This is a genomic window from Tropicimonas aquimaris (assembly GCF_042676185.1).
Taxonomy (GTDB): Bacteria; Pseudomonadota; Alphaproteobacteria; order Rhodobacterales; family Rhodobacteraceae; genus Tropicimonas; species Tropicimonas aquimaris.
This window is the reverse complement of record NZ_JBHTJT010000046.1, coordinates 113,626-168,090: the sequence shown is the minus strand read 5'-3', so window position 1 is coordinate 168,090 and position 54,465 is coordinate 113,626. Positions and strand designations below refer to the sequence as shown.

General features: G+C 66.8%; 57 protein-coding genes (2 of these 57 cut by a window edge). 40 read left to right on the top strand and 17 right to left on the bottom strand.

What is annotated here, in order from left to right:
- The 7 genes from ACFQ2S_RS19180 to ACFQ2S_RS19150 all read left to right on the top strand — a co-directional run.
- Positions 1-1,188 carry the 3' portion of an ABC transporter substrate-binding protein gene (locus tag ACFQ2S_RS19180; protein WP_386076963.1) on the top strand. It extends 405 nt beyond the left edge of the window, so 1,188 of the gene's 1,593 nt are visible here — the last part of the coding sequence; its start codon lies off the left edge, out of view; the stop codon is at positions 1,186-1,188.
- Positions 1,189-1,248: 60 nt separating this feature from the next.
- Positions 1,249-2,340: a M24 family metallopeptidase gene (locus tag ACFQ2S_RS19175; protein WP_386076961.1), complete on the top strand. Its 1,092-nt coding sequence runs from the start codon at positions 1,249-1,251 to the stop codon at positions 2,338-2,340.
- Positions 2,340-3,347, top strand: coding sequence for an ABC transporter permease subunit (locus ACFQ2S_RS19170; RefSeq protein ID WP_386076960.1), 1,008 nt, complete (start codon positions 2,340-2,342; stop codon positions 3,345-3,347). Before ACFQ2S_RS19175 ends, ACFQ2S_RS19170 begins: the two co-directional genes overlap by 1 nt.
- Before the next feature lies 1 nt (position 3,348).
- Complete coding sequence (locus tag ACFQ2S_RS19165; RefSeq protein ID WP_386076958.1) at positions 3,349-4,239, top strand: ABC transporter permease subunit; 891 nt, start codon at positions 3,349-3,351, stop codon at positions 4,237-4,239.
- A 4-nt stretch (positions 4,240-4,243) separates the two neighbouring features.
- Entirely contained in the window at positions 4,244-5,221 is a 978-nt protein-coding gene (locus ACFQ2S_RS19160; protein ID WP_386076956.1) for an ABC transporter ATP-binding protein, read from the top strand.
- On the top strand, positions 5,218-6,171 hold the full coding sequence (locus tag ACFQ2S_RS19155; RefSeq protein ID WP_386076954.1) for an ABC transporter ATP-binding protein: 954 nt from the start codon (positions 5,218-5,220) through the stop codon (positions 6,169-6,171). Before ACFQ2S_RS19160 ends, ACFQ2S_RS19155 begins: the two co-directional genes overlap by 4 nt.
- A gap of 186 nt (positions 6,172-6,357) precedes the next feature.
- Positions 6,358-7,569, top strand: coding sequence for a hypothetical protein (locus tag ACFQ2S_RS19150; RefSeq protein ID WP_386076952.1), 1,212 nt, complete (start codon positions 6,358-6,360; stop codon positions 7,567-7,569).
- A gap of 13 nt (positions 7,570-7,582) precedes the next feature.
- Here the strand turns inward: ACFQ2S_RS19150 and ACFQ2S_RS19145 are convergent, their stop codons facing one another.
- Positions 7,583-8,200, bottom strand: a complete 618-nt coding sequence (locus ACFQ2S_RS19145; RefSeq protein WP_386076950.1) for a sugar transporter — start codon at positions 8,198-8,200, stop codon at positions 7,583-7,585.
- A 199-nt stretch (positions 8,201-8,399) separates the two neighbouring features.
- On the opposite strand from ACFQ2S_RS19145, the gene ACFQ2S_RS19140 reads away from it, so the two are divergent.
- The 3 genes from ACFQ2S_RS19140 to ACFQ2S_RS19130 all read left to right on the top strand — a co-directional run bounded on the left by ACFQ2S_RS19140 (position 8,400) and on the right by ACFQ2S_RS19130 (position 11,111).
- Positions 8,400-9,572: an ROK family transcriptional regulator gene (locus ACFQ2S_RS19140; RefSeq protein WP_386076949.1), complete on the top strand. Its 1,173-nt coding sequence runs from the start codon at positions 8,400-8,402 to the stop codon at positions 9,570-9,572.
- An 84-nt stretch (positions 9,573-9,656) separates the two neighbouring features.
- Positions 9,657-10,451 carry a tryptophan 2,3-dioxygenase gene (locus ACFQ2S_RS19135; RefSeq protein ID WP_386076947.1) on the top strand — a complete coding sequence of 265 codons (795 nt, stop codon included), beginning with the start codon at positions 9,657-9,659 and terminating at the stop codon, positions 10,449-10,451.
- Positions 10,452-10,550: 99 nt separating this feature from the next.
- Entirely contained in the window at positions 10,551-11,111 is a 561-nt protein-coding gene (locus tag ACFQ2S_RS19130; RefSeq protein WP_386076946.1) for a hypothetical protein, read from the top strand.
- A gap of 185 nt (positions 11,112-11,296) precedes the next feature.
- Here the strand turns inward: ACFQ2S_RS19130 and ACFQ2S_RS19125 are convergent, their stop codons facing one another.
- A complete protein-coding gene (locus tag ACFQ2S_RS19125; protein ID WP_386076944.1) occupies positions 11,297-11,692 on the bottom strand; it encodes a hypothetical protein in 396 nt (131 codons plus the stop codon).
- Positions 11,693-11,891: 199 nt separating this feature from the next.
- Here ACFQ2S_RS19125 and ACFQ2S_RS19120 point away from each other — a divergent pair, with 199 nt between their 5' ends.
- The 11 genes from ACFQ2S_RS19120 to ACFQ2S_RS19070 all read left to right on the top strand — a co-directional run bounded on the left by ACFQ2S_RS19120 (position 11,892) and on the right by ACFQ2S_RS19070 (position 21,684).
- Positions 11,892-12,275: a potassium channel family protein gene (locus ACFQ2S_RS19120; protein WP_386076942.1), complete on the top strand. Its 384-nt coding sequence runs from the start codon at positions 11,892-11,894 to the stop codon at positions 12,273-12,275.
- A gap of 207 nt (positions 12,276-12,482) precedes the next feature.
- Positions 12,483-13,730 (top strand): glycerate kinase type-2 family protein, encoded by a 1,248-nt coding sequence (locus ACFQ2S_RS19115; protein WP_386077043.1) that lies wholly within the window; start codon positions 12,483-12,485, stop codon positions 13,728-13,730.
- Between the two features lie 96 nt (positions 13,731-13,826).
- Positions 13,827-14,621 carry a S49 family peptidase gene (locus tag ACFQ2S_RS19110; RefSeq protein WP_386076941.1) on the top strand — a complete coding sequence of 265 codons (795 nt, stop codon included), beginning with the start codon at positions 13,827-13,829 and terminating at the stop codon, positions 14,619-14,621.
- A 1-nt stretch (position 14,622) separates the two neighbouring features.
- Positions 14,623-14,814, top strand: coding sequence for a hypothetical protein (locus ACFQ2S_RS19105; protein WP_089230571.1), 192 nt, complete (start codon positions 14,623-14,625; stop codon positions 14,812-14,814).
- Positions 14,815-15,810 carry a calcium/sodium antiporter gene (locus tag ACFQ2S_RS19100; protein WP_386076939.1) on the top strand — a complete coding sequence of 332 codons (996 nt, stop codon included), beginning with the start codon at positions 14,815-14,817 and terminating at the stop codon, positions 15,808-15,810.
- A 20-nt stretch (positions 15,811-15,830) separates the two neighbouring features.
- Complete coding sequence (locus tag ACFQ2S_RS19095) at positions 15,831-16,616, top strand: SDR family oxidoreductase (protein ID WP_386076937.1); 786 nt, start codon at positions 15,831-15,833, stop codon at positions 16,614-16,616.
- A 306-nt stretch (positions 16,617-16,922) separates the two neighbouring features.
- The gene (uvrC, locus tag ACFQ2S_RS19090; protein ID WP_386076935.1) at positions 16,923-18,818 is read left to right on the top strand and encodes an excinuclease ABC subunit UvrC; all 1,896 of its coding nucleotides are present in this window, start codon (positions 16,923-16,925) and stop codon (positions 18,816-18,818) included.
- A 114-nt stretch (positions 18,819-18,932) separates the two neighbouring features.
- Positions 18,933-20,243 (top strand): esterase-like activity of phytase family protein, encoded by a 1,311-nt coding sequence (locus ACFQ2S_RS19085; protein ID WP_386076934.1) that lies wholly within the window; start codon positions 18,933-18,935, stop codon positions 20,241-20,243.
- A gap of 86 nt (positions 20,244-20,329) precedes the next feature.
- The gene (pgsA, locus tag ACFQ2S_RS19080) at positions 20,330-20,989 is read left to right on the top strand and encodes a CDP-diacylglycerol--glycerol-3-phosphate 3-phosphatidyltransferase (RefSeq protein ID WP_089230576.1); all 660 of its coding nucleotides are present in this window, start codon (positions 20,330-20,332) and stop codon (positions 20,987-20,989) included.
- A 5-nt stretch (positions 20,990-20,994) separates the two neighbouring features.
- Entirely contained in the window at positions 20,995-21,243 is a 249-nt protein-coding gene (gene moaD, locus ACFQ2S_RS19075; protein WP_089231542.1) for a molybdopterin converting factor subunit 1, read from the top strand.
- A complete protein-coding gene (locus ACFQ2S_RS19070) occupies positions 21,244-21,684 on the top strand; it encodes a molybdenum cofactor biosynthesis protein MoaE (protein ID WP_386076932.1) in 441 nt (146 codons plus the stop codon).
- 28 nt (positions 21,685-21,712) lie between these two features.
- On the opposite strand, the gene ACFQ2S_RS19065 is transcribed toward ACFQ2S_RS19070, so the two are convergent.
- From ACFQ2S_RS19065 to ubiA, 3 genes are all read right to left on the bottom strand, one after another.
- Entirely contained in the window at positions 21,713-22,042 is a 330-nt protein-coding gene (locus ACFQ2S_RS19065; RefSeq protein ID WP_386076930.1) for a hypothetical protein, read from the bottom strand.
- Positions 22,039-24,105, bottom strand: coding sequence for an OmpA family protein (locus ACFQ2S_RS19060; protein ID WP_386076929.1), 2,067 nt, complete (start codon positions 24,103-24,105; stop codon positions 22,039-22,041). The genes ACFQ2S_RS19065 and ACFQ2S_RS19060 overlap by 4 nt, the downstream gene beginning before the upstream one ends.
- A 127-nt stretch (positions 24,106-24,232) precedes the next feature.
- Complete coding sequence (ubiA, locus tag ACFQ2S_RS19055) at positions 24,233-25,225, bottom strand: 4-hydroxybenzoate octaprenyltransferase (RefSeq protein WP_386076927.1); 993 nt, start codon at positions 25,223-25,225, stop codon at positions 24,233-24,235.
- 31 nt (positions 25,226-25,256) lie between these two features.
- Between ubiA and ACFQ2S_RS19050 the strand changes: the two genes are divergently transcribed.
- The 4 genes from ACFQ2S_RS19050 (at position 25,257) to ACFQ2S_RS19035 (ending at position 28,868) form a co-directional block, all read left to right on the top strand.
- Positions 25,257-25,970, top strand: coding sequence for a 16S rRNA (uracil(1498)-N(3))-methyltransferase (locus tag ACFQ2S_RS19050; protein ID WP_386076925.1), 714 nt, complete (start codon positions 25,257-25,259; stop codon positions 25,968-25,970).
- Complete coding sequence (locus tag ACFQ2S_RS19045) at positions 25,970-26,833, top strand: GNAT family N-acetyltransferase (protein WP_386076923.1); 864 nt, start codon at positions 25,970-25,972, stop codon at positions 26,831-26,833. Before ACFQ2S_RS19050 ends, ACFQ2S_RS19045 begins: the two co-directional genes overlap by 1 nt.
- Positions 26,830-27,357 (top strand): hypothetical protein, encoded by a 528-nt coding sequence (locus ACFQ2S_RS19040; RefSeq protein ID WP_386076921.1) that lies wholly within the window; start codon positions 26,830-26,832, stop codon positions 27,355-27,357. The genes ACFQ2S_RS19045 and ACFQ2S_RS19040 overlap by 4 nt, the downstream gene beginning before the upstream one ends.
- A 140-nt stretch (positions 27,358-27,497) precedes the next feature.
- Positions 27,498-28,868, top strand: a complete 1,371-nt coding sequence (locus tag ACFQ2S_RS19035) for a glutamate--cysteine ligase (RefSeq protein ID WP_386076919.1) — start codon at positions 27,498-27,500, stop codon at positions 28,866-28,868.
- Positions 28,869-28,904: 36 nt separating this feature from the next.
- Here the strand turns inward: ACFQ2S_RS19035 and ACFQ2S_RS19030 are convergent, their stop codons facing one another.
- The 6 genes from ACFQ2S_RS19030 to ACFQ2S_RS19005 form a co-directional block, all read right to left on the bottom strand.
- Positions 28,905-29,270: a DUF805 domain-containing protein gene (locus tag ACFQ2S_RS19030; RefSeq protein ID WP_386076918.1), complete on the bottom strand. Its 366-nt coding sequence runs from the start codon at positions 29,268-29,270 to the stop codon at positions 28,905-28,907.
- Between the two features lie 55 nt (positions 29,271-29,325).
- Positions 29,326-29,928 (bottom strand): glycerol-3-phosphate 1-O-acyltransferase PlsY, encoded by a 603-nt coding sequence (gene plsY, locus ACFQ2S_RS19025; RefSeq protein WP_386076917.1) that lies wholly within the window; start codon positions 29,926-29,928, stop codon positions 29,326-29,328.
- A gap of 190 nt (positions 29,929-30,118) precedes the next feature.
- Complete coding sequence (pyrC, locus tag ACFQ2S_RS19020; RefSeq protein WP_386076915.1) at positions 30,119-31,396, bottom strand: dihydroorotase; 1,278 nt, start codon at positions 31,394-31,396, stop codon at positions 30,119-30,121.
- Entirely contained in the window at positions 31,393-31,947 is a 555-nt protein-coding gene (locus ACFQ2S_RS19015; RefSeq protein ID WP_386076914.1) for an aspartate carbamoyltransferase catalytic subunit, read from the bottom strand. The genes pyrC and ACFQ2S_RS19015 overlap by 4 nt, the downstream gene beginning before the upstream one ends.
- Entirely contained in the window at positions 31,944-32,366 is a 423-nt protein-coding gene (locus ACFQ2S_RS19010; protein WP_386076912.1) for a hypothetical protein, read from the bottom strand. The genes ACFQ2S_RS19015 and ACFQ2S_RS19010 overlap by 4 nt, the downstream gene beginning before the upstream one ends.
- Positions 32,359-33,303 (bottom strand): aspartate carbamoyltransferase catalytic subunit, encoded by a 945-nt coding sequence (locus tag ACFQ2S_RS19005; protein WP_386076910.1) that lies wholly within the window; start codon positions 33,301-33,303, stop codon positions 32,359-32,361. Before ACFQ2S_RS19005 ends, ACFQ2S_RS19010 begins: the two co-directional genes overlap by 8 nt.
- 119 nt (positions 33,304-33,422) lie before the next feature.
- Between ACFQ2S_RS19005 and ACFQ2S_RS19000 the strand changes: the two genes are divergently transcribed.
- The 4 genes from ACFQ2S_RS19000 (at position 33,423) to ACFQ2S_RS18985 (ending at position 39,848) form a co-directional block, all read left to right on the top strand.
- Entirely contained in the window at positions 33,423-34,244 is an 822-nt protein-coding gene (locus ACFQ2S_RS19000) for a uracil-DNA glycosylase (protein WP_386076908.1), read from the top strand.
- 11 nt (positions 34,245-34,255) lie between these two features.
- A complete protein-coding gene (gene moaB, locus ACFQ2S_RS18995; RefSeq protein WP_386076906.1) occupies positions 34,256-34,798 on the top strand; it encodes a molybdenum cofactor biosynthesis protein B in 543 nt (180 codons plus the stop codon).
- 126 nt (positions 34,799-34,924) lie between these two features.
- Positions 34,925-36,397, top strand: coding sequence for an efflux RND transporter periplasmic adaptor subunit (locus tag ACFQ2S_RS18990; RefSeq protein ID WP_386076904.1), 1,473 nt, complete (start codon positions 34,925-34,927; stop codon positions 36,395-36,397).
- Positions 36,398-36,401: 4 nt separating this feature from the next.
- Positions 36,402-39,848, top strand: coding sequence for an efflux RND transporter permease subunit (locus ACFQ2S_RS18985; RefSeq protein ID WP_386076902.1), 3,447 nt, complete (start codon positions 36,402-36,404; stop codon positions 39,846-39,848).
- Positions 39,849-39,883: 35 nt separating this feature from the next.
- Here ACFQ2S_RS18985 and ACFQ2S_RS18980 read toward each other — a convergent pair whose 3' ends face one another.
- A complete protein-coding gene (locus tag ACFQ2S_RS18980; RefSeq protein ID WP_386076900.1) occupies positions 39,884-40,702 on the bottom strand; it encodes a protein-disulfide reductase DsbD domain-containing protein in 819 nt (272 codons plus the stop codon).
- A 115-nt stretch (positions 40,703-40,817) separates the two neighbouring features.
- On the opposite strand from ACFQ2S_RS18980, the gene ACFQ2S_RS18975 reads away from it, so the two are divergent.
- Entirely contained in the window at positions 40,818-41,387 is a 570-nt protein-coding gene (locus ACFQ2S_RS18975; RefSeq protein ID WP_089230596.1) for a YqgE/AlgH family protein, read from the top strand.
- An 83-nt stretch (positions 41,388-41,470) separates the two neighbouring features.
- Here the strand turns inward: ACFQ2S_RS18975 and ACFQ2S_RS18970 are convergent, their stop codons facing one another.
- Complete coding sequence (locus ACFQ2S_RS18970; RefSeq protein WP_386076898.1) at positions 41,471-42,424, bottom strand: L-threonylcarbamoyladenylate synthase; 954 nt, start codon at positions 42,422-42,424, stop codon at positions 41,471-41,473.
- 125 nt (positions 42,425-42,549) lie between these two features.
- Here ACFQ2S_RS18970 and ACFQ2S_RS18965 point away from each other — a divergent pair, with 125 nt between their 5' ends.
- From ACFQ2S_RS18965 to ACFQ2S_RS18945, 5 genes are all read left to right on the top strand, one after another.
- On the top strand, positions 42,550-44,259 hold the full coding sequence (locus ACFQ2S_RS18965; RefSeq protein ID WP_386076896.1) for an acyl-CoA dehydrogenase: 1,710 nt from the start codon (positions 42,550-42,552) through the stop codon (positions 44,257-44,259).
- On the top strand, positions 44,256-45,317 hold the full coding sequence (locus ACFQ2S_RS18960) for an MBL fold metallo-hydrolase (protein ID WP_386076894.1): 1,062 nt from the start codon (positions 44,256-44,258) through the stop codon (positions 45,315-45,317). The genes ACFQ2S_RS18965 and ACFQ2S_RS18960 overlap by 4 nt, the downstream gene beginning before the upstream one ends.
- A 21-nt stretch (positions 45,318-45,338) precedes the next feature.
- Entirely contained in the window at positions 45,339-45,794 is a 456-nt protein-coding gene (locus tag ACFQ2S_RS18955) for a DUF6173 family protein (RefSeq protein ID WP_386076892.1), read from the top strand.
- 95 nt (positions 45,795-45,889) lie between these two features.
- On the top strand, positions 45,890-46,030 hold the full coding sequence (locus ACFQ2S_RS18950; protein WP_386076890.1) for an aa3-type cytochrome c oxidase subunit IV: 141 nt from the start codon (positions 45,890-45,892) through the stop codon (positions 46,028-46,030).
- A gap of 29 nt (positions 46,031-46,059) precedes the next feature.
- Positions 46,060-46,740 carry a hypothetical protein gene (locus ACFQ2S_RS18945; protein ID WP_386076889.1) on the top strand — a complete coding sequence of 227 codons (681 nt, stop codon included), beginning with the start codon at positions 46,060-46,062 and terminating at the stop codon, positions 46,738-46,740.
- Here ACFQ2S_RS18945 and ACFQ2S_RS18940 read toward each other — a convergent pair.
- Complete coding sequence (locus tag ACFQ2S_RS18940) at positions 46,726-47,058, bottom strand: AzlD domain-containing protein (RefSeq protein WP_386076887.1); 333 nt, start codon at positions 47,056-47,058, stop codon at positions 46,726-46,728. The two genes, ACFQ2S_RS18945 and ACFQ2S_RS18940, sit on opposite strands and share 15 nt — an antisense overlap.
- Positions 47,055-47,768, bottom strand: coding sequence for an AzlC family ABC transporter permease (locus ACFQ2S_RS18935; protein ID WP_386076885.1), 714 nt, complete (start codon positions 47,766-47,768; stop codon positions 47,055-47,057). Before ACFQ2S_RS18935 ends, ACFQ2S_RS18940 begins: the two co-directional genes overlap by 4 nt.
- A 150-nt stretch (positions 47,769-47,918) precedes the next feature.
- On the opposite strand from ACFQ2S_RS18935, the gene ACFQ2S_RS18930 reads away from it, so the two are divergent.
- Positions 47,919-48,506, top strand: a complete 588-nt coding sequence (locus ACFQ2S_RS18930) for a GNAT family N-acetyltransferase (RefSeq protein WP_386076884.1) — start codon at positions 47,919-47,921, stop codon at positions 48,504-48,506.
- Positions 48,507-48,509: 3 nt separating this feature from the next.
- Here ACFQ2S_RS18930 and ACFQ2S_RS18925 read toward each other — a convergent pair whose 3' ends face one another.
- Positions 48,510-49,556 carry a hypothetical protein gene (locus tag ACFQ2S_RS18925; protein WP_386076883.1) on the bottom strand — a complete coding sequence of 349 codons (1,047 nt, stop codon included), beginning with the start codon at positions 49,554-49,556 and terminating at the stop codon, positions 48,510-48,512.
- A gap of 18 nt (positions 49,557-49,574) precedes the next feature.
- Entirely contained in the window at positions 49,575-50,045 is a 471-nt protein-coding gene (gene greA / locus ACFQ2S_RS18920; protein WP_386076881.1) for a transcription elongation factor GreA, read from the bottom strand.
- Positions 50,046-50,234: 189 nt separating this feature from the next.
- On the opposite strand from greA, the gene ACFQ2S_RS18915 reads away from it, so the two are divergent.
- The 4 genes from ACFQ2S_RS18915 to ACFQ2S_RS18900 form a co-directional block, all read left to right on the top strand.
- Positions 50,235-51,350 (top strand): GSCFA domain-containing protein, encoded by a 1,116-nt coding sequence (locus ACFQ2S_RS18915; protein WP_386076880.1) that lies wholly within the window; start codon positions 50,235-50,237, stop codon positions 51,348-51,350.
- On the top strand, positions 51,347-52,078 hold the full coding sequence (locus ACFQ2S_RS18910; protein WP_386076879.1) for a hypothetical protein: 732 nt from the start codon (positions 51,347-51,349) through the stop codon (positions 52,076-52,078). Before ACFQ2S_RS18915 ends, ACFQ2S_RS18910 begins: the two co-directional genes overlap by 4 nt.
- Positions 52,079-52,244: 166 nt before the next feature.
- Positions 52,245-53,897: an electron transfer flavoprotein-ubiquinone oxidoreductase gene (locus ACFQ2S_RS18905; protein ID WP_386076877.1), complete on the top strand. Its 1,653-nt coding sequence runs from the start codon at positions 52,245-52,247 to the stop codon at positions 53,895-53,897.
- Between the two features lie 156 nt (positions 53,898-54,053).
- Positions 54,054-54,465, top strand: partial view of a tetratricopeptide repeat protein gene (locus tag ACFQ2S_RS18900; protein ID WP_386076876.1) — the 5' end (the start) only. 1,304 nt of this gene lie beyond the right edge of the window; 412 of the gene's 1,716 nt are visible here — the first part of the coding sequence; the start codon lies at positions 54,054-54,056; its stop codon lies beyond the right edge, outside the window.

The window sequence follows — 54,465 nt, the reverse complement described above, 5'->3', positions numbered from 1 at the left end:
GAATACTTCGACGGCATGTCGATGCCCGACCTGCTGAAGGAAATCGTCAAGGTCGACGATTACACGGTGAAATTCGTGCTGAACCGGCCGGAAGCGCCGATGATCGCGAACCTCGCCATGGGCTTCGCCTCGATCGTGTCCAAGGAATATGCTGACGCCATGCTCGAGGCAGGCACGCCCGAGCAGCTGAACCAGGCGCCGATCGGCACCGGCCCGTTCAAGTTCGTGGCCTATCAGAAGGACGCCGTCATCCGCTTCGTGCGTAATGACGAGTACTGGCGCGATCCGGCGGCCATCGAAAACCTGGTATTCGCGATCACGCCCGACGCGTCTGTCCGCTACCAGAAGCTGCAGGCCGGCGAATGCCATGTGATGCCCTATCCGAACCCGGCCGACATCCAGGCGATGAAGGACAACCCGGACATCAACGTGATGGAGCAGGAAGGCCTGAACGTCGGCTACCTCGCCTACAACACGACCCAGGCGCCCTTCGACAACCCGAAGGTCCGCAAGGCGCTCAATATGGCCATCGACAAGCAGGCCATCATCGACGTCGTGTTCCAGGGCTCCGGCCAGATCGCCAAGAACCCGATCCCGCCGACCATGTGGTCCTACAACGACGCGATTGAAGACGATGCGTTCGATCCGGAAGCCGCCAAGGCTGCGCTCGAGGCCGAGGGCGTCACCGACCTCAGCATGAAGGTCTGGGCGATGCCGGTGCAGCGTCCGTACAACCCGAACGCCCGCCGCATGGCCGAGCTGATCCAGGCCGACATGGCCAACATCGGCGTCGACGTGGAGATCGTTTCCTACGAGTGGGGTGAGTACCTCAGCCGCTCGCGCGAGCTTGATCGTGACGGTGCCATCCTGCTCGGCTGGACCGGCGACAACGGTGACCCGGACAACTTCCTCGCCGTTCTGCTCGGCTGCGACGGTGTCGAGAACTCGAACCGCGCCCAGTGGTGCTACGAGCCCTTCGAGGAAGTGATCCAGAAGGCCAAGGTCACCACCGACGTCGCGGAGCGCACCGCGCTCTACGAAGAGGCGCAGGTCATCTTCAAGGAGCAGGCGCCTTGGGCCACCATCGCCCACTCGGTCGTCTTCATGCCGATGCGTCCCGAGGTGGAGGGCTACAAGGTCCACCCGCTCGGCGGCCACATCTTCTACGGCGTCAGCATCGCCGAATAATCTCAACCGTGGTCCGGGGCGCTCAGGCGCCCCGGTCCCTCTTTCGGGTTCCCTGACAATATGGATCGCTACAGCGACTATCGCCGCATCGCACGCTCGCTTGGCGCGGATGCGGTCGCGCTCGTTCCGGGCGCAAACTTCGAACGCCTCTACAACGCCTCTTTCCACAGCCTCGAGCGTCCGCTGGTTGTCGTGATCCCCGTCGAGGGCGCGCCGGTGGCCATCGTGCCGAACCTCGAACTCCGCAGCTTCGAGCCGCTTGCCTTCGAGGGCGAGGTTTTTGACTGGCGCGACCAGGATGGCTATTCCGAAGCCTTTGCCGCGCTCGCCCGGCACCTGCCGCTGAAGACGCTCGCGGTGGAGGGCCAGGTGATGCGGGTCTTTGTGCACCACGCGCTGGTCACCGCGATCCCGGGCCTGCAGGTGCTGGATGCCGAACGCGAGATCTCGGCGCTGCGTCGGGTCAAGACCGCCGACGAGATCGCCACGATGGAATGCGCCATCGCCACCTCCGAGAAGGCGCTGGCCGAGGTCCTGGAGCAGGTGCGCATCGGCCAGACCGAGGCCGAAGTGCAGAGCTTCCTGACCCAGGCGTTGTTCCGCCACGGGGCCGAGGATCACGCCTTTGGCCCGATCGTCGCCGGCGGCGACAATTCCGCACGTCCCCACGCCCATGCGCGCGTCGACTACGCGCTGCGCGACGGCGATTGCCTGCTGTTCGACTTCGGCGCCCGGATCGGCGGGCTCAACGCCGACATCACGCGGACCTTCTTCGTGGGCCATGCGCCGGACGAGGCGCAGGAGGTCTATGAAACGGTGCTTTCCGCCAACCTGCGCGGGATCGAGGCGACCCGCCCGGGCGTCAGCGCACATGACATCGACGACGCTGTGACTTCGGTGCTCGAGGCCTCCCGCTTCGCCGACCGCATCCGGCACAAGACCGGCCACGGCTTAGGCCGGGCGGTGCACGAGGCGCCGCAGGTGATGCGCGGCAACCACGAGATCCTCGAACCCGGCATGGTCATCACCGTGGAGCCCGGGCTATACGCCATCGGTGACCTCGGGATCCGCATTGAGGATGATGTCCTCGTCACGGAGACCGGGTGCCGCTCGCTGACGACCTTTCCAAAGGACCTGACGGTAATCGGATAATGCTGAATTTCCTCCTGTCCCGCCTGCTCACCTTCGTCCCGACCTTCATCGGGGTGACGCTGATCTCCTTCTCTTTCATCCGGGTGCTGCCGGGCGATCCGATCATCGTGATGGCTGGCGAGCGGGGCATGAGCGATGAGCGATACGCCGAACTGCAGGCGCAGTTCGGCTTCGACAGGCCGCTCCTGGCCCAATACTGGGATTACATGACCGGCGTGCTTCAGGGGGACCTCGGCAACAGCTTCGTCACCAAGAAGCCGGTGTTCGACGAATTCTTCGCGCTGTTCCCGGCCACGCTGGAGTTGTCGATCTGCGCCATGATCTTCGCCGTGGTCCTCGGCCTGCCGGCGGGCGTCATCGCGGCGATCAACCGGGGCAAGCTGTTCGACCGGACGCTGATGTCCACCGCGCTGGTCGGCTACTCGATGCCGATCTTCTGGTGGGCGCTGCTGATGATCATCGTCTTCTCCGGCTGGCTCGGCTGGACGCCGGTCTCGGGGCGGATCTCGCTGATCTATTTCTTCGACGACGTTACCGGCTTCATGCTGATCGACTCGCTGCTCTCGGGCCAGAAGGGCGCCTTCTCCTCGGCGGTGAACCACCTGATCCTGCCGACGATCGTGCTTGGCACCATCCCGCTCGCGGTGATCGCGCGTCAGACCCGTTCCGCCATGCTCGAGGTGCTGAGCGAGGACTACATCCGCACCGCCCGCGCCAAGGGCCTGCCGCCCTCCCGCGTCACCTATATCCACGCGCTGCGCAACGCGCTGATCCCCGTGGTCACCGTGATCGGCCTGCTGGTCGGAACGCTGCTGGCCGGCGCCATCCTGACCGAGACGATCTTTTCCTGGCCAGGCATCGGCAAATGGATGGTCGACTCGATCTATCGCCGCGACTACCCGGTGGTGCAGGGCGGTCTGCTGCTGATCGCCGTGATGGTGATGATCGTGAACCTGACCGTCGACGTGCTCTACGGTTTCATCAACCCGAAGATCCGGAAGTCCTGACATGGCCGAGGCAACAGCAAACATCGAGCGGCCGGGCCGCCTGAAGGAATTCTGGTTCTACTTCCGCGAGAACCGCGGCGCGGTGTTCGGGCTCTGGGTGTTCCTCGCCTTCCTCTTCGTCGCGATCTTCGCGCCACTGATCGTGCCACACGACCCGACCGCGCAGTTCCGTGACCACCTGCTGCAGCCTCCTGCGTGGCAGGAAGGGGGCGACTGGACCTTCGTTCTGGGCACCGACGCGCTCGGTCGCGATCTGCTGTCCCGGCTTCTCATGGGCGCGCGCTACTCGTTCTTCGTGGGCATCGTCGTCGTCGTGGTTGCGGCGACCGGAGGGATCACCGTTGGCCTTCTCGCCGGTTTCGCTCCGAGATGGCTCGACACGATCATCATGCGGATCATGGACGTGATCCTCGCCTTCCCCTCGCTGCTGCTGGCGCTGGTCCTGGTCGCGATCCTTGGCCCGTCGCTCCTGAACGCGATGATCGCCATCGCGATCGTGCTGCAGCCGCATTACGTGCGCCTGACCCGTGCTTCGGTGATGTCGGAGCGCAACAAGGATTACGTGACCTCGGCCCGCGTGGCAGGGGCGGGGCGCTGGCGGATGATGTTCATCACCGTGCTCCCGAATTGCCTTGCCCCGATCATCGTGCAGGCGGCGCTGTCCTTCTCCACCGCGATTCTCGACGCGGCGGCGCTTGGCTTCCTCGGCATGGGCGCGCAGCCGCCGACACCGGAATGGGGCACCATGCTCGCCGAGGCGCGGGAGTTCATCCTGCGCGCCTGGTGGGTCGTCACCTTCCCCGGCCTTGCGATCCTGATCACGGTGCTGGCCATCAACCTGATGGGCGACGGTCTGCGCGACGCGCTCGATCCCAAGCTGAAGAGGAGCTGACGACATGGCGCTTCTCGAAGTCCGCAACCTGTCTGTCGATTTTGCCACCACCTCGGGCACGTTCCGCGCGGTGGACGGCTTCGACCTGACGCTCGACAAGGGCGATATCACCGCCGTGGTGGGCGAATCCGGCTCCGGCAAATCGGTGGCCTTCCTCGCGATGATGGGCCTGCTGCCCTGGACCGCGACGATCACCTCCGACCAGCTCACCTTCGACGGCAACGACCTGCGCGGCATCTCGCCCCGCAAGCGGCGCCAGATCATCGGCAAGGACATGTCGATGATCTTCCAGGAGCCGATGACCTCGCTCAACCCGTGCTACACCGTGGGCTTCCAGATCAAGGAGGCGCTCCGGTTCCACCTCGGGATGGACCGAAGACAGCGTCAGGCCCGCGCCGTCGAGCTGTTCGAACAGGTCGGCATCCCGGCGCCGGAGACGCGGCTCTCGGCCTTCCCGCACCAGATGTCAGGCGGCATGAACCAGCGGGTGATGATCGCCATGGCGATCGCCTGCAAACCGAAGCTGCTGATCGCCGACGAGCCGACGACCGCGCTCGACGTGACGATCCAGGCGCAGATCCTGGAGCTTCTGACTTCGCTTCAGGAAGAAACCGGGATGGCGCTGGTCCTGATCACTCACGACATGGGCGTGGTGGCGGAGACCGCGGAGCGCGTGTCTGTGCAATATGCCGGTCAGAAGGTGGAGATGCAGGACGTGCGCTCGCTGTTTGCGACGCCGCATCATCCCTACACCGCCGCGCTGCTGGCCGCCCTGCCTGAGCGCGCCACCACCAAGCACCTGCCGACGATCCCCGGCGTGGTTCCGGGCCAGTTCGACCGCCCGGCCGGCTGCCTGTTCAGCCCGCGCTGCGCCCATGCCGACGAGCGTTGCCGCACCGTCGCGCCGCCAATCGGCGGGCCGGAGCTCGGCTTCGCCCGCTGCCATTACCCGCTCAACGTGGCCCAAGAGGAAAGCGTATGACAGAGCCTGTCCTCATCGCCGAGAACCTGACGCAGGAATACGTCCTGAAGGGCGGCCTGTTCGGTCAGGATCGTATCGTGCGCGCGCTGACCGGCGCGTCCTTTTCCCTCGAGCCGGGCAAGACGCTTGCCGTGGTGGGCGAATCCGGCTGCGGGAAGTCGACCCTGGCGCGCTGCATCACCATGATCGAGGAGCCGGTCGCGGGCAGCTTCGTGCTCGACGGGACGAAGGCCGGGCCGAACACCCACGACAAGCTGCGCACCACCGTGCAGATCGTCTTCCAGGACCCCTACGGCTCGCTCAACCCACGGCAGCGCTGCGGCCAGATCCTCGAGGAGCCGCTGGTGATCAACCGCCCCGAGATGTCCGCCGAGGAACGGACGCGGCGGGCGCGGGAGATGCTGGAACTCGTGGGCCTGCGGCCCGAGCATTTCGACCGCTACCCGCACATGTTCTCGGGTGGCCAGCGGCAGCGGATCGCCGTGGGCCGGGCGCTGATGCTGGAGCCCAAGGTGCTGGTCCTCGACGAGCCGGTCTCGGCGCTCGACCTGTCGATCCAGAGCCAGATCCTGAACCTGCTGGTCGACCTGCAGGAGCGGCTGGGCCTTGCCTACCTGTTCATCAGCCACGACCTGTCGGTGGTGAAGCACGTCGCCGACGATGTCATCGTGATGTACCTCGGCCGTCCGGTCGAGGTGGGCAGCAAGGAGGCGATCTTCAGCCACCAGCGGCACCCCTATACCAAGGCGCTGCTCTCGGCGACGCCGATCGCCGACCCGACCCTCCGAAAGGAACGGATCAAACTGGTGGGTGAATTGCCGTCGCCGGTGAACATTCCGCCCGGCTGCCCGTTCAGCCCGCGCTGCTGGAAGGCCACCGACAAGTGTCGGACGGAGCGTCCGGAACTGGAAGGCCAGCCGCACGCCGTGGCCTGCCACTTCCCGGAGTGATCGTCGGGTCGCGGTGTGATCTTGCGGGATCTCGCGGCAGTGCAGAATTGTTGAAGGGCTGGCCAAGGGCTTCTACACTTCGCCTGCGGCCCCCGCCGAGCGGTGCGGACACAGCCAAAGGAGGTCCCGATCATTTCCGGTCGGCCCATATCGACTTTGTCCAGGTCGGCGCGTGCCCGGGATTTCGTGGCCGCGTTCGATCTGTGGTGGCAGGATCCCGGCGCCGAGGGGTTTCCCTTCGGTTTCGCCATCGATGCCAGCCATGAAGTTGGCAAGCAGTTCCTGCCTGAAGAAATGATCGGCTGCCTTGCCCGGTTGCGCGAGGCGCGGTCCCGCGTTGGTGGGGGCGCCGAGGCGCAGCGGCTGCTCGACGGCTTCCTCGACTGCGCGCTGGACAAGCACGAGGGCCGCTACGACTACGCCACCTATTGCGCCCTGAAGGTCCTCGACTTCCCGGACGACGGTACCGGTTTCCACGATCCCGCAGGGGTGCTCGAACAGCGCGATCTCGGTCTGCTCGCGCTGATGGGCGATCTGCTCGGCTTTGAACTCGACGCGCTGGAAGGCCGGGCGGAGATCCTGCCGCTGATGCGCCCCGGGGCGGAGCTTGGGCGGCGTCGACTGCGCCTGACGCTCGCGGCGCTGCGCCCGTCGCTCGACCGGGCCGGGCTGGCGATCCACTCGGACGAACCAGAGGACGCGGCGCGGAACGTGCTCGAGGCGATCGGACCACGGGTCTCGCAGCAGATGCGGCGCCGGCTCGCCGCCAGCATGCTGCCGGTTCACGTCGTGCACGACGAATACCTGTTCCTGCGGGTGCTGCAGGGCTTCGAACTGAGCTTTGCCTGGATCGCCGTCTCGCTCTGGCAGGCCATCGACGCGATGCCATCCGCGCCCGCGACGTCGCTCGGCTGGCTTCACCTCGCAAACCAGCTTCTGCGGGAGGTGTCCCGGCTCTTTCCGCTGATCGGTTCGATGCAGCCCGCGGCCTTTCACGAGTTCCGCCGCTATACCGAGGGCGCCAGCGCCATCCAGTCGGCCGGCTACAAGACGGTCGAGGCGCTGTGCCGCCGGCCCGATGCGGAGCGGCTGGACTCGCCTGCCTACCGCTCGGTGCCGGAGGTGCAGGCCGCCGTGCAGGAAGGCCTGCCCACGCTGGAGGATGCGCTGGCGGCGATGAACGAGGATCCCGAAGCGGATGTTGCCCTGCGCGGGGAGATCGAGGCGGAGCTTGCCGCCTTTGCCCGCCAGTTGCTCCGCTGGCGGCAGGCGCATTACCAGATCGCCCGCCGTTTTCTCGGCGACCGCTCCGGCACGGGCTATACCGAGGGGCTTCCCTATCTCGACAAGGGCCGGTCCGTCCCGGTGTTTCGCGCCGCCAGCCTCCGCGAGACCTGAGCCGGGCGCCACCTCAGAAAATTCGGTCGCAGGCCCCTATGGCGGCGTTGATCCGGCTCGCATTGGCGAGGTCGTTGGAGCGGGCCCGGGCCTCCGCCGCATCGGGGGGCAAGCCATGATCCAGCCAGCGGCGGATCAGCCGTTCCAGCAGGACATCCTCGCCGACCTTCAGGAAGCAACTGAAATCCCAGAGGGGCGCGAGCTTGTCCCAGGGGCTTTCGGCGAAACACAGGTAATTGCCCTCGACTACGGCGATCCGGTCCTGCGGGCCGATCTCGACCGCACCGGCGATGGATATGTCGCGCTCCCGGTCGAAGGTGGGCAGGATGACCTGCGGTTCCTTGCGCAGGCGCCGGATGGCATGGACAAAGCCCTCGCCGTCGAAGGTCTCCGGCGCGCCCTTCCGGTGCAGCAAGCCGCGGGCGGTGAGCAGGGCATTGTCGAGGTGGAACCCGTCCATCGGAACCAGGACCGCCGCCGCGCCGTGCTGATTCAGCCTGTCGGTTAGGCGGGCGGCAAGCGTGGATTTGCCGGAGGCGGGAGGGCCCGCGATGGCGATCAGACTGCGCACCCCGCTTGGCCGGACCGACAGCGCGATCTCCGCAAGCTCAGTCAGCCGATCCCCGTCCATGTCGCACTCTCCTCCCGGCTGGGCCGGCTCTCTCCGGAATCAGGACTCAGGGAATCCGGATGCCTTGTCAAGACAGGTGAAACTCCGCTAGTTTTCATGACCGGGTCTCGGATCGGTGGCCGTGTGTCCCGGTGCAACCGGAGGACCAGACGTGGTGACGATACCGGATTGGCCGGCATCGGGCAGTTGGAAAAGCTCGGTGCGCGGGTCGAATCAGAGCGGCTTGCGGGCGCACAATGAGCGTCTGGTGCTGTCGTTGCTGCGCCGCGAGGGGCCGATGGCAAAGGCAGAGATCGCGCGGGTCTCCGGGCTGTCGGCGCAGATCATCTCCGGCATCATGCGACGGCTGGAGGAGGATGGGCTGTTGAAACGGGGCGAGCCGATCCGTGGCAAGGTCGGCCAGCCCTCGATGCCCATGCACCTCGCCCCCGACGGCGCTTATTTCCTGGGGCTGAAGATCGGACGGCGCTCGGTCGACCTGATCCTGATCGATTTCGTGGGAACGGTGCTGGGGCGTGTCCACCAGACCCATCCCTATCCTACCCCGGACGCCGTCATGGGCTTTGCGCTCGAGGCACTCGAGGAACTGCAGGCCAAGCTCCCGCCCGACAAGCGGCCGCGCATCGCCGGACTTGGTATCGCCATACCGTTCCGGCTCTGGGATTGGGCGGTCTCGATCGGCGCACCGCTCGACGAGATGGAGGCATGGCGGGATCGGGATATCCGCACCGAACTGGCGGGCCGCCTCGAATTCCCGGTCTACCTCTGCAACGACGCCTCCGCCGCCTGCGGCGCGGAACTGGTGTTCGGTTCGGGGGAGCGGCCGCAGGTCTTCCTGCATTTCTTCATCGGCTATTTCATCGGTGGGGGGCTGGTGCTGAACGGCAGTCTCTACACCGGACGGACCGGCAATGCGGCGGCGCTTGGGTCTCTGCCGATTCCAGGGCCGGCGGGCACCTATGCGCAGCTCGTGGACGTTGCCTCGCTCTGCGTGCTGGAGCAGGAGGTCCGGGCCGCGGGCAGGCCGACGGAAAGCCTCTGGAACCCGCCCGAGCACTGGGACGTGCCGCCTGCGATCCTAGATACCTGGATCAGCGAGGCCTCCGCGAGCCTTGCCTATGCCATCGCCGCCGCGACCTCGGTCATCGATTCCGAGGTGGTGATGATCGACGGATGGCTTCCGGTCGACGTGCGTCGCAAGCTGGTGGAGGGAACCGACCTTGTCTTGAGGGACCTCGACGTCGGCGGCATCGAGAAACCGAACCTGCGCGCGGGCACCATCGGTCAGGATGCGCGGTCCCTCGGCGCGGCGAGCCTGCCGCTGTCCGACCGATACCTGCTCGACCTGAACGCGATGATGCTTCCCTCCTGATGGCCGGGATTGATGCCCGCGCCACCGCCCGCTAGCGTGGCCCACGGCCGGCCTGCAACGCCCGCCCCATCCGAACGAGGCCCCATGTCGAGCGGCGAGGATTTCAGCTACGTCAGCCATCTTGCGCTGGACCGCCTTCTTTCGGCACAGCAGCCGGTATCGGACCGGCATGACGAGATGCTCTTCATCATCCAGCACCAGACCAGCGAGCTCTGGATGCGGCTGGTCATTGTGGAACTGGAGGCTGCACGGACCGATCTGCGCGCCCGCGACCTGCGCGCGGCGCTCAAGGCGCTCGGCCGGGTCGGCGTGGTGTTCGATCAGCTGGTCAGCAGTTGGGACGTGCTGCGCACCCTGACGCCGGTGGATTTCGCGAGCTTCCGCGGCGATCTCGGCAACGCGTCGGGGTTCCAGTCCTTTCAGTATCGGATGATCGAGTTCATACTGGGCAACCGGTCGGTGGAGATGCTTGAACCGCACCGCCGCGACGCCGCCATCGTCGATGCGCTGATCGCCGAACTGGCGCGCCCCTCGGTCTACCAGCAGGCGCTCGGGTGTCTTGGCGCGGAACTGGGCGTCGACCTGTCCGGGGCCTGTATCCCTCGCAACGATGCCCACGCGCCCGACCCGGACGTGCTGCAGGCCTGGGGCGCTGTCTATGCCGACCCCGACCGATACCCCGCGCTCTTCGACCTCGCCGAGGCGCTGGTCGGTATCGAGGACCGGTTCCGGTGCTGGCGGTTCAACCATGTGACGACGGTGGAGCGCGTAATCGGCTTCAAGCGGGGCACCGGCGGGACGAGCGGTGTGAGCTACCTGCGCCGGATGCTCGACGTGGAGCTATTCCCCGAGCTTTGGCAGGTTCGCACGACGATCTGAAGAGGGGTGAGACTGGCCCCTTCCATTGCGTGGGACGCTGACCTAGCCTTTCCGCGAAGGCACCGATCCGGGTGTCCGGAAAAAGGGGGCAAAGTCCTGATGAAACTGAAGATCCTGCTCGCAGCATCGATGCTGCTGTTGGCCGCCGGCTGTGGCATGATGAATCGCGACACGAGCTTCGCCGAGCGGAGCGAAACCGTGACGCTGACCGGCACCATCGAGGAGGTGGACCTCGATAGCCGCCTGTTCAAGGTGCGCGACGGTAGAACCGCGGTCGTGTTCCGCGCCGGACCCCAGGTACGGAACCTCGATCAGGTCATGGTCGGAGATCGGGTCACGCTTGACTATTACGAATCTGTCGCCGTTGGCATGGCCGACCCCGACGATCCGGGCACCGCCGTTGGCGAGGTGATCGGCGGTGTTGCCGCGCCGGGTGAACGGCCCGCTGCAGGCGTTTTCGGCTCGTTGACCGGCGTGGTCGAGTTCGTGTCCTACGACCCCGATACGCAGATCGCGACCGTCAAGCTGCAAGACGGCACCTTGGAAAGCACACGCGTTCAGCCGGAGATGCAGGCCTTTGCCGCCGCGCGCGTGCCTGGTGACCGTATCGTCGTCGTGATCGATCGTGCCGTTGCCGTCGCGGTGACCGCCGCGGAATGATCTTCACTCCCTGGAGGAGGAACGTCTGAAAACGCGACGCCCCGCCGGGATATCGGCGGGGCGTTTGCCGTGATGTCGGCTGTTGAACCGTATGACCCTGCCCGGCGCCAGCATATCCCCTCTGTGCCACCATCGCTTCGAAGCTGCCGAGAACGATGAAGGACCAAATTGCGCCAGACTGCCGTCTAATGCGGTTTCTGCTGACTGGCCTCCAGCCGGTTCTTGAACATGAACATCGGCAAGAGGATGTTGGCGATCAGGGCGCCGAGCCAGACGAGAAGCGTCGCTGCGAGCCAGGTTGCGAGCCCGTCCATCGACATGTTGGAGACGATTGCATTGGTGATGCCAAGGCCCACGAAGGTCGTCACCAGCGCCACGCCGCCCTTGAGCGCCGGCACGTTCTTGTCCGAGAGCTTGGTTATGATCGGCGCGGCGATCGCCTCGACCAGCGACAGCAGCAGCGTCGCGATCAGGAAGCCGGTGAAGCTCAGCGTCAGCCCATCCAGCAGCAGCGCCGCCACAAGAAGCCCGACGCCGTTCGCGAGGATATAGAAGAGAACTGATATCAGCGTGCGCATCATGGATTTCGCCCTCCGACTGGGATGTGCTCCTCAAGTCCTAGCCAAGTCGCGCTCTTCGGACAACAATCCCCGCTGTAGCTTACGCTGGGGCACTCTGCGCTTGCTGCTGTTCAAGGCGCATCGATCTGCCTAACCTCAAGGGTGTCGGACACCTGCGCGCCATCGGTCTGGCCGGAGCCGCAGCAGACAGGAGACCCGAATGCCCGCCAGACCCACCGGCAAGAACTCCCGCACCATCGGTCGGGGTTTCATCGAGGCGATCAATGACCCGGGGGTCCGCATCCTTCTGGCTTTGACGGCGACCGTGATCCTCGGCGGGGCGCTGGTCTATTCCCTGCTGGAGGGCTGGGGCTTTGTCGACTCGATCTATTTCGCGACGGTCACCCTGGCCACGGTCGGCTACGGGGATCTTGCGCCGCAGACGACATTGGGGCGGTTGTTCACCGTGGGCTACATCATCCTCGGGATCGGCCTTTTCGTGGCGCTTGCAAGCGCCATGGCGGATCACCTGATCCGGCGCGCCAAGCAAGACCACGGCTACAACGAAGGCTCCGACAGGGATGACCCGCCTCCCTCAGGCTGACCTCGGACAGAGGGAACGATTTGCGGGAGCGCAGCCTTCGCTTGAACCGGAAGACCGGTGGCGGTCCCGGACCGCCCGGATCCTGTTGAGTCTCCGCTTTCAGGCACGTATCTCTTCGACAAGGACGTGTGCCTCTGGCCGGATCGTCCAAGCTGCTGCGGTTCCGGCGAAGCGCCGGTCCAGGAAGGGAGGGCGACCGTGACCCAGATCGAGACCCCGGACGCCCTGCTGCGCGCCCTGTTCGCGCGGGCGGTGGAAGTCGCCGACCCGATGGCGGTGATCCCGCAGCAACTTCCATCGAAACCCGCCGGTCGGGTCGTCGTTGTCGGTGCGGGCAAGGCCTCGGCGCGGATGGCGGAGGCCGTGGAGAGCCAGTGGGGGCCCTGCGAGGGGCTGGTGATCACGCGCTACGGCTATGCCCGGCCCTGCGCAGGGATCGAGATCGTCGAGGCGGCGCATCCGGTTCCGGACGCCGCGGGGCTCGAGGCCACCGAGCGCCTGCTCGCCCTGCTGGAAAGTCTTGGGCCGGAGGATTTCGTGCTGGCGCTGATCTCGGGCGGCGCATCGGCCCTGCTGGTGCAGCCCGCCGGAAAGATCACTCTGGAGGAGAAGCAGTCGGTCAACGCGGCCCTTCTCGCCTCGGGCGCCCCCATCGACAAGATGAACACCGTGCGCAAGCACCTCAGCCGCGTGAAGGGCGGTCAGCTTGCGGCTGCGGCACATCCTGCGCGGATGCTGACGCTGATGATCTCCGACGTGCCGGGCGATGATCCGGCTTTCATCGGCTCCGGGCCGACGGTTGGCGACGCAACCACCGCGGGTGACGCGCTGGCGATCCTGCGGCAATGGAGCGTGCCGGTGCCGGAGTCGGTCTACGAGGCGCTGGACATGCCGACCGGGGTGATCCCGCCGGGCGATCCGCGGCTGTCGCTGGTGGAAAACCGCATCGTCGCCGCGCCGTCGCTTTCGCTCGCCGCGGCAGAGGAAAACGCCCGTGCGGCCGGATGCGAGGTGGTCATGCTCGGCGGGGACGTCGAGGGGGAAGCGCGTCTGGTGGCGCGCCAGCAGGCCCGCGCGGCGCTCGCGGCCCGGGGTCCGCGTCCGATCCTGTTGCTGTCGGGCGGTGAGCTGACGGTCACCCGGCGCGGCGACGGCGTCGGAGGCCCGAACGCGGAGTTCGCGCTGGCCCTGGCGATCGAGCTGGCCGGCGCTCGGGGCATCCACGCCATCGCCTGCGACACTGACGGTGTCGATGGCGCCGCAGAGGTCGCCGGTGCGATCATCGACCCGACGACGCTGACGCGGGCCGCCGCCATTGGCTGGGACCCGAGGGTCGCGCTGGAGCGCAACGACGCCCACAGGTTCTTTGCCGCGCTGTCCGACCAGGTGATCACCGGGCCGACGCTGACCAACGTCAACGATTTCCGGGCGATCCTCGTCCAGCCGGCAACATGACATCGGAGGTGCGGGAGTAGGGCAGTTCTGCAACAGGTGTGCGGCATACAGGCCCCCTCCTTGTCGCTCCCCATACCCGCACCTAAATCGGGGTTCATGATGCGCCCCCTGCCGTTCCTGAACAGGAATCCACTGGTATCTGTCATCCGTCTGGACGGCCTGATTTCGGCTGGACAGCGCGGTTTGAACAATGCCGGCACGGGCGCAATGATCGAACGGGCGTTCACGCGCGGCAAGCCGAAGGCGGTGGCGCTGGTCATCAACTCGCCCGGCGGCTCGCCGAGCCAGTCCTCGCTGATCGCCGCCCGCATCCGGCGTCTTTCCGAGGAAAAGAACATCCCCGTCACGGCTTTCGTCGAGGACGCGGCGGCGTCGGGCGGTTACTGGCTGGCCTGCGCCGCGGACGACATCATCGTCGACGAGAATTCCATCGTCGGCTCGATCGGGGTGATCTCGGCCTCTTTCGGGCTGCAGGATTTCATCTCCCGCTTCGGTGTCGAACGGCGGGTCCATACGGCCGGGGAAAGCAAGAGCTTCCTTGATCCTTTCCAGCCGGAGAGAGCCGAGGACGTGGCGCGGTTGAAAGACTTGCAGGAGCAGATCCACGGCAATTTCATCGCCCATGTACAGACTCGGCGGGGCGACAAGCTCGACAAGGAAACACGTTTGTTCACCGGCGATGTCTGGGTCGGGCGCAAGGCTGTCGACGTCGGTCTGGCGGACGAGGTGGGTCATCTGGTTCCGGTGATGAAACGACGCTACGGCGACAAGACAAAATTCGCGGTGCACGGGCCGCGGCGCAGCCTGCTCCGGCGCCTTGGCATTTCTGCCGGGGCCGAGGTTGTCGCCGGGCTGGAGGAGCGGGCGCTTTGGGCAAGGTACGGACTCTGACGTGCTGGTAAAGGTCGTCACCTTTTTCCTGATCGGCATGGCCGTGATGGCGATGTTCGGCCGGCTGCGCTGGCCGGGCGGGGCACGACGGATCGGCCGGAAAGACCCGCGACCTGCAAAACCTGCAAAATGCAAGGCATGCGGCGCCTTTATCATCGGCGATGGCCCATGCCCCTGCCAGAAGGATAAGTGAATGCTGATCGATGTTGCCCTGGCCGGGCTGGGGCTTGTGATCCTCCTTCTGGCGGGGGACGCACTTGTGAAAGGCGCGGTGAACCTCGCGCTGCGTATCGGCATTCCGGCCCTGCTCGTCTCGTTGACGATCGTGGCCTTCGGCACCTCGGCGCCGGAACTCCTTGTCTCGATCCAGGCGATCCTGATGCACGCGCCGGGCATCGCGCTTGGCAACGTCATCGGATCCAACATCGCGAACGTCCTGATGGTGCTCGGCGTGCCGGCAATCCTGACCGGGCTGCACACCTCCGGCTGCGATACCCGCAAGACCTACGTCATGATGATCGTCGCGACGGTCGTTTTCATCGGGCTCGCCTACACCGACCTGTTCAACTGGGTCGACGGGACGGTGCTGCTGTTCATGCTGGCGCTGCTTCTGGGCGACGCCTTCCGCACCGCCTACCTCCATCGCCGCGAAGTGCGCAGTGCGGAGGCCGCAGCAAAGCTGGCTGCTGAGAGCTGCAGCCTCGATGGCGAAGAGGAGGAGGTCGAAGGCGCCGACCCCTCGCTGCCGATGTGGAAGATCCTGATCTACCTCGGGCTCGGGCTGATCGGCCTGCCGCTCGGGGCGGACATACTCGTCGATTCCGCCGTGCGCATCGCCGAGGCGCTGCAGGTTCCGGAGACGGTGATCGGCCTGACGCTCGTGGCCATCGGCACCTCGCTGCCGGAACTCGCCACGACGGTGATGGCGGCGCTGCGCGGGCAGACCGAGATCGCGATGGGCAACGTCATTGGTTCGAACCTGTTCAACCTGCTGGCGATCATCGGCATTGCGAGCTTCGTTGGTCCGATCCCGGTAGATCCCGCAACGTTGGTTTTCGACATCTGGGTGATGCTCGTCGCGTCGCTCATCCTGATCCCCTTCGTGTTCATGAAACGCGACATCACCCGAGTTTGGGGTGGGGTATTCATAGCGCTTTATGTTGGCTACCTTGCGATGGTGGTGGCCTGAGACGAGCCGAAAGGGCGTGTATGACCGAGAAAAGAGCCTTGGTGACCGGGGGCGCCCGTCGGCTTGGCCGCTCCATGGCGCTGTATCTGGCCGACCGCGGGCATGACGTCGCAATTCATTACAACGGCTCGGCCGAAGAGGCCGCCCAGGTGGTGGATGAGATCCGTCACCGGGGGCGCAACGCGGCGGCCATCCAGGCGGATCTGACCGACGAGGCGGCGATGCAGGGTCTTGTGCAGGCTGCGGCCGAGGCGCTCGGGGGACCGTTGAACCTGCTGGTGAACAATGCCTCGATCTTTGAGAACGACACCATCGCGACCGCGACGCGGCAGAGCTGGGACCGGCACATCGAGTCGAACCTCCGTGCGCCGGTCGTCCTGACCCAGCGATTTGCCGAGCAGGCGCCCAGGGCGATCCTCGACCACAACCACGAGCCGCTCCCGCAATCGCTCGTGGTCAACATGATCGACCAGCGGGTGCGCAAGCTGACGCCGGCCTTCATGAGTTACACCATTGCCAAGATGGGCCTCTGGGCGTTCACCCGGACCTCGGCGCAAGCGCTCGCGCCGCATGTACGGGTCAATGCGATCGGTCCCGGACCGACGCTCATGGGGGAGCGGCAGACCGACGACCACTTCGCCCGGCAGCGGCGCGCGACCATACTGGAGCGTGGCGCCAACCCCGAGGACATAACCGCGGCGCTCGGATATCTGATCGATGCGCCGGGCGTCACGGGGCAGCTTCTCTGTGTCGATGGGGGGCAGCATCTGGGCTGGAAAACGCCGGATGTGCTCGGTCCGGAGTAGCAGTATTGCAGCGCCCTCACGTCACTTATGCACGTTTGGCAAGCGCTTCACAAATTCGTTAGGAAACCTTTATAAAAATCAAGCAATTGGCCGAGGCTTGTTAAAATTATGTTTAAAAACAATATCTTATTTTTCTGCCTAAAAATTAAGCATATCAATCAATCGCTGAATATACAACGAGAATTTCAGGACGCCGAAGGGTTATCCAACGGGTTATCCACAGAAATCGTGGACATGTTTCCAGTTGCCCTTCCCGTCGCTACGTTGCAGCGGATCGAAGGAATCGAAAGTTAACGGGAGGTTAGCGTGACACCGGCCGACAACCAGGAGGCGAATGGCGATCAGGCGCCGGCTGAAACGCTCACAGGCCACCGCCGTATCCACGCTTACCTGAAGATTCTGGAGAGCTCGCCCGGCGTCTACCGGATGCTCGATGCCGAGAGCCGGGTGCTCTATGTCGGCAAGGCGCGCAACCTCAAGGCGCGGGTCTCGAGCTATGCGCGCCCGACAGGGCACAGCCCACGCATCGCCCGGATGATCTCGGAAACCGCTTCGATGATGTTTCTCACTACGAGGACCGAGGCGGAAGCACTGCTGCTGGAGCAGAACCTCATCAAGCAGCTCAAGCCGCGCTACAACGTGCTGCTGCGGGACGACAAGTCCTTCCCGAACATCCTCGTGGCCAAGGATCACGCCTTTCCGCAGATCAAGAAGCACCGCGGTGCCAAGAAGGAGAAAGGCGCCTACTATGGCCCCTTCGCCAGCGCGGGCGCAGTGAACCGGACGCTGAACCAGTTGCAAAAGGTGTTCCTGCTGCGCAACTGCACCGATGCGACGCTGGAAAGCCGCACGCGGCCCTGCCTGCTCTACCAGATCAAGCGCTGCTGCGCGCCCTGCGTCGGGCATGTGACCGAAGAGGAATACGCGGCCCTTGTGCAGGATGCCGAGATGTTTCTGCAGGGCCGGTCGACCAACATACAGGCGGAATTGGCCGAGCAGATGCAGGCCGCGTCAGACGCGATGGAGTTCGAGCGGGCGGCGGCCCTGCGCGACCGGATCCGGGCGCTGACCCAGGTGCAGTCGGCTCAGGGCATCAACCCGCGCGGCGTGGCGGAGGCAGATGTGATCGGGTTGCACATGGAGGGAGGGCAGGCCTGCGTGCAGGTGTTCTTCATCCGCGCCAACCAGAACTGGGGCAACCACGATTACTATCCCCGCACCGGCGGTACGCAGTCGGTGGGCGAGGTCATGCGCTCCTTCCTTGGCCAGTTCTATGACGGCAAGGAGCCGCCGAGGCAGCTCATCCTGTCGCACGACATCGAGGACCGGGAACTGCTGGTCGAGATCCTGTCGGAGCGCGCCGGGCGCAAGGTGGAGATCCTCGTGCCGCAACGGGGCGAGAAGGCGGAACTGGTGGCCGGCGCGGTGCGAAATGCGCGGGAGTCGCTGGCGCGGAAGATGTCGGAATCGGCGGCGCAGTCGCGGCTGCTGGCGGGCCTTGGCGAGGCGTTCGATCTCGGCGGACCGCCGGGCCGGATCGAGGTCTATGACAACTCCCACATCCAGGGCACCAACGCCGTTGGCGCGATGATCGTCGCGGGGGCGGAGGGCTTCGTGAAGAGCCAGTACCGCAAGTTCAACATCCGTGGCGAGGACCTGACGCCGGGCGACGATTTCGGCATGATGAAGGAGGTCCTGATGCGGCGCTTCCAGCGTCTGCTGAAGGAGGACCCGGACCGCCAGTCCGAAGCTTGGCCGGACCTGCTGCTGATCGACGGCGGCGCGGGGCAGGTGAGCGCGGTGGCCGAGATCATGGCCGAGCTTGGCGTGGAAGACGTGCCCTTCGTCGGCGTGGCCAAGGGCGTGGACCGCGATGCCGGCAAGGAAGAATTCCACCGCCCCGGACAGCGCCCCTTCGCGCTGCGCCACAACGACCCCGTGCTCTATTTCATCCAGCGCCTGCGCGACGAGGCACACCGTTTCGCCATCGGGGCGCACCGCCAGAAGCGGGCGAAGGCCATGGGCGCGACGCCTCTGGAGGAGATCCCCGGTGTCGGCGCGACCCGCAAGCGCGCGTTGCTGGCGCATTTCGGCTCCGCCAAGGCCGTGAGCCGGGCCAATCTCGCGGACCTCAAGGCCGTCGATGGCATCAGCGAAGGGCTGGCGGAGCGGATCTACGACCATTTCAACGAGGGCGGCTGAGACTCGCGGCGGCCGGAGTGTCGCGGGAAGTTCACATGTGTTTCGTGATGCTTACACCTGCCTGTCACCGTTCCGCAGGAGGAACGGGGCGGTTCTAGCTCACGGAGATTTGCCATGACCCGCCTGGCTTCCCTTGCCACCTTCCTCCTCGTTTCCGCATCGGCCGCGACGCTCGCCGCCGCCGAGCCGCAGGTCTTCACCTCGACCCTGCGCGCCCATGCGGAGCTGCCCGGCCCGTCCTTCCTCGTCGCGCCCGCCGATGCGCCCGAGATGTTCGACATGTCCGGCCGCTTCACCGACGGCGAACGCGTCGAAACGCTCTACGGTATCTTCGACGAGAAGACCGGCCTCTCGCGTCCCTTCCCCGGCCAGCCGCTGCAGGGCTTCTCGGGCATCCGCTCGCTGGGTGACGACCGCTTTCTCGTGCTTACCGACAATGGCTTTGGCTCCAAGGCGAACTCCGCCGACGTGCTGCTGATGTTCAACGTGATGAAGGTCGACTGGGAGACCGGACGCGTGATGGTCGAGAAGACCACCTGGCTCTCCGATCCCGACCGGACCGTGCCCTTTCCGATCCTCAACGAGGCGACCGAGAGCCGCTTCCTGACCGGTGCTGATTTCGACATCGAGTCGATCCAGCCGGTGGGAGACCATTTCTGGATCGGCGACGAGTTCGGCCCCTGGCTCTTCGAGGTCGACGCCGAGGGCCGCATCCTTCAGGTGCTGCCCACCGCCCCGGGCGGCGTGCTCCACCGTTCGCCCGACAACGCCTTTGTCGCCACCCCGAATGCAGGCGTTGCGGCGGCCGAGGAGATGGTCGCCATGCGCTCTGGCGGCTACGAGGGCATGGCCCTGTCCGAGGACGGCAAGACGCTCTACCCGCTGCTCGAGAAACCCGTCTGGGACGCCGAGGCCGGCGCGCCCGAGACCGTCTCCGACAAGCCCGTGCTGCGGGTGTTCGAGTTCGACACCGAAGCCGGCGCCTGGGGCGACACCATCCGCTACTACCCGCTCGAGGCCGCCAATCACGCCATCGGCGACTTCAACATCATCGGCGGCACCCGCGCGCTGATCATCGAGCGCGATGGCGGGCAGGGCGGCGACTGGTCGGAGAAACCGGCCATGTTCAAGCGGATCTACCTCGTGGATCTCGACCGTGCCGACGAGAACGGCGTGCTGGAGAAGATCGCCTATATCGACCTGATGGATATCGCGGATCCCGACGGCGTCGCGCCGCGCGGCACCGTGGACGGGGTGTTCACCTTCCCGTTCGTGACCATCGAGGACGTGGACCGCGTCGACGAGACGACCATCGTGGTCGCCAACGACAACAACTTCCCCTTCTCGGTCGGCCGTGAAGAGGGGCGCGCCGACGACAACGAGTTCATCCTGCTCGACGTCGCCGACTTCCTCAACGCGGAGTGATCCCGCGGCGCCGCTTGCCGGTTCCCGGCCGGCAAGCGGTTGCATCGGCTCTTTCCAGTCTCCGTCCGGAGCGGTAGACCGGTGCCATGACGTGGACCTTTCCGAATATCCTCACAGTCGCCCGGTTGGTGGCCGCACCCTTTGTGCTGCTGATCTTCGTGCTGCTGCCGCGTCCGCTGTCGGACTGGGTGGCGCTGTTGCTCTTCGTCGGCGCGTCGGTGACGGATTGGTTCGACGGCTACCTCGCCCGCGCCTGGAAGCTGCAGACCAAGCTCGGCGCAATGCTCGACCCCATAGCCGACAAGGCGATGGTGGTCATCGCCCTCGCTGCGCTGGTCGGCCTGATGGGGTTCTCCCCGCTGGTCGTGGTCCCGGTGGCGCTGATCCTGCTGCGCGAGGTCTTCGTTTCCGGATTGCGGGAGTTTCTCGGTGACACCGCCGGCACGCTCAAGGTGACCAAGCTCGCCAAGTGGAAGACCACGGTGCAGATGCTGGCAATCTCGGTGCTCCTGGCCTTTGGCGGGCTGGTGAGCGGGATCGAGGCGAACACGGCCGGCATGGATTCGCAGGTCGCCACGGCGATCCTCGACGGCGAGGCCGCGGATCACTTCGGCCTGCGCTGGAAGGCCGCCGCCGCCTCCGTCTGCTTCGTAACGGGGATTGTGCTGCTCTGGGCCGCGGCGGCGCTGACGGCCATCACCGGCTGGGACTACTTCAACAAGGCCCGGCCCTATCTGAAGGACTGATGCGCGTGATCGACGTTCTCTATTTTGCCTGGGTTCGCGAGCGGGTCGGCCTGCCGAAGGAGCGGGTCGAGACGGAGGCCGAGACGGTCGCACAGCTAGTCGAGGAACTGCGCGGCCGCGAGGAGCGGTATGCGCTGGCCTTTTCCGATCTCTCCGCGCTCCGCGTCGCCGTCGACCAGGAGCTGACCGATTTCGACGCCCCGCTTGCCGGCGCCCGCGAGGTTGCGTTCTTCCCGCCGATGACGGGGGGCTGAATGGAGATCCGGGTCCAGAGCGAAACCTTTCTGCCGGGCGAGGAGCTTGACGCGTTCACCGCGCGCGTCGATGGGGCAGGGGCCGTCGTGAGCTTCACAGGGATCGTGCGCGACGACAGCGGCGCGCTGGCGGAGATGGTGATCGAGCATTACCCCGGCATGACCGAGCGGGCGTTGGAGAAGATCGCCACCGAGGCCTGCGAGCGCTGGAGCCTCGCCGATGTGCTGGTGATTCACCGTTTCGGCCCGCTGGCGCCGAACGAGCAGATCATGATGGTCGCCACGGCTTCCCGCCACCGGAAGGACGCCTTCGATGCGGCCGAGTTCCTGATGGATTACCTCAAGTCCCGCGCGCCGTTCTGGAAGAAGGAGCGCAGCCGCGACGGCGACAGCTGGGTCGCGGCGAGGGACAGCGACGAGGACGCTCTGACGCGCTGGTAGCCTGCGCCCTATGCGCCCCCTGTGCGGCTTATGCCTCGCCGCCGAGCCGGTCCACCTCGGAGCGCAGTTCCTCGGCCTCGCGACGCGCATCGCGCAGCCCTTCCATCGCCGCCTGCAGCTCCGCCTCGGTCTGGGTCAGCTGGTTCGACAGCTCCGCCTCGCGCTGCTGCAGGTAGGTGATCGCCTGGTCGCGGGTCTCTTCCGCGTCGTGCAGCTCCTGCGCCATGCGGTCCAACTCGCCCATCTCGGACTGGGTCACCCGGGTCACCCGGTGGATCAGCCAGGAGGCGAACCAGCCGAGCAGGAAGGCGACGAACAGGACCGCGGCGGTGGCGATGATGAATTCGGAACGGTTCACTGGGTATCCTCCGTGCCGCCGTCGCCGCTGTCGTCGGCCGGCTGGTCGTCTGCTTCTTCGTTGCTCGCGGGAGCGGCGCCCGAGGTGGCGTCGAGCTCCTCGGCCTCGCCTTCGGGCTCGGGCGCGTCCGCCTCGCCGTCGGCGCTTGCCGTGTCGTCCGTCTCGGCGCCCTCTTCAGGCTGCTCCGCGTCTTCGCCGGCCTCGTCGGAGCCTTCCTCCGCCTCGGCGCTGTCCTCGTCCTCGGTCACCAGCCGGAACTCGATCCGGCGGTTGGCCTCGCGGCCTTCTTCGGTGTCGTTGTCGGCGATCGGTTCGCTTTCGCCATAGCCACGGGCGGTGATGCCGGAGGTCAGCACCCGCCGGGCGATCAGCGCCTGCAGCACCGAGTCGGCCCGTGCCTGGGACAGGTCGAGGTTCATCTCCTCGCGGCCCTGGCTGTCGGTATGGCCGGCGATCTCGATCTCCATCTCCACGTCGCGGCAGGATTTCAGGATGTCCGCGATCTGGGAGATCAGGCGGATCGCGGAGCCAGCCACCTCGGTCGAGCCGGGCTCGAAGGAGATCTTCTCCTGCGCCTGTACGGCGATCACGCGGGCAATGCATTCCTCGGGCGTCGGCAGTTCAACCACCGGATCGAGAGATTCGTCATAGGTGACGTCGATCGTGTATTTCTGCGAGTTGCCGAGCTTCTCTTCCAGCGTCCGGGCGACGGCGGCCTGGCTGTCGGCGTTGCCGGAGGTGCCGCGCACATCGACGAAATCGGCGGTGACGGTGACCGAACCGTGTTCCAGCTCGGTGAGTGCCTCGAGCCCTGCCAGCACGCGCACCGGCCATTCCTCCGGCAGCCCGTCATCGATTCGGGTGGCGGTGTAGACGGTGCCGACGCCGAACCGCGCCTTGGCGTAGCTCTCCACGGTGTTGCGCACGAGGGGGTTGTTGAGCCGGCCGCGCAGCTGCACCTGGCCCTCGGGGCTGCGGGTGGCCGAGAATTCCGGCGGAGCGGCCTCTGCCTCGTCATCCTCCGGCGTGGCGGGCTCCGGCAGGACGGAATGCAGCGAAAAGACGTCCGGAAGGTTGGATTCCAGCTCGCCGACGATCCGGTCGAATACCGCCTGTGGCGTCTCTTCCGGTGCGATCAGCGTGACATCGGCGTCGGCATAGGTGATCGAGCCGCCGCCCAGTTCGGAGACAGCCTTGATGCCGAGGATCGTCGCGTTGGTCCAGTCCGGGCTCGGCACGCCGAGCGCCAGCGTGCAGTCCAGGCCCTCGGTCAGTCCGGCCTCGGCGGCCGCCTGCAGAATGCGACCCTGGTTGCGCTCGGTGTCGACCGAGCAGGCATCGAACCGCGGCTGGCCGTCGTCGATCAGAAAACGCAGGGTGAACGGGGTCACCACCGGCCGGGGCGCCGTGATGTTGACGCGGACATCGACGCTGGAGGGAACCCGCCGGTTGATGAGGGTCTCGAAGGATTGCTTCTGTGCCTCGGAATCGGCGATCGCGTCGATCGTGACCCTGCCGGACGAGATCGAGACCTTCGAGCGCGGCAGCCGCGACAGCGCGGTCAGCCCGTATTGCACCGACGCGTCCCAGCCGCGCGGCTCGGGGTAGCTGGCGACCTCCAGAAGGTCCGTGACCTGGGCGCCGCTGGCCATCTCGGTGATGGTCTTGACCGTCGCCTCGCGGTCGAAGCTGTCGGGGACGAGGCCGATCAGGGTCACGCCCTCGTCGTTGCGCATGATCTCGATGGAGAACTTCGGGGGGGCCAGCGGCTCGGTTGGGGTCACGGTGGTGCCGTCCACGATCCGGGTCGCCTCGACCATGGTGCCGGCGATGTGCAGCGCGTTGAAGCGCTGCGCCTCGGTCGGGGCGATGCCGCCGATGTGAACCTGCAGGCCGTCGGTGTTGACATCGGCCCATTCGTGGCCGGCCTCGATCAGCGCGATGCGGACCGCATCCCCGGACCGGGTCTCGATCGTGTTCGCCGCGAGGGTGGCGACGACCCAGCATCCGATGGCTGCAAGGAAGAGCGAGACGGCGGAGATGATCTTCGGACCCAGGCGCATGCGTTCACTTCTTCCTCATTCCCTGTCCGGTTGTCTTAGTGGGCCAAGGCATTGGGATCAATCGCCGCGACCCCCGCCAGACAGGCGGGGAGCCGCCGATTCACGACCGCGTGAGATCGTCCGGGCGTCAGACGAGGAGCGACAGCAGGAACGCCGCGACCAGGATCATCCCGGTCTGCGTGAGCGCCCGGAAGGTCGAGAGGCACGACGCGGGGTCGGAGATGTCGAGCCGGGCGGTCTGCCAGGTCATGTGCAGACCCATCCCCCAGGCCCCGACCAGCGCGATGGCGAGCGCCAGCGGATTGCCCACCGGGGCGAAGGCCAGGATCACGCCGACGGTCATCATCAGCACCGTGCTCATCATGAACAGCCGCAGCCAGCCGGGCGTCTCGTCGCCGAACAGCCGCGCGGTGGATTTCACGCCGATCAGCGTGTCGTCCTCGATGTCCTGGTGGGCGTAGATCGTGTCGTAGTAGAGCGTCCAGAAGACACCGCCGAAGAACAGGAACAGCGGCGCGAGGCTGATCTCGCCGGTATGGGCCGCCCAGGCGACCAGCACACCCCAGTTCAGGTTCAGGCCGAGAATCAGCTGCGGCCACCAGGTGAAGCGCTTGCCGAACGGGTAGAGCGCCACGAGGCCGAGCGAGGCGATGCCGATCCAGATCGCGGTGGCGTTGAAGGTGAGCAGGATCAGGAAGGCCAGCAGAAGCTGGATGCCCATCCAGATCATCGCGTTCTTCACGGTCACCTGGCCGGAGGGCAGGGGGCGCGACTTTGTGCGTTCCACCCGCGCGTCGATCTCGCGGTCGGTGATGTCGTTCCAGGTGCAGCCCGCGCCGCGCATCAGCACCGCGCCGAGCACGACCGCGATGGCGATCCACCAGTCGACGGCCCGCCAGCCCGTGGCCGCGGCGGCGGCCAGCAGCCCCCACCAGCTCGGGATGATCAGCGTCCAGAACCCCACCGGACGGTCGGCCCGCGACAGGCGCAGGTAGGGGCGCAGCACCGGTGGCGAAACGCCGTCGACCCAGTTGCCGGCGACGGCATCCGAGACCGCGCCCGGAACCGGGGCTGGGGAGGTTTCGGGGGTGCTCTCTGGCGTCTTTGGCAAGTCGGTCATATGGTCCGCCCGGAAATTGGGAACAGGGTCGATGGCTAAGGTCCGTCTGTATGTAGAACAAAGCCTCCGTCAGGGGGAAGGCGTTTCACTGACGCGGGAGCAGGCGCATTACCTGTTTGGCGTGATGCGGCTCGGCGTGGGGGACGAGGTCCTGCTCTTCGACGGCCGTTCGGGCGAATTCCGGGCCGAGGTGGGCGAGGCCGGCAAGCGCGGCGGAACGCTGCTCTGCGCCGAACAGACGAGGCCGCTTCAGACGCCGCCGGACCTGTGGCTGATGTTCGCGCCGATCAAGAAGGCGCGCACCGACTTCATCGTGGAGAAGGCCGCCGAGATGGGCGCGGCGCGGATCTGCCCGGTGCAGACCGAGTTCACCAATTCCGAGCGAATCCGCCGCGACCGCCTGCAGGCGCACGCCGTCGAGGCGGCCGAGCAATGCGGCGGAACCTTCGTGCCGGAGGTCGCCGAGCTTGCCCGGCTCGACCGGGTGCTGGCGGACTGGCCGGAGGAGCGCCGGCTGATGTTCTGCGACGAGACGCTGGTAGGTGCCGGCGAGGCGCTGGCCGGCGCGCCCGGCCCCTGGGCGATCCTGATCGGGCCGGAGGGCGGCTTTTCGGAAGCCGAGCGGGTGCGGCTACGTGCCATGCCGCAGGCGGTTGCCGTGAGCCTCGGGCCGCGTATCCTGAGAGCGGATACTGCCGCTGTCGCGGCGATGACGCTGTGGCAGAGCCACCTGGGAGACTGGTGATGGAATTCCGTCCCGCGACCCTCTCTGACACCGCTTCGATCGACACTTTCCTGCGTGCGCGATCCGACACCTCGATGTTCCTGCGGTCCAACCTGCGCGCCTTTGGCCCCTGCGGCGGCAAGGCGCCGCACGCCACGCGGATGTGGCTTCAGTCGGAGGCCGGTGGAGCGCTCTGCGGCGTGTTGGGGATCAGCACGGCGGGTTTCGTCCTCGTGCAGCTCCCCGGCGGCGCCGAGCCCCTCGAGTTGCGGCGCGTCCTCTGCGGCGCGGAGATCAAGGGCATCCTCGGGGCCAGCGACCAGGCCCGCGCGGTGCAGCAGGCGCTGGCGCTCGGCGCCGCGCGGGCCAAGCTCGACGACGACGAGCCGCTCTATTCGCTCGATCTCGATCACCTCTGGGTGCCGCCCGGCGAGACCAGGCTCCGCCGCGCGCTGCCGTCCGACCGCGATCTGCTGATCAACTGGCGCGAGGAATACCTCGTCGAGACGATCCATTTCTCGCCAGAGGAGGCGATCGAGACCGCGCCCGGCGATATCGACGGCATGATGGAGCGCGGCGCATTGATGCTGTTGCAGGACACCAGCGGCACGCCCTGCGCGATGACCTCGTTCAATGCGATCCTGCCCGACATGGTGCAGATCGGGAACGTCTTCACACCGGACGAGAAGCGCGGGCAGGGCCATGCCCGACGAGCAGTGGCGCTGCATCTCGAACGGGCCCGCGCGGCGGGTGTGGAGCGGGCCATGCTCTTTGCCTCCGGTCCGGCGGCCTCGCGGGCCTACGAGGCGATCGGCTTCGACCGCATCGGCCGCTTCACGCTGCTCATTTTCGAGCAGTCGCAGACGATCTGCGCCGCGGCATGAGCTTCATCCGTCCCGAACTTGCGCGCGCCGCCGCCCGCTGGCGCGAGGTGCTGGCTGCACTGGCTGGCACGCTCGCAGGAATCTGGCTGGCCCGGCTCGGCGGCCCGGCGATGTTCGTGCTTGGCGGGATCGTCACCCTGGCCTCGTTGGCGCTCGCGGTGCTGGCATGGCGGCGGGCGCGGTTCCGGCTCGAGGTCGACGCGCCGGGCGTGGTCAAGGTCGACGAGGGCCGGATCTTCTACATGGGGCCGGTGACCGGCGGGGCGGTCGACCTGTCGGAACTGGTCGAGCTTTCGATACTGGATGTCGCGGGCGGCCGCCGCTGCTGGATGCTGCGCCAGGCCGACGGCCACGCGCTTCTGGTGCCGCTGGCCGCGGCCGGGGCCGAGACGCTTTACGATCAATTTGCCGTGCTGCCCGGTATCGAGAATGCCGCCCTGATGTCGGCACTGGAGGGCGAGGCGACACAGGCCCGGCGCATCTGGACGCGCTCCGGCCCGGCGCAGGAACTCCTGACGGACTGACGCCCGCCCATCCGGGCGGGTTTCGCTGCGCTGGCGCGCGTCGACCGGCGCGGCGCCTCGCTTCGCTCGGCGCCCCTTGACTTGTCCGTCCACGCGGCGCACCTAAACCGGACTGCGCGTTAGTCCGGAGACCCTACCCGATGTCCATCCCCCAGTCCGGCGGCGGCCCGATCGAACGTTACGAACAACTCGTCGAATACCTCGAAAGCGGCTGCAAGCCCAAGGACCAATGGCGGATCGGCACCGAGCATGAGAAGTTCGGTTATTGTCGGGACACCCTTCTTCCGCTGCCCTACGACGGTCCGCGTTCTATCAAGGCGATGCTGGACGGGCTGCGCGACCGCTACGGCTGGGAGCCGATCCTCGAGCAGGGCAATATCATTGGTCTGGAACTGAACGGGGCCAACATCAGCCTCGAACCCGGTGGGCAGCTGGAGCTCTCCGGCGCGCCTCTGAAGTCGATCCACGAGACCTGCGACGAGGTGAACGAGCACCTGCGCGAGGTGAAGACGGTGGCCGACGAGATCGGCGCCGGCTTCATCGGCCTCGGTGCGGCGCCCACCTGGACCCACGCGCAGATGCCCCAGATGCCCAAGGGGCGCTATCGGCTGATGACCGATTACATGGACAGCGTCGGCGAGCTGGGCAAGCAGATGATGTACCGCACCTGCACCGTGCAGGTGAACCTCGACTTCGCCTCCGAGGCCGACATGGTCGAGAAGCTTCGGGTCGCGCTCGCGCTGCAGCCGGTCGCCACCGCGCTCTTCGCCAACTCGCCGTTCCTCGAGGGCAAGCCCAACGGCCACAAATCCTGGCGCTCGCGCATCTGGCGCAACCTCGATGACGCGCGAACCGGGATGCTGCCCTTCGTCTTCGAGGAGGGGTTCGGCTTCGAGCAATGGGTCGATTACGCGCTCGATGTGCCGATGTATTTCGTCTACCGAGATGGGAAGTACGTCAACGCGCTCGGCCAGTCTTTCCGGGATTTCCTGAAGGGCGAGCTTCCCGCGCTGCCCGGCGAGACGCCCACGCTGTCGGACTGGGCCGATCATCTGACGACGCTATTCCCCGAGGCGCGGATCAAGAAATACATGGAAATGCGCGGCGCCGATGGCGGCCCCTGGCGGCGGCTCTGCGCGCTGCCCGCGTTCTGGGTCGGCCTGCTCTACGACCAGGGCGCGATGGACGCCGCCTGGGATCTGGTGAAGGGCTTCGATACCGAGACCCGCGAGGGTCTGCGCGTGGCCGCCTCTATCCATGGCTTGCAGGGCGAAAGCAACGGCGTGCGCCTGCAGGACCTCGCCCGCGAGTCGGTGGCGATCGCCATGTCCGGCCTGAAGGCCCGCGCGATCCCGGGCGCGGGTGGGCTGGTGCCCGACGAAACCCATTTCCTAAACGCCCTGCAGGAAAGCGTCGAAACCGGCCGCGTGCCGGCCGACGAGTTGCTGGAGCATTTCCACGGCGATTGGGATGGCGATCTGAACCGGGTCTTCGCCGAGTATTCCTACTGAACGTGCGGGGCGCCGGTCTTGGGCCGGCGCTCCCAACTACACGACGACGCGCGGCTCCGGGCCATACTGGTTTGGCCCCCGCGTGCCGGGCTGGATGAACCAGTAGATCAGCAACAGCGTCCCCAGGATCGGGATCAGGGCGATCAGCAGCCACCATCCCGATTTGTCGAGGTCATGCAGCCGTCGCACGCCCACCGCGATCGACGGCACCAGCAGGGCCAGCCCCCAGAGCGCGCCCAAGACGCCCATGTCGGGGCCAAAGACCATGCGGTCGAGCGACTGGGTCACGACCGATCCGATCAGATTGAACAGGGCGAACCACCAGTACTCCGGGCGCCGCGCCCGCCCGCTGAAAACTGCGTACTTGTTGAGACATGTGCGAACCGCGTCCTGGAATTTCATCGGGACTCTCCGGGTGACTGCAACGCCCTAAGGCTAGCCACAGGCCGCCGTCCTGTCAGCCCCCGATGCGCGATTCCTCTCCACGCCGCAGCCGGCGGATGTTCTCGGCATGCCGCACATAGACCAGCGACCCCAGAAGCAGGGCCAGCACGACCATTTGCGCCTGCCCGAACACCAGCATCCAGACCACCGAAAGCGCCGCCGCCACCAGGGCCGAGAGCGAGGAATAGCGGGTCACGACGGCCACCAGGAGCCAGGTCGCACAACAGGCGAGCCCGACGCGCCAGTCGAGCGCCAGCAGCACCCCGAGGAAGGTCGCGACGCCCTTGCCGCCGCGAAACCCCAGCCAGACCGGGTAAAGATGGCCGAGAAACGCGAAGAGCCCCGCCACCTGTGCCGCGTCCTCGCCCACAAGCGCCCGCGCGATCAGGACGGCAACACCGCCCTTGGCGGCGTCGAACACCAAGGTGAGTAAGGCTGCGAGCTTGTTGCCCGTCCTGAGCACGTTGGTCGCGCCGATATTGCCCGAGCCGATCGCCCGCAGGTCTCCCAGCCCGAACAGCCGCGCCATCACGATCCCGAACGGGACCGAGCCGAGCAGATAGGCAAGCAGCGCGGTGGCGATCAGCGCGAGGCCGCCGGATTCGAACGGTGGCATGGCAACTCCTGTCTTCTTCTGTCTTCAAATATCCCCACCGGAGGCATCCAAGTCCATGCGCGCGGCGCCCGCCGCCTCAGCCGCATTGGCATTGCGCCAGACCGGCCACAGGCTGCCGCCCGAAGGGCGGCCCGGCCCAACCCCGAGCCGGCGCGCAAGCGCCGGACGAGGGCGCGGGAGCGCCCCGGCGTCATTCCTCTCCGCCGAAGACCTCCACGCCGCCGACCCAGGTTCCCAGAACCTTGCCTTCCATGCGGTGCCCGTCGAAAGGCGTGTTCTTGGATTTCGAGCGCAGCCGGAACCGGTCCAGTACGAAAGGGGCGTCGGGATCGAAAAGCACCAGATCAGCCGGCGCTCCCGCCGCCAGCCGCCCGCAGGGCAGGCCCAGCCGCTTCGCCGGGTTGAGCGAGATCGCCCGGAAGATCTGCGGCAGGCTCAAAAGATCGGCATGATAGAGCCGCATCGCCGCCGGCAGGAAGGTCTCCAGGCCGACCGCGCCGGAGGCCGCCTCCTCGAAGGGCAGCCGCTTGCTTTCCTCGTCCTGCGGTGTGTGGAAGGAGGAGATCGTGTCGATCACCCCCGAGGCCACCGCCTCCACCACCGCCAGCCGGTCGGTCTCCGACCGCAGCGGCGGCTTGATCTTGAAGAAGGTCCGGTAGTCACCCACGTCGAGCTGGTTCAGCGTCAGGTGGTGGATCGAGGTGCCGGCGGTGATGTCGAACCCGTTGGCCTTGGCCCGCTCCAATGCGGGCAGGGCGCGCCGTGTGGTGATCTGGTCGGCGTGGTAGCGCACGCCCGTCATCTCGACCAGCGCAATGTCCCGGTCGAGCCCCATCCGCTCTGCCATCGGCGAGACCGCCGGCAGCCCGCGGAGCGAGGCGAACTTGCCCGAGGTCACCGCCGCACCCTTCGACAGCCCCGGCTCCTGCGGGTGGGCGATCACCAGCGCGCCGAGCGACCGAGCATAGGTGAAGGCGCGGGAGAGCACCTTGGTATCCGTCGTCACCGCGTCGCCATCGGAAAAGGCCACCGCCCCGGCATCGAGCAGGAAGCCGATCTCCACCATCTCGCGCCCGGCGCGTTCCTTGGTCAGGGCGGCCATCGGCGCGATGCGCACGAGGCTGTCCTGCGCGGCACGGCGGGTGACGAATTCGAGCGTCTCCGGCGTGTCGATCGAGGGCAGCGTGTCGGCGCGGGTGACCATGGTGGTGACCCCACCCGCCGCCGCGGCGCGCCCGGCCGAGCGGAAACTCTCCTTGTGGCGCTCGCCGGGCTCGCAGACCTTCACGCCAAGATCGACGATCCCCGGCGCAAGGTACTTGCCGCCGCAATCCACCGCCCCCGGCGCGTCCGTCCGGCCGGCGGTGATCGTTTCGATCTTCCCGTCGCGGATCGTCAGCGTGCCGAGGGTTTCGGTGCCGGCCTCCGGGTCGATCAGCCGTGCGTTGGTCAGTACCAGTTCAGTCATGAGGCTCCCCTCTGGACCTGGCGCATGAGGCTCAACACCTCGCGCCCGTCCTCTATCATTTCGAACCCGATGCGCCGGCCCCCGGCGAAGCGACGGCCGCTGTCGGCGAACAGCACGCTCGCCGGCGGGCCTTCGACCAGATCGATCACGGTCCGCGGCGTGATCGGCCAGTCCTGCAGGGCACGTTTTCCGAAGAGTTCGGTCGCGATCAGCGCCCTCCGGCTGGTCAGCGTGTACCAGCTGCGCCGCCGGGCATAGGCCTGCCACAGACGTTCGCCGCCGGCGAGCCAGGCGCCCTGGAACACGAAGAACGCCCCCGCGAGCGGCGCGACGAGGCGCATTGGCAAGGGTGCGCCCGCGCCCAGGCTCAGCGCCTTCGACGTCCAGATCAGCGCAACGCAGAGAAAGGCGATGCCGAAGATCGTGCGCCGCGGATCAAGACCGGCAAAGGTAACCTCCCCAGAAGGCCGCCCCTGCCAGAGGATCCGCTCGCCCGGGTGCAGGATGCCCTCCCAGCCGGTGGGCACGGGGTCGCCAGCGGCTTCCGTCATGCCGTTTCCGCGCCCGCGGCTGCGGCGATCCGTGCCCGTGCTTCGTCGGGGTCGGGCAGGTGCTTCATCAGATGCTTGTCGCCGCCCCTCGTCACCACCTGCACCGCGGTTCCGAGCCGCCGAACCTTGACGATGTCTGCGAGGGAAATGGACTTGCCGAAGCTGCTGGTGAGCCGCGCCGGCGTGAGGTCCCACCGCACCGCCAGCTCCTCGGAGGCGAGGTAGAAACCGCGGACCAGCAGCGCCAGCACGACGCCCACGGGTCCGACCCACGGGTCGGAATTGCCCATCGCCATGAGCGCGGCGACCGAGGCCACGGACAGGAGCGCTGCCACCGTGACATGCCCTCGGATGTAGGTCGCTCTGTCGGCGTGCCAGCTGGCAAGGATGGCCTCCGCTGTTGTCTCTGACTCAGCCATTGGCGCGCGCCTCCCGGAGGTTGAGCGCCAGCAGATCCATCGCGGCCATGCGCACCGCCACGCCCATCTCGACCTGCTCCTGGATCACCGAGCGGTTGATGTCGTCCGCGATCGTGCCGTCGATCTCCACCCCGCGGTTCATCGGGCCGGGATGCATGACGATGGCATCGTCCTTAGCATGCGCCAGCTTGGCGGCGTCCAGCCCGAATCGGTGGAAGTATTCGCGCTCCGACGGGATGAAGCCGCCGTCCATCCGCTCCTTCTGCAGCCGCAGCATCATCACCACGTCGCAATCCGTCAGGCCCTCGGCCATGTCGCCATAGACTTCGACGCCCCAGTCTTCGGCGCCCGCGGGGATCAGCGTCGGCGGGCCGACCAGCCGCACGCGGTTCTCCATCTTGCCGAGCAGCAGGATGTTGGAGCGCGCCACCCGGCTGTGGGCGATGTCGCCGCAGATGGCGATGGTGAGCCGGTGCAGCCTTCCCTTGGCCCGCCGGATCGTCAGCGCGTCGAGCAGCGCCTGCGTGGGGTGCTCGTGGCGCCCGTCGCCGGCATTCAGGACGGCGCAGTTCACCTTCTGCGCCAGCAGGTCCACGGCACCGGAATGCGGATGGCGCACCACCAGCAGGTCGGGGTGCATCGCATTCAGCGTGAGCGCCGTGTCGATCAGCGTCTCGCCCTTCTTGATCGAGCTGGCCTGCATCGACATGTTCATCACGTCGGCCCCGAGCCGCTTGCCGGCCAGCTCGAAGCTCGCCTGGGTGCGGGTGGAGTTCTCGAAGAACATGTTGATCTGCGTGAGCCCGGCGAGCGCGTCCGAGTGCTTCACCGCGGCGCGGTTGAGGCCCACGTAATCGTTCGCGAGGTCCAGAAGCGTCGTGATCTCGACCGGGTGCAGCGGCTCGATCCCCAAAAGATGTCTGGCGCGAAAAGTCATGGGGCCCTCCGGGTGGTCTGGCGCGTTTATAGCAGAGGTGCGGGGGTGGGCAACGGCGCGGGCTGCTGCTGATGTCGCGGCGGCTTTCCGACTCTGCGGGGATCGGCTAGCAAGGTTGCATGGCCCAGGACATGTCCTATCACGCGATGCTTGCCGCCCTCGATTTCCAGGTCGAGTTGGGCGCGGATTACTGCATCTCGGAAGAACCGCTCGATCGCTATGCGCAGGCCGAGGCCGAGGCGGAGCGGCGCCGCGAGGCCGCTGCCGCAGCGGCACCCGCGTCCAGCATCTCCATGCCCAAGGCCGCGCCGCTGCCGGTGCAGGTGGTCCAGGTCGACCCGATCGGCGATGCCCGCAGGGCGGCCGATGCCGCAGGCACCCTTGAAGAACTGCAGGAGGCGATTGCCGCCTACGATCATTGCGAGCTCAAGAAGGGCGCGCGCAGCCTCGTCTTTTCGGACGGACGCCCGGAGGCGCGGGTGATGATCATCGGCGAGGCGCCGGGCCGCGACGAGGACATGCAGGGTAAGCCCTTCGTCGGCCGTGCGGGGCAGTTGCTCGACCGGATGTTCGGGGCAATCGGCCTGTCGCGCACAGCGCCGGAACCGGACGGCGCCTTCTACATCACCAACATCCTGCCCTGGCGGCCGCCGCAGAACCGCGATCCCAAGCCGGAGGAGATCGCGATGATGAAACCCTTTGTGGAGCGCCATGTCGCGCTGGCCAAACCCGACCTGCTGGTGCTGATGGGCAATATCTCCTGCCAGACCATGCTGGGCCGGCGCGGCATCACCCGGCTGCGCGGCACCTGGGCCGAAACGCTCGGCCTGCCGGCGCTGCCGATGTTCCACCCCGCCTACCTGCTGCGCAACCCTTCCGCCAAGCGGGAGGCCTGGACCGACATGCTGGAATTGTCCGCCCGCCTGCGCAGCCTCGGATGAAAGGACCCTGAATGAGCCGTATCGACGAGACCAAGGATTTCATCCCGGTCCGAATCGCCGTGCTGACCGTCTCCGACAGCCGCGGCCTCGAGGAGGACCGTTCCGGTGCGGTGCTGGTGGGCCGGATCGAGGCGGCCGGGCACGTCGTGGCGGACCGCAAGATCCTGCGCGACGAACGCGCCGAGATCGCCGCGCAGCTCAACGCCTGGTGCGACGATCCCGGGATCGACGTCGTGATCTCGACCGGCGGCACCGGGCTGACCGGCCGCGACGTGACGGTCGAGGCGCATCGGGACGTCTATGAAAAGGAGATCGAGGCATTCGGGACCGTTTTCACCATCGTCTCGATGCAGAAGATCGGAACCTCGGCGGTGCAGTCCCGCGCCACCGGCGGCGTCGCCCGCGGCACCTACCTTTTCGCGCTGCCCGGCAGCCCCGGGGCCTGCAAGGACGCCTGGGACGAGATCCTCGCGGCGCAGCTCGACTATCGCCACATGCCCTGCAACTTCGTCGAGATCCTGCCCCGGCTGGACGAGCATCGGCGCAGGAAGTAGCGGAAATGTGAAATACGACGGTGACGGAAAAGCGCCCGTCGCCCGTAACACCCATGTGGCTTTGCCGTTTCCGACTTTCGGCTTAGGCTCTTGAGGGCCGCGGCATATTTCGAGAAGGGCACCCTGATGCAGTTTCTTCGCAGGTCCCTTATGGGGATCTTTCTGCTGTCCCTGACGTTCGGCCTGCTCGCCTACGGCGGGCGGATGTTCTACGAGGCCGTCCAAGAACGCATCAATCGCGAGGTGAACCGCACCCCCGCGAGCGAGCGGGTGCTCGCAGTCAATTCGGTCGAGATCATGCCAACGGACGTGGTTCCGGTGATGGTGGCCTTCGGCGAGATCCAGAGCCGCCGCACGCTGGAGATCCGCGCCGGCGCCGCGGGTCGGATTGTCGAGATGGCCGAAAGCATGGAAGCGGGCGGGCTGGTCCAGGCTGGCGAACTGCTCGCAAGGATCGACCCGACCGAGGCCGAGGCGGCACTGGCCGTTGCCCGAACCGGGTTGGCCGAGGCAGAGGCGGAGCTCCGCGACGCCGAGCGCAACCTGCAGCTCGTGCGCGACGAACTGGTCGCCGCGCAGGCCCAGGCCGATCTGCGCACCCAGGCACTAAAGCGCCAGCAGGACCTTGCCACGCGCGGCGTCGGCACCGAGGCGGCCATCGAGACCGCGGCGCTGGCCGAGGCGAGCGCGAACCAGGCGGTGGTGAGCCGCCGGATGGCCGAGGCGGCGGCGGAGAACCGTCTCGACAACGCGGGCAACAATCTCGCGCGGGCCCGCATCTCGCTCGACGAGGCGCAGCGCGACCTCGCCGACACCGAGGTGCGCGCCGCCTTTACCGGCACGCTGGCCGATGTGACTGTGGTCGAGGGCGGGCTGGTGACGCAGAACGAGCGGCTCGCCACGCTGATCGACCCGGAGGCGCTCGAGGTCGCCTTTCGCCTGTCTACGACGCAATACGCCCGGCTGCTCGACGAGTCCGGCCGACTGATCGACGCGCCGGTGCGCGTCACGCTCGACGTGCTCGGGCTGGATCTGGAGGCGGCGGGCCGCATCTCGCGGGTCGATGCCTCGGTGGGGGAGGGCCAGACCGGCCGCCAGCTCTTTGCCGGGCTGGACCGTTTCGCCGGCTTCCGTCCCGGGGATTTTGTCTCGGTCCACGTCGAGGAGCCGGAGCTGACCGGTGTGGCGCTGCTCCCCGCGACAGCCGTTGACGCGGCGAACACCGTTCTCGCGATCACTGACGCTTCGCGCCTGGAAGTGCTGCCGGTATCCGTGCTGCGCCGGCAGGGCGACGACGTGATTATCGACGCCGCGGGGATCGCGGGCCGTCGGGTCGTGGCCGAAAGGACCCCGCTGCTTGGCCCGGGCATCCGCGTGCGCGATCTGACCGCCGAGCGCACCGAGGCGGTCGCGGACAGCCCGGAGCTGGAGGACGAGACGATCTCGCTCTCCCCGGAACGGCGCGCGGCCCTGATCGCCGCGGTGGAGGCCAACGGCCGGATGCCCGCCGAGGCCAAGGAGCGGATCCTGTCGCAACTGCGCGAAGAACGCGTGCCGATGCAGATGGTTGAACGCATCGAAAGCCGGATGGGAGGCTGAACAGATGGACAAGACGGTTCCCGCTCCCCAGCACCGCGGCCTGTTGTCGTATTTCACGCGCCACGGAACGGCGGCGAACCTTCTTCTCGTGGTCCTGATCGTCGCCGGTCTGGCAGCTTTCCCGCGCATGCGGGCGCAGTACTTCCCGGACGTGGTGCTCGATACGGTTACCGTTCACGTCAACTGGGACGGCGCCGGCGCGGAAGACATCGACCGCGCAATCGTGGAAACGCTTGAGCCGGCCTTGCTGGCCGTTTACGGCGTCAGTTCCTCCACCTCGAGCGCGCGGGAGGGCAGCGCCCTGATCCGGCTGGAATTCGAGCCCGGCTACGATATGGGCCGTGCCACAGAGGACGTGCAGCAGGCGGTCGATTCCATAACGACCTTCCCCGAGGACGCCGACGATCCGCGGGTGAATCGGGATGAATGGCGCGACCGGGTCTCGGACGTGGTGATCGCGGGGCCGGTCGGGGTTGATCTGCTCGGCCGGTTCACCGACGAGTTCATTGCCCGGCTCTACGCCGAAGGCGTGACCCGGACCACGATCCGCGGGCTGGCCGCGCCGCAGGTGATCGTCGAGGTGCCGACGCTCGCGCTGGTTCGCAACAACGTGACGATGGCCGATATCGCAGAGGCTATCGCGGGCGAGGTCGATGCCTCTCCCGCCGGCGACGTGGCAGGGGCCAACGCGCGGGTCCGGACCGGCACGGAAAAGCGCTCCGCCGACGAAATTGCCGGCATCGCCCTGCGCTCCAATCCAGACGGCTCGCGGCTGACGATCGGCGATGTGGCAACGATCCGCGTCGAGGGCGTGGACCGCAACCGCACCTATTTCGTCGGTCCCAATCCCGCGATCTCGGTGCGGGTGGACCGCTCGACCCAGGGCGACGCGCTGGAGATTCAGGCAACGGTGGAGCGGGTCGCGGCCGAGATGCTCGAGGGGCTGCCCGAGGGCGTGACCATAGACCTGATCCGCACCCGGTCGGAGTCCATCTCCAGCCGTCTCAACGTGCTGCTCGAGAACGCGGCGATGGGGCTCGTTCTGGTTGTGGGTCTGCTGTTTCTGTTCCTGAACGCGCGCACCGCGCTCTGGGTTGCCGCTGGTATCCCCGTCGCCATGCTCACGGCGATTGCGCTGATGTGGGCGGCGGGGCTGACGCTCAACATGATCTCGCTCTTCGCACTGCTGATCACGCTCGGCATCATCGTGGACGATGCGATCGTCGTGGGCGAACACGCGGATTTCAGGGTGCGGCGGCTCGGCGAGCATCCGGTCAACGCCTCGGAAAACGCGGCGCGCCGGATGGTGGCGCCGGTCTTTTCCGCGACCATCACCACCGTCATCGCCTTTGCAGGGCTGACCGCTATCGAGGGGCGGTTCGGCGATCTCATCGCCGACATTCCCTTTACCGTCATCGTGGTGTTGATCGCCTCGCTGGTCGAATGCTTCCTGATCCTGCCCAGCCACCTCGCGCATTCGCTGCATGCCTCGGCCAAGGCGGATGCCTGGTACGACTGGCCGTCGCGCATGGTGAACCGCGGCTTCAGCTGGTTTCGTCACACCCTGTTCCGCCCCTTCGTCGCGCTGGTCCTGCGGTTCCGCTACCCGGTGATCGCGGGCCTGATCGTGCTGCTGTCGAGCCAGGTGGTGCTTTTGGTGCGGGGCGACGTGCAGTGGCGTTTCTTCTCGGCCCCCGAAGAGGGCTCCGTCTCCGGCAACTTCGCCATGGCGCCGGGCGCGACGCGTGCGGACTCGCTGGAACAGATGCGCGCCTTCCAGGCTGCGGTGGACGAGCTCGGGGCGGAATACGCCGAGACCTATGGCACCAACCCGGTGACTTACGCGCTGGCCGAGATCGGCGGCAACACCGGGCGCGGGCTGTCGGGAACGGATGGCAAGGACCCCGACCAGCTCGGCTCCATCGCGGTGGAGCTGATCGACCCGGACCTGCGGCCCTATTCCAGCTTCCAGTTCGTCAGCGACCTGCAGGACCGCGTCGAGCGGCATCCGCTGGTGGAGACGATCAGCTTCCGCGGCTGGCGGTCGGGGCCGGGGGGCGATGCGCTCGACGTGCAGTTCTTCGGCGCGAGTGCCGACACGTTGAAGGCCGCCGCGGAACGGCTCAAGCGGGAGGTCTCGCGGTTCGGCGAGGTCTCGGCGGTGGAGGACGACCTTGCCTATGACAAGGAGGAGCTGATCCTCGACCTGACGCCGCAGGGGGCCGCCTTGGGCTTCACCATCGACGAACTGGGCCGGGTGCTGCGCAACCGGCTGAACGGGATCGAGGCGGCGACCTACCCGATGGGCGTGCGCAGTGCCGAGATCCGGGTCGAGCTGCCGGAGAGCGAGCTGACCGCCGATTTCATGAGCCGCACCCAGCTTCGGACGCCGAGCGGCGCCTACGTGCCGCTGGCCGATATCGTGGAGGTCAGCCGGCGCGACGGCTTCTCCACCATCCGCCGCGAGAACGGCATCCGGGTGGTCAGCGTGACCGGCGACATTGCCGAGGACGATCCGGCGCGTGCGCAGCAGATCGTGGAGACCCTGCGCACCGATATCCTGCCGCGGATCGAGGAGGAGATGGGCGTTTCCTACCGGCTGTCCGGGCTTGCCGAGCAGGAGCAGGATTTCCTCAACGACGCCATGGTCGGCTTTGGTTTCTGCCTGATGGGCATCTACATCACCCTCGCCTGGGTGTTTTCAAGCTGGACGCGGCCGCTGCTGATAATGGCGGTCATCCCGTTCGGGCTGATCGGCACGATCTACGGTCACGCGTCCTGGGGCATGCCGCTCTCGATGTTCACCGTGGTCGGGCTGATCGGCATGTCCGGCATCATCATCAACGATTCCATCGTGCTGGTGACGACGGTCGACGAGTATTCCCGCGACCGGGGCCTGTTCCCGGCGATCGTGGACGCCACGTCGGACCGCCTGCGGCCGGTGCTGCTGACGACGATGACCACCGTGATCGGCCTCGCGCCGCTGCTCTACGAGCCTTCGCGGCAGGCGCAGTTCCTGAAACCCACGGTGATCACCATGGTCTACGGGCTCGGCTTCGGCGTGGTGCTGGTGTTGCTGATCGTGCCGTCGCTTCTGGCGATCCAGCAGGACGTGATCCGCCAGTGGGATGCGCTGCGACGGGCATTGCGGCACCGGGGCAGGGCGCGCGCCATCTCCTGGCTGACGATCTGCGCGGCGCTGCTGGTGGCCGGCGTGTTTGCGATGACCATGGGGCATGTCGCGCTGACGGGTGAAATCTGGCCGCCCTTGGCCAGGGCGCTCGGACTGCCGGAGCTGCGGCCGATCGTGGTGCTGGGCCTCTTCGCGGCGAGTGCCTTCGCGATCCTGATGGCGGTCTTCGTCGTGGGGGCGCTTGGACTGCTCCTCACGCGGACGCGGGGAGCGCGGACGGATGGCGGGTTCGGTCAGGAGAACGAGCCGGCGGCCTGACGGCACGGCGCAGTCTTCCGGCTCGCGAGAGGCGGTCAGCGGGTGGTGCAGCCGCGGATGTCGACTGCGGAATGCGCGCCGATCACGGTGAAGCGCAACGCGCTTCGGTCGAGCGCCACCGGCATGCCCGAGGGCGGCACCAGTTCCGCGAGCACGCGCAGGTCGTCGCCATTGCGCTCTGTCTGAGGCTCGGAGACCCAGATCCGCGGATCGTTGGTCTCCACCACGGCCACTTCCCCGCCCGTCAGGCGCGGCATCCGGATCGTGGCTTCGATCTTCAGCCCGTCGCTGATCGGCGCGATGTCGCAGTCGACCTCCGACACCCCGGCGCGTTGCGCGGAGACTGGGCGCTCGGCCAGCGCCGCGTGAATCGCCATGTCGGAGGCCCCCTTGCCCGACAGTTCGGCTTCGAAGGACAGATGCGCCGGTACGCAGATCGTCTCGCAGACGCCGAGGTCCATCGCGCCGCGAAGCCGGATCGGCGCGGTGGGATCGCTGGGGTGCAGCTCGATGGGGAGGATCAGTTCGTGCTTGTAGCCGATGGTGCGCAGCCCGTAGGAATCGAACACCTCCGGGCTCGGCCAGTGATAGACCACGGCCTTGAGATTGTCCGACCCGGCCCAGGAGAAATTTGGCGGGATGCCGGTGTCGCCCGGCGCGCGCCAGTAGGTCTTCCAGCCGGGCGCGAGCGTCAGGCGGAGCGCCGACATGCGGGTGCCCGAAGCCGTCACCCAGCCACTCAGGACCTCGCCCCGCACCACATCGGCGGGAACTTCGCCGGCTGCATCGGCGGCAGGTGCCAGCGCACAAAGCGCGGCGATGGCGAGGGCGGGAACAGGGCGGGTTGTGAACATGGTGGCAACAGTAGTCAGAGCCGGTGAAATGGGAAATCACATAGTGGCGACGGAAACGTGGGCGTGGCTTTACGGCCTCTTGTAAGCACCCGGCAGGCGTCGCATTGTTCGGGTAATGACCGATTTCACGATGGATCTCTCAGGCAAGCTCCTGATCGCAATGCCGGGCATGGGCGACCCCCGCTTCGACAAGTCGGTGGTCTTCATCTGTGCCCATTCCGAGGAAGGGGCGATGGGGCTGATCATCAACCAGCCGGCGCCGGACCTCGATTTCGCCGATCTGCTCGAACAGCTGAAGATCGAGGTCGCCGATCCCGACCTGCCTACGCAGATCCACATCGGCGGGCCGGTGGAGCACGGGCGGGGATTCGTGCTGCATTCCGGCGAGTATGACATCGCCGATTCGACGTTGCGGGTGGACGAGCGTTTCGCGATGACCGCGACGCTGGAGATCCTGGAGGACATGGCGCGCCATCGCGGCCCCCGGGATGCGCTGCTGGCGCTTGGCTATTCCGGCTGGGCCCCGGGCCAGCTGGAGAGCGAGATCGCCCAGAATGGCTGGCTGACCTGCGATGCCTCGCGCGAGATCGTGTTCTCCCGTGACAATGCCCAGAAATGGGAGCTGGCCCTTGCCACGCTCGGAGTCGACCCGCTGACGCTCAGCGCCAGCGCCGGCCGCGCCTGACACCGGCCTTCGCCGCTCAACCCTGATGAACGCGCCCGGCAGTTGCGGCGCACATTGGGTATTTTGGCCAAGAAGAGGGGGGGTCAGCCGCGCGGTGCGGCGGCGCGGGTGAGGCGGTCGTTGATTGCTCGGCCGAGGCCGTGATCGGGGATCGGCGAGACCGCGATCGGTCCGGAGCCCCCGGCGTCCAGCCGGCGCAGATAGGCGAAGAGGTTGGCGGCGGCCTCCACGAGGTCGCCCGAGGGCGAGAGGTTCAGCGCGGCGTCCGTGGCATCCGGGCCGAAGCCGAGCAGCCGCTCGCCGGGGCGCGCTTCGGTGGCGTTCAGCCGGATCGGCGCGTCGGGCGCATAATGCGAGGGCAGTTGGCCGGGGGCGTTCGGGCTGTCGCTGGTCGGCGCATGGGCGAGCGGGCGGCCGAGTGCGGTTTCGATGGCCTCGGCGGGCAGCCCGCCGGGACGCAGCAGGCGGGGATGGTCGAAGCAGCCGATGATGGTCGATTCGATGCCCACATCGGCCGGGCCTCCGTCGAGCACCGCCGCGATCCGGCCCTCGAGCCCTTCGAGCACATGATCGGCCGTGGTCGGGCTGACCTTGCCCGATGGATTGGCCGACGGGGCGGCGACCGGTCCGCCGAAGCTGCGCAGAAGGCTCTGCGCAACCTCGCCCGCCGGCACCCGTATGCCGACCGTCCGCAACCCGGCGGTGACGAGATCGGAAATGCCGGAGCCGTCGCGCAGCGGCAGCACCAGCGTCAGCGGGCCGGGCCAGAAGGCATCCGCGAGGGCGTGCGCATCGGCGTCGAAATGGGCGATCGCCTCGGCCGCGGCCAGGTCGGCCACGTGCACGATCAGCGGGTTGAACTGCGGGCGCCCCTTGGCCGCGAAGATCGCCGCCACCGCCCGAGACTGGCGGGCATCGGCGCCGAGGCCATAGACCGTCTCGGTCGGAAAGGCGACGCAGTCGCCCCGGGCGAGCAGGGCGGCGGCGCGGTCCAGGCCCGCGGAATCCGGTTCGAGACGTTCGGTAACGGTGGTCATGCGCTTTCGTGACGCTGCGTTGCGCTTTGTGCCGCAACGGTGCAATCGTTAGTTTTCCTTTGGGGCCCGGTGATACGCCGGCGGCTCCGCCATGCCAAGGCCGCAGATACGAGGGTACCTCCCCCATGACTTACCGCGCTCCGATCGCCGATCTCCGCTTCCTGCTGGAGCATGTGGTGGACTTCGGCAAACTCCGCTCGACCGAGCTGTTCTCCGATGTCGGCGAGGAGGTGACGGATGCGATCCTGACGGAAGCCGGGAAACTCTGCGAGGAAGTCATCGCGCCGGTGAACCGCCCTGGCGACAAGACCCCCTCGACGCTCGAGAATGGCCGGGTGCGCTCGGCCCCCGGCTACGCCGAGGCCTACAGGGCCATTGCCGAGGGCGGCTGGGTTTGTGTTTCGGCCCCTGCGGACTACGGCGGGATGGGCTTGCCGGTGACGCTGCAGACGGCGATCAACGACATGATGTCGTCGGCCTGCCTGTCGCTTCAGCTCAACCCGCTGCTGACTCAGGGACAGATCGAGGCGCTGGCCGCCCATGCGAGCGACGAGATCAAGGCGCTCTACCTGCCCAAGCTGATCTCGGGCGAATGGTCGGGCACGATGAACTTGACCGAGCCCGTGGCAGGCTCCGACGTCGGCGCGCTGACCTCGAAGGCCGAGCCGAACGGCGACGGCACCTACGCGGTGACGGGCCAGAAGATCTATATCACCTGGGGCGACGCCGATTTCGTGGACAACGTCTGCCACCTGGTGCTGGCGCGGCTGCCCGATGGCAAGCCGGGCACCAAGGGGATCAGCCTGTTCATGGTGCCGCGCAACCTGCCGGATGCCGACGGGGCGCCGGGTGTCGCCAACAGCCTCAAGGTCGTCAGCCTAGAGCACAAGCTGGGCATCCACGGCTCACCCACCTGCGTGATGGAGTTCGACGGGGCCACCGGCTGGCTGATCGGCGAAGAGCATGGTGGCATGGCGGCGATGTTCACGATGATGAACAACGCCCGTCTCGGGGTCGGGTGCCAGGGGATCGGCATCGCCGAGGCGGCGACCCAAAAGGCGCTTGCCTATGCCCTGGAGCGCAAGCAGGGCAAGGTCGGGGGCACCGGCGCGATCATCGAGCACGCGGACGTGCGGCGGATGGTGACGACAATGAAGGCCGAGACCTTTGCCGTGCGCGCCATCGCGCTGGCCAATGCGGTCGCGATCGACATGGGCGAGGCGACCGGTGAAGAGGACTGGAAGGCGAGGGCCGCGCTGCTGACGCCGATCTCGAAGGCGCACGGGACGGATATCGGTCACGAAATGGCGCAGCTCGGCATCCAGGTGCATGGCGGGATGGGCTTCATCGAGGAGACCGGCGCCGCCCAGTTCGCCCGCGACGTGCGCGTGACACAGATCTACGAGGGCACGAACGGCATCCAGGCGATGGACCTGGTGGCCCGCAAGATGATGGACGGCGGCGCGGCGGCCTATGCCCTGCTCGACGAGGTCGAGGCGGCGGCGGAAGCCGCGCGCGAGACGCTGCCGGACCTCGCCAGGCCGATCTTCAACGCGGCCGAGAACTTCCGCGAGGCGACCGAATGGCTGGTGGAGCAGGAGATGGAGGACCGGTTTGCCGGCTGCGTCGCCTATCTGCGGGCCTTCGCCCGGGTGCTCGGCGCGCATTACCACCTGCTGGCGGCGATGGCGGAGGGCGGCAGCGGGCCGCGGACCGGCCTGGCGCGGTTCTTCATCAAGCGGATCCTGCCCGAGCACGAGGCGCTGATCGCGCAGGTCCGGGAAGGCGCTGTGGGGCTCTACGACCTGAGCGTCGAAGACCTGCAGGCCGTATGACCGTGGACGGCACCGGCCGCAGCCCGATCCGCTATCCCCGCCCGACGCCGCCGGTTGAGGGCGAGGCGGTGGAGTTGGCCGAGGGCGTGCTCTGGATGCGGCTGCCGCTGCCGATGGCGCTCGACCACGTCAATATCTATGCCTTCGACGAGGGCGACGGCTGGACCATCATCGACGCCGGGATCAGCAGCCGGCGGGTCCGTGCGCTCTGGGAAAGCATGATGCAGACCGGTCCGCTGGCGGGCAAGCCGGTGCGCCGGGTGATCCTCACCCATCACCATCCCGACCACGTCGGCCTCGCCGGCTGGTTCCAGGCGGAACACGGGGCCGAGCTGGTGGCGAGCCGCACAGCCTGGCTTTATGCGCGGATGCTGACGCTCGACGTGCAGGAGAGTTGGCCCAAGGAAACGCTCGATTTCTACCGCGCGGCCGGGATGGAGCCGGCGATCTTTGCCGAACGCGCCGCCGGCCGGCCGTTCAACTTTGCCGACACGGTCTGGCCGATGCCGCTGGGCTTCAGCCGGATATCGGAGGGCGACACGATCCGCCTCGGCGGCCGGACCTGGGACGTGCGGATGGGCAATGGCCATGCCGCCGAACACGCCACCTTCTGGAGCCGGGACGACAGCCTCGTGCTCGGGGGCGATCAGCTCCTGCCCTCGATCTCGCCCAACCTCGGGGTCTATCCGACCGAGCCCGAGGCCGACCCGGTGGGCGATTGGCTGGAGAGTTGCGAGCGCCTGTCGGACCATGCCCGCGACGACCAACTGGTGCTGCCGGGGCACAAGCTGCCCTTTTACGGATTGCCGACCCGCCTGCGCCAGCTCATCGATAACCATCACGGCGCTTTGGACCGGCTGCTCGACCATCTGAAAGAGCCACGCACCGCGCATGACTGCTTCCCGGCGCTCTACCGCCGGCAGATCGGTGCCGGGGAATATGGGCTGGCCCTTGTGGAATCCGTCGGGCACCTCAATCATCTGTACCACTCCGGCAAGGTCACCCGCCGGCGCCGCGAGGATGGCGCCTGGCTATGGCAACGGGTCGGAGAGGGGTAGGACACAGCCGGGGAGCGCGCGATGGACAGCAGGGAAACCGAAGACACGCACCAGCACCTGCCGCGCGCGCAGGCGATTCACGCCGACCCGGAGGCGCGGCGCACGGTCGAATGCCAGCCGCTTCCCGATATCGCCCTCACCCCGCCCTCCAAGAAAAGCGCGGCGAGATGGGCCTACGAGCGGTTGATCCTCTACATCAAGAACTTCGAGGAACTGCTGGACGCAGACCACGAGGTCGCAATGGGCTTTACCGGGGCCAGCGCCGGGGTGCTCCGGATCGAGGGGATCGGCTATTTCGACCCCGATATCGTGACTTTCTACGGCTCGGACGCCGACGGCACGCGCACCCAGCTCATCCAGCATGTCAGCCAGCTCAACGTGATCCTGCGGGCGCTTCCGAAGCGGCTGGAGGCCAGCGAGCCGCGCCGCATCGGCTTTCGCCTCGCCGAAGGTCTGACCGATGAGGCTCAAACCTGACCGCGGTCGCGCAAAATCGTCAGAGGTGGCCTTAACAGCCCCGAACAACTGAGCTAAGCAAGGCAAGCGACGGGACATCGACGAGGAGACAGGACGTGTCGGGAGAAAGCTACAAGCACGGCAGCATGGATATTTCCACTCAGGAAAAGACCTTTGACGGCTTCATCAAGATGGTTGTCCGGACCGCGATCCTTTGCATCGTCGTCCTGATCTTCATCGCGCTGGTCAACGGCTGACATTTTTCGGGAAAGAACGGGGAAGGCGGATGAGAGCCATTCTTCTGGCGGTGTTCCTGCCTTTTCTTCTGAGCGCTTGTACCGAGCCCGGCCCATGGGCGACGGAGCAGGAGATCCGGGCTGCAGCGGTCCGCGATGACGGGCCGCCCACCATCACGCTGTTCACGATGATCAACAACCGCACCGGCGACGGAGCCCACAGCGGGCTGATGGTCAGCGGATCGCAGCGGATCATCTTCGATCCGGCGGGCACGTTCTACCACCCCTATGCGCCGCAGCGCGCCGATGTGCACTATGGCATCACCGACCGGCTGGTGGATTTCTACATCGATTACCACGCGCGGATTACATACCACGTTGTCCGGCAGGATGTCGTCGTCACCCCGGAGCAGGCCGAGATCGCCCTGAAACGCGCGCAGCAATACGGGGCTGTCTCCAAGGCGTTCTGCACGACGTCGATACACAGGATCCTCCGCGGCGTGCCGGGGTTCGAGGATATTCCCGCCTCGCCGCGACCCAAGCGCATCATGCGCGCCTTTGACGAGATCCCGGGCGTGCGGATCCGGCGCTACTACGACGACAGTCCGGACGACCGCTCCGACCTGATCACCGACAGCCCTGCCGCGCGCGAGGACATTCGCGTGCTCGAAGGGCCGGAGCCCACCACCCGCGCGGGCCGCGCGGCGGCGCAACAGCTACCCACCAACTAGGGCAAGCCCGACGTAGAGCGTGACCATCCCCGACAGGATGGACAAGAACACGTTGCGGGTAAGATAGCCGGCAATCGCGGTCACAGCGGCTGCCGCCATCCGGGCCGGGTCCGGCGTGCCGCCGGTGGCATCGGGCCAGACGACCAGCGGTGCGATCAGCCCCGGGATCACGGCGACGGGCGTGTAGCGCAGGTGGCGCAGCACCCAGTCCGGCAACTTGCGGTCACCGATCAGTCCGAGAAACGAAAACCGGATCATGAACGTGCATATGCCGAGGGCGAGGATCAGACCCCAGATCGTGGCGTCGGAATAGCTCATGGCAGGCCTCCGGGGTAGAGCTGTCGTTCGACCTCCGCGCCGGCGGCCAGCGCCGCCACCGCGGCGATCAGCAAGCCGAAATTGTAGGGAAGCCCGGCCAGCGCCAGCCCGAGCGTCACGGAGACCAGAGCCGCCGCCAGGTGCGCCGGCGTTCGCACGGCGGGGCCGATGATCGCGATGAAGGTGATCGGCAGGGCGAAGTCGAGGGCGAATTCGGGCGGGATGCCGCGCCCGATCACCGTGCCGATGAAGGTGAAGGCGATCCAGACCGGCAGAAGCGGCGTGGAGGCGCCGAAGTAATAGGCCACGCGCTGTTGCATCGGCATATCGCGGTCCATCTCGTAGCGTGAGAGTGCGGTTGCGAAATTCTGGTCGAAGAGCATGTATGCGACCAGCGCTCGCTGCCACAGCGGCGCGGAGCCGAGATGCGGCGTGAGGGAGGCAGAGTACATCGCCATCCGCAGGTTCACCGCCAGCGCCGACACCAGGATGATAATCGCGGGCGCGTGGTCGTTCATGAGCTGCAGCGCGGTGAACTGCGCCGCCCCGGCCACCACCACGGAGGTGAAGGCCATCACTTGCAGGACGTCCAGGCCGGTCTCGGTCGCCACCACACCGAAGAGCAGGGCGAAGGGGGCCACCACGAGGAGGAACGGCGCGCTGGCGCGGCAGCCCGCGAGAAAGGCGGATTTCGTGGTGGAGAAGGGCAAGCGGGACCTCTAGGCTGTACCCATTGGCGCTTAGGCGATGCGGGGACCACATGCAATCGGGCACGGCAGGGAATTCCCAAGCCAGCCAATACGGTTGGCAGTATTGAGGCAGGCATGGGCAACCGGGCGGCATCCGCTGAAACGCGCGCCATGAGGATCGTGCGCGGCTTCCCCGACGAGCGGCGCGACGAGGTGGCCGCGCTGTTCTGGCAGGCCTTCTCGGGCAAGCTCGGCCGGGTGATGGCGCCCGAACGGCGGGCGCTCGATTTCATCACGCACGCCCTGCGCCCGGCCCATGCCTTCTCGGCAGAGACGAACGACGGGCGGCTGCTCGGCGTCGTCGGTTTCAAGACCCAGAAAGGGGGGCTCGTGGCCGGCGGATTCTCAGATCTCGCGCGCAGCTACGGCTGGTTTGGCGCGCTCTGGCGCGGCCCGCTGCTCGACCTGATGGAGCGGCCGCTCGCGGAGGGTGAGATGCTGATGGACGGGATTTTCGTCGATGCAGAGGCGCGCGGCGAGGGGGTCGGCTCGGCGCTGATCCGCACCGTGATCGCGGAGGCGCGGGCGCTTGGCATGAAAGAGGTCCGGCTGGACGTGATCGACATCAACCTGCGCGCCCGGGCGCTCTACGAACGGCACGGATTCCGCCCCGCGGGGCGGATCGAGTCGGGGCTGCTCTCGGTGCTCTACGGGTTCCACCACGCCACAACGATGCGGCTGGAGCTGTCGCCGCGCTGATCCTCAGTCGAAGGTGCCCGAGACGCGGCCGAGCAGCATGAAGGCGCGGGCGCTGCGGGTCTCGGCGAAGGCCGCGACCTCGGCGTCGGTGGCTTCCTTTTCGAAGCTCGCGAAGGTCGAGTCGAAGCGGCGCAGAAAATGGTGCGCGCTGTCGCGGAACACCGGGTCCTGCCGCATCCGACCGGCGGTGAGCGCCAGGCTGGAGCGGTCGCGCACGCCACCAAGCGCCGCCACCGCACGGCCACGTTCGCCCTGCGCGAACTTGCGCCAGATCTCCGGTCGGGCCCGGTCGGGGGCGAGATCGTCCATGTAGATGCGGTCTTCGGCCAAGAGCGTCAGCACGTCCTGCGCAGAGCGCACCAGCGGCCCGGCCATCGGGTCCTTCAACGCCATCCGCAGGGCCCGGAAGCCTTCCTTGTCGGCTTCGGTCTCGGGGAAGTTCAGTGCCTTGATAAAATCCGCGGCGGTCAGGGGCGGGGCGTTCTCCTCCGGCATCGAGCCGAGCGCCAGCGAAGGCTGGTCCAGCTCGGGTTTGCCGGTCGGTTTCTTCGGCCCGCTCAGGGCCTCGCGCTCGCCGGAGCCGGCAAGGCTCGCGGCAGTCATGCGGGCGTTCACCGCGGTCAGATGCGCCAGCGCCGCCTCGGTCTTCTTCTGAACCCGGACGATCTCGTCGAGCTTCTGCTCCAGCGGCTGGCGGATGCCGTTGGGCTGGCGCTCCGCCTGGTCGACATAGGCATGGCGCATCGCGTCGATCGCCGCCTGCAGACGGGCGCTCTCCTCGCGCATGAGCCGCGCGCTCTTGGCCGCTGCGGCGCCGACAAGGATCAGCGCCACCGGCAGGAAGATCGCGAGCACCGTCATGATGATCCGGACCGGGTCGGCGCCCGTGCCCGGCGTTTCCGGCTGCGGCAGCACGAGGAAGAACACCCCGGCCCCGAACAGCCACAGGGCGCTCAGGCCAAGTGCGATCCAGTCGGCACTGTCGAGCCCCTCGCTGTTCGCGGCGGTCTCGGCCTTGTTGGAGCGTTTTGGAGCCAACCTCGAGTTCATCAGCAGGAACTATCCGACTCAGACATACTTGATGCTGAGTACCTCATAGCTCTTTTCGCCGCCGGGTGTGCGAACTTCGATGGAATCGCCCGCGTCCTTTCCGATCAGGGCACGCGCGATGGGCGACTTGATGTTCAGAAGGCCCTTTTCCAGGTCGGCTTCGGGCTCGCCCACGATCTGGTAGGTCTTCTCCTCGTCAGTGTCCTCGTCGACGATCGTCACCGTGGCGCCGAACTTGATCGGCCCCGACAACGTCGACGGATCGATCACGTTGGCCAGCGAGATGACGCTTTCGAGTTCCTTGATCCTGCCCTCGATGAAGCTCTGCTTCTCGCGCGCCGAATGGTATTCGGCGTTTTCGGAGAGGTCACCATGCTCGCGCGCCTCTGCGATCGCACGAATGATCGCGGGGCGATCGACGCTCTTGAGCGATTTCAGTTCTGCGTCCAGCGCGGCAAAACCCGCGCGGGTCATAGGTATCTTTTCCATTCTTTCCCTGCACGGCTTGGATTGTGGGGATTGGGCTAATGGCCCTTAACCCAAGCGGCCTGTCGAAAGTCAAGAGCGGATGCAGGTCAAAACAGGCTGCGCAAGACCTGCTTGACCCATAGCGCGCCAGGGATTCTGTTGGTACGGACAATCCGATACCCTGTCCAACGAACTCCCGACGAGGCCGCGGTGACGAAGACCGACCATCCCTACCGATCCCAGCCACCGAAGGCGTTCTGGAAACGCACGGTCTCCGGCGTGCATCCGCTCGATGTGGAGGGTTGGTACAGCAAGAAATTTTCCATCGACAAGATGCGTGTCGCGACCGCGGGTAGCTGCTTTGCGCAGCATATCGGGCGCAACCTGCGCGCGCGGGGCTTCTCGGTCGTCGATACCGAACCTGCGCCCGAGGCTCTTTCGGCGGACCGGCGCCTCGATTACGGCTACGGCATGTATTCGGCGCGTTACGGCAACGTCTATACCTCGCGCCAATTGCTGCAGTTGTTTCAGCGCGCCCTCGGACAATGGAAGCCCGCCGAACCCGCATGGTTGAAGGGCGACGGCGTCGTGGACCCGTTCCGCCCGACGATCGAGCCGGAACCGTTCGGCTCGGTCGCCGAAATGGAGGCGCTGCGGGCCAGCCACCTGGAATGCGTGGCCGAGATCCTTCGCAAATCCGACCTCTTCGTCTTCACGATGGGCCTCACGGAGACCTGGCTGTCGAAGGAGGACGGCGCGGCCTTCCCGCTGTGCCCGGGCACGGCCGGCGGCACCTTCTCCGAGGATCGCCACGTCTTTCAAAACCTCAGCCCCGGGGAAATCCACAGGGACATGCAGGAGTTCATCAAGCTTGTGCGATCGGTGAACCCGAAGATGCGGTTCATCCTGACGGTCAGCCCGGTGCCCCTGATGGCCACCGCCACCAACGACAATGTCGCCGTGGCCACCATGTACTCCAAATCCGCGCTCCGGGCGGCGGCCGGCAGGTTGGCGGGCGGCATGAAATTCGTGGATTACTTCCCGTCTTACGAGATCATCTCCTCGCCCTTCATGCGGGGACAGTTCTTCAACCCCGACATGCGGGAGGTGTCCGCTCACGGGGTGAACCACGTCATGGACATCTTCTTTGCCGAGCACGCCCCGCTTTCGGCTCGCAACGCGGCGAAAGCGGCCTGCTCCGGGACAACGGGCGAGCCGGAGGCGTCGGGCAAGGGCAGCGGGGAGGCGATGAGCGAGGAAGAGCGGTTGGAACGCATCCTCTGCGACGAGGAACTGCTGGCGGAATTCGGCGAGGCGAAAGAGTGAAGGTCCTGATCATCGGCGATTCTCACACCCGGCGCCTGTCGGCGGGGCTTCGCAGCTTGCAGGACGAAGAGGCCGTGGACGACGGACTGCGCATCAAGGTGCAGGGCCTCGGCACGGGCCGCCTTCTGGCCACCCCCTTCTTCCGGCCCATGGACGGCTACGCCGAGGTCGTGGAGCCGGAGTTCCGCGAATACATGGAGCGCATCCCGCCGGAACCCGGTGTCTACCACGCCATCGGCTTGTCGATGCTGTTCCACCCGTCTCGCATCATGCGCTCGATCCTGCGGGGCGGATATTGCGTCGGGGAATTTATCCCGGGGCGGCAGGCGATATCGGAGTCCCTTTTCCGTGAACTGTCCCGCCAGGACCAGACGTATGTCCTGCAACTGTGTGACCTGCTGAAGGCGGCTGGCTACAGGGTCTTCGCGGTCTCTGCACCCGGGACCTTTCGGGACTATCCGCTGGTTTCCGAACTGGGGGCTGCGCAAGCGTTGCGCATCGAACGTCTGCATCGCTCCGAGGTTCTGCACCAGCTCGAAAGGCGAGGAATCGAGGCGGTGGATATCCCGACCGCGTGCCGCGACGCGGACGGCTTCATGAAACAGGAGTTTCGGGCGGAACGGGCCGATGACGCGCATCATGGCAACGCCGCCTTCGGCAAGCTGATGATGCAGCATGTCCTGGAACTGCTGCGGTCACCGCCCCCCGGGGTCGCCACGCGGGAGTGAGGCGCAGACGGATCGCACGGGCGCGGGCGCAGGGATGTGACGCAGCGATCCTTCGCTGCCCTGCGGCAATGTGATGCCGCGTTTCAATTGACGGCGAAGTTTCCTGTCCGCTACGCATGGCGAACACCAGATTTCAAGCGAACCAGAGCCAGAAGCGGGAAGAGACATGAGCGAAATCGAACGCGAAGCGATGGACTACGATGTCGTTATCGTGGGCGCGGGGCCCTCGGGATTGTCTGCCGCGATTCGTCTGAAGCAGCTGGATCCGGAGCTGAACGTCGTGGTGCTGGAGAAGGGCTCGGAGGTCGGGGCGCATATCGTCTCCGGCGCCGTGATGGACCCGGCTGGGCTGGATGCGCTCATTCCCGATTGGAAGGAACGTGGGGCGCCGCTCCGGACCCGGGTCAAGCGCGACGAGTTCTACGTGCTGGGCGAGGGCGGGGGCATCCGGCTGCCCAACATGATGATGCCGCCGCTGATGGACAACCATCATTGCTACATTGTCAGCCTCGCCAATGTCTGCCGCTGGATGGCCGAGCAGGCGGAGGAACTGGGCGTCGAGATCTTCCCCGGCATGGCCTGCTCCGAGCTGGTCTATGGCGAGAACGGCGAGGTCAAAGGCGTCGTCGCCGGTGAGTTCGGCAAGAACGCCGACGGGACCCCGGGGCCGGGCTACGAGCCGGGCATGGTGCTCAACGGCAAGTATGTGTTCATCTCGGAAGGCGTGCGCGGGTCGCTGGCCAAGGAGATCATCGCGAAATATGCGCTCGATGCCGATTGCGACGTGCCGAAGTTCGGCCTTGGCATGAAGGAGATCTGGGAGATCGACCCGGCCAAGCACCGCGAAGGCACGGTCACCCACACGATGGGTTGGCCGCTCGGCTCCAACGCCGGGGGTGGGTCGTTCATCTACCACATGGAGAACAACCAGGTCTGCGTCGGTTTCGTCGTGCACCTGAACTACGCTAACCCGTACCTCTTCCCCTACATGGAATTCCAGCGGTTCAAGCACCACCCGATGGTGGCCGAGCTGCTGAAGGGCGGCAAGCGCGTGGCCTATGGCGCGCGGGCGATCTCCGAGGGCGGCTTCCAGTCGATCCCGAAAAGCGCCTTCCCCGGCGGCGTCCTGCTGGGCTGCTCCGCCGGCCTAATCAACGTGCCGCGGATCAAGGGCATTCACAACGCGATGCATTCGGGTAAGGCGGCGGCCGAAGCGGCCTTCGCGGCGATCGGCGCGGGCCGCGGGGGAGACGAGTTGGCCGATTACAACGACGCGCTTCGCTCCGGCCCGGTTGGGCAGGACCTGAAGCCGGTGCGCAACGTGAAGCCGCTCTGGTCGAAGTTCGGGCTGGTCGGCGGCCTGACGCTCGGCGGCCTCGACATGTGGCTCGGCTCCAAGACCGGCTGGAATCCGTTCGGCACCATGAAGCACGGCAAGACCGACGCCGCCGCCACGCGCGACGCCCGGGAGTTCCGGCCGATCGAGTATCCCAAGCCCGACGGCGTGCTCTCCTTCGACCGGCTGACGAACGTTTCCTTCGCGATGACCAACCACGAGGAAAGCCAGCCCTGCCACCTGAAGCTCGCCGATCCGGACGTGCCGGTGAAGGTGGACCTGGGCAAGTACGCAGGCCCCTCTGCCCGCTATTGCCCGGCCGGCGTCTACGAGTTCGTCGAGGAAGAGGGCAAGCAGCCGCGCTTCGTCATCAATTTCCAGAACTGCGTGCACTGCAAGACCTGCGACATCAAGGACCCGGCCCAGAACATCACCTGGACCGTACCGCAGGGCGGCGACGGGCCGAATTATCCCAACATGTAAGCCTCACGTCGGCGCCTTTCCGGGCGCCGGGCGCGAAATGCCGCTCACGATGCCGTCAGGCAAGGGGAATGCGGGGGTCGCAGGCGCTGCCCCCGTATTGTTTCATCCCACGGGCGCGGGTAGGCTTCGTCTTACCCAATGAACATGAGGCCGCTCTTGCCCCTGCTCCGTCCCCTCTGCCTGTCGCTCGCCATCAGCCTGACCGCGTCGCTGCCGCTGTCCGCCGGCGCGGAAACCCTCGGAAGCGGGTTTGCCGGATCCTATCTTGCCGCGCGGCACGCAAGTTATCACAGCGACTATACCGCGGCTGCGGATTACTACACCCGCGCCCTTGCCAGGGACCGGAACAACCCCGCTCTTCAGGAAAACGCGCTTCTGGCCTTTACCGGCCTTGGTCGGATTGACGCCGCCGTGACCATCGCCCGGCAGATGCAGGAACTCGGGGTCGACAGTCAGATGGCCAGCATGGTGGTGATGGCCGATCTGCTCGGCGATGCGCGCTACCGCGATGTGATCGATGGCGTTTCGACCGACCTTTCCGTCGGCCCGCTCGTGGACGGCCTGGTAA

What these genes read in the sequence shown, in the direction of transcription:
- ACFQ2S_RS19175 (WP_386076961.1), top strand. Translation starts at nt 1,249, where the DNA reads ATGGATCGCTACAGCGACTATCGCCGCATCGCACGCTCGCTTGGCGCG.
- ACFQ2S_RS19170 (WP_386076960.1), top strand. Translation starts at nt 2,340, where the DNA reads ATGCTGAATTTCCTCCTGTCCCGCCTGCTCACCTTCGTCCCGACCTTC.
- ACFQ2S_RS19165 (WP_386076958.1), top strand. Translation starts at nt 3,349, where the DNA reads ATGGCCGAGGCAACAGCAAACATCGAGCGGCCGGGCCGCCTGAAGGAA.
- ACFQ2S_RS19160 (WP_386076956.1), top strand. Translation starts at nt 4,244, where the DNA reads ATGGCGCTTCTCGAAGTCCGCAACCTGTCTGTCGATTTTGCCACCACC.
- ACFQ2S_RS19155 (WP_386076954.1), top strand. Translation starts at nt 5,218, where the DNA reads ATGACAGAGCCTGTCCTCATCGCCGAGAACCTGACGCAGGAATACGTC.
- ACFQ2S_RS19145 (WP_386076950.1), bottom strand. Translation starts at nt 8,200, where the DNA reads ATGGACGGGGATCGGCTGACTGAGCTTGCGGAGATCGCGCTGTCGGTC.
- ACFQ2S_RS19135 (WP_386076947.1), top strand. Translation starts at nt 9,657, where the DNA reads ATGTCGAGCGGCGAGGATTTCAGCTACGTCAGCCATCTTGCGCTGGAC.
- ACFQ2S_RS19130 (WP_386076946.1), top strand. Translation starts at nt 10,551, where the DNA reads ATGAAACTGAAGATCCTGCTCGCAGCATCGATGCTGCTGTTGGCCGCC.
- ACFQ2S_RS19125 (WP_386076944.1), bottom strand. Translation starts at nt 11,692, where the DNA reads ATGATGCGCACGCTGATATCAGTTCTCTTCTATATCCTCGCGAACGGC.
- ACFQ2S_RS19120 (WP_386076942.1), top strand. Translation starts at nt 11,892, where the DNA reads ATGCCCGCCAGACCCACCGGCAAGAACTCCCGCACCATCGGTCGGGGT.
- ACFQ2S_RS19110 (WP_386076941.1), top strand. Translation starts at nt 13,827, where the DNA reads ATGATGCGCCCCCTGCCGTTCCTGAACAGGAATCCACTGGTATCTGTC.
- ACFQ2S_RS19100 (WP_386076939.1), top strand. Translation starts at nt 14,815, where the DNA reads ATGCTGATCGATGTTGCCCTGGCCGGGCTGGGGCTTGTGATCCTCCTT.
- ACFQ2S_RS19095 (WP_386076937.1), top strand. Translation starts at nt 15,831, where the DNA reads ATGACCGAGAAAAGAGCCTTGGTGACCGGGGGCGCCCGTCGGCTTGGC.
- ACFQ2S_RS19085 (WP_386076934.1), top strand. Translation starts at nt 18,933, where the DNA reads ATGACCCGCCTGGCTTCCCTTGCCACCTTCCTCCTCGTTTCCGCATCG.
- pgsA (WP_089230576.1), top strand. Translation starts at nt 20,330, where the DNA reads ATGACGTGGACCTTTCCGAATATCCTCACAGTCGCCCGGTTGGTGGCC.
- ACFQ2S_RS19070 (WP_386076932.1), top strand. Translation starts at nt 21,244, where the DNA reads ATGGAGATCCGGGTCCAGAGCGAAACCTTTCTGCCGGGCGAGGAGCTT.
- ACFQ2S_RS19060 (WP_386076929.1), bottom strand. Translation starts at nt 24,105, where the DNA reads ATGCGCCTGGGTCCGAAGATCATCTCCGCCGTCTCGCTCTTCCTTGCA.
- ubiA (WP_386076927.1), bottom strand. Translation starts at nt 25,225, where the DNA reads ATGACCGACTTGCCAAAGACGCCAGAGAGCACCCCCGAAACCTCCCCA.
- ACFQ2S_RS19050 (WP_386076925.1), top strand. Translation starts at nt 25,257, where the DNA reads ATGGCTAAGGTCCGTCTGTATGTAGAACAAAGCCTCCGTCAGGGGGAA.
- ACFQ2S_RS19045 (WP_386076923.1), top strand. Translation starts at nt 25,970, where the DNA reads ATGGAATTCCGTCCCGCGACCCTCTCTGACACCGCTTCGATCGACACT.
- ACFQ2S_RS19040 (WP_386076921.1), top strand. Translation starts at nt 26,830, where the DNA reads ATGAGCTTCATCCGTCCCGAACTTGCGCGCGCCGCCGCCCGCTGGCGC.
- ACFQ2S_RS19035 (WP_386076919.1), top strand. Translation starts at nt 27,498, where the DNA reads ATGTCCATCCCCCAGTCCGGCGGCGGCCCGATCGAACGTTACGAACAA.
- ACFQ2S_RS19030 (WP_386076918.1), bottom strand. Translation starts at nt 29,270, where the DNA reads ATGAAATTCCAGGACGCGGTTCGCACATGTCTCAACAAGTACGCAGTT.
- plsY (WP_386076917.1), bottom strand. Translation starts at nt 29,928, where the DNA reads ATGCCACCGTTCGAATCCGGCGGCCTCGCGCTGATCGCCACCGCGCTG.
- pyrC (WP_386076915.1), bottom strand. Translation starts at nt 31,396, where the DNA reads ATGACTGAACTGGTACTGACCAACGCACGGCTGATCGACCCGGAGGCC.
- ACFQ2S_RS19015 (WP_386076914.1), bottom strand. Translation starts at nt 31,947, where the DNA reads ATGACGGAAGCCGCTGGCGACCCCGTGCCCACCGGCTGGGAGGGCATC.
- ACFQ2S_RS19010 (WP_386076912.1), bottom strand. Translation starts at nt 32,366, where the DNA reads ATGGCTGAGTCAGAGACAACAGCGGAGGCCATCCTTGCCAGCTGGCAC.
- ACFQ2S_RS19005 (WP_386076910.1), bottom strand. Translation starts at nt 33,303, where the DNA reads ATGACTTTTCGCGCCAGACATCTTTTGGGGATCGAGCCGCTGCACCCG.
- ACFQ2S_RS19000 (WP_386076908.1), top strand. Translation starts at nt 33,423, where the DNA reads ATGGCCCAGGACATGTCCTATCACGCGATGCTTGCCGCCCTCGATTTC.
- moaB (WP_386076906.1), top strand. Translation starts at nt 34,256, where the DNA reads ATGAGCCGTATCGACGAGACCAAGGATTTCATCCCGGTCCGAATCGCC.
- ACFQ2S_RS18990 (WP_386076904.1), top strand. Translation starts at nt 34,925, where the DNA reads ATGCAGTTTCTTCGCAGGTCCCTTATGGGGATCTTTCTGCTGTCCCTG.
- ACFQ2S_RS18985 (WP_386076902.1), top strand. Translation starts at nt 36,402, where the DNA reads ATGGACAAGACGGTTCCCGCTCCCCAGCACCGCGGCCTGTTGTCGTAT.
- ACFQ2S_RS18980 (WP_386076900.1), bottom strand. Translation starts at nt 40,702, where the DNA reads ATGTTCACAACCCGCCCTGTTCCCGCCCTCGCCATCGCCGCGCTTTGT.
- ACFQ2S_RS18975 (WP_089230596.1), top strand. Translation starts at nt 40,818, where the DNA reads ATGACCGATTTCACGATGGATCTCTCAGGCAAGCTCCTGATCGCAATG.
- ACFQ2S_RS18970 (WP_386076898.1), bottom strand. Translation starts at nt 42,424, where the DNA reads ATGACCACCGTTACCGAACGTCTCGAACCGGATTCCGCGGGCCTGGAC.
- ACFQ2S_RS18965 (WP_386076896.1), top strand. Translation starts at nt 42,550, where the DNA reads ATGACTTACCGCGCTCCGATCGCCGATCTCCGCTTCCTGCTGGAGCAT.
- ACFQ2S_RS18960 (WP_386076894.1), top strand. Translation starts at nt 44,256, where the DNA reads ATGACCGTGGACGGCACCGGCCGCAGCCCGATCCGCTATCCCCGCCCG.
- ACFQ2S_RS18955 (WP_386076892.1), top strand. Translation starts at nt 45,339, where the DNA reads ATGGACAGCAGGGAAACCGAAGACACGCACCAGCACCTGCCGCGCGCG.
- ACFQ2S_RS18945 (WP_386076889.1), top strand. Translation starts at nt 46,060, where the DNA reads ATGAGAGCCATTCTTCTGGCGGTGTTCCTGCCTTTTCTTCTGAGCGCT.
- ACFQ2S_RS18940 (WP_386076887.1), bottom strand. Translation starts at nt 47,058, where the DNA reads ATGAGCTATTCCGACGCCACGATCTGGGGTCTGATCCTCGCCCTCGGC.
- ACFQ2S_RS18930 (WP_386076884.1), top strand. Translation starts at nt 47,919, where the DNA reads ATGAGGATCGTGCGCGGCTTCCCCGACGAGCGGCGCGACGAGGTGGCC.
- ACFQ2S_RS18925 (WP_386076883.1), bottom strand. Translation starts at nt 49,556, where the DNA reads ATGAACTCGAGGTTGGCTCCAAAACGCTCCAACAAGGCCGAGACCGCC.
- greA (WP_386076881.1), bottom strand. Translation starts at nt 50,045, where the DNA reads ATGGAAAAGATACCTATGACCCGCGCGGGTTTTGCCGCGCTGGACGCA.
- ACFQ2S_RS18905 (WP_386076877.1), top strand. Translation starts at nt 52,245, where the DNA reads ATGAGCGAAATCGAACGCGAAGCGATGGACTACGATGTCGTTATCGTG.